Here is a 47,820-nt window from a genome sequence, read left to right as displayed (position 1 = left end):
GATGCGTCCTGATCGTTGCCTGGGGTCAAGGAGTCGGTAGTGCTGGCTAGCCGTCGGGCGCAGTCGTCCAGATGGCAGGCCCTGTCTGTCCCTAGGATCGGATCATGCGCGTGCCGATAGTTGAGCTGATCGCCTACAGCGAGGGACACCTCGACGACAGGGACGTTAGCCGTTTCCTGCAGGCCTACGAGAGCGCTTGCGGCAGGCTGAGCTGGGTAGGCGAGAGCACGGCAGCGTTCGACGAGGTCGGCCCGGATGGCACGCGTGAGATCGGACTCACGCACGCTTTTCTAGCGCCGGGACCGTGGGTGACGCCTGCGATGGAGCAGCGGCTCTTCGCTGAGGTTCGGTGGCTGGTGGCGTGGCTGGAGGAGATCTCAGGCGACCTGGGACTGGTGTTTGCGCTTCGCTACGACGACCGCGACATCGGTTGGATACGCAGGGGCGTCACCGACGAGGCCATCAGCGAAGGGCTGATCGCCGTTTGGGAGCGCGACTTGGAGCGCCTGGAACGCGACTCGCCGAGGCGCTAAGTAGGCCGTCGACTGGTGCGGTCAGGGCTGGTCCGAGGAACGCTGGCACCCCCGCCGACCACGTGGCGTGGCTGTCGACAGCAACGAAGCGGGACGAGGACAGTCGCCGACTGCCGGGCGCGGACAGTAGCCCGAGGTCGCGGATGCGGACGGACCCCGCCAGACGAAGCGCTCAGAACTTACACACGAGTGGTCAGGGGCGGCTCGGGTGCTGAGCGCACCGTGGCTCAGTGCTTCTGCTTCCACCAGGCTGTGAGAACGGCAAGGAGGAAGAGGCAGGTATGGCCTACGAAGACCACCAGACCAAACTCGACGACCGCGCCGACATCCACCGGTCGAATGTAGACGACTCGCCAGTGCTGGTCCACAACGTCCGGTGATGTCCCGGCTGCGTGGGGCACACACGGGGCACAAGACACTGTCAAACGTCGGCAAGCAGCAATCAACGGTGGCAGTCGGAAACGCCTGTGAGCAGGCGTCAAGTGCTCTTCCCCGCTGGTCGTGGCGTCGCGGCTCCAAGTTCCGCTTCAACGTCTGACGGTCGTCCCGCTCACCCTTGCAGTCGATGCGCCCAGTAGATCTGGTCGTCGGACCCGACGCAGACCGCGGCCAGAAGTATGTTAGAGATCGCGACAGGCTCGCCACGCGCGGCAGTCTGTTTTCGTGATTGCGTTTGCGGCGCAGGGAATATGGCCGCGAAGGTCAGCGGCGAGCCCTCTTGTTCATCCACCCACAGGATGCTGCCGTCACTGAGCCAGGTGTCCTGCCCGGTCTTCATGTCTGCCATGCCACTCAACCACTGGTAGCGCTGCGCGATCTTGTTTTGTATCCAGCTACTTCCGACGACAACGGGCTCCGGGCGGTCCCGGAGCCCAGGGCGATTCTGTCGAGCCTCGATGATTACGGGCAGGCGGTTCGCGCGCTTGTCGATGAGGACGACGATCAGCGAGCCGTCGAGCGGTTCGGGCGGGCGATGCCAGGAGACTCGACCGAGCACCACCTGGACCTTCGGCTCCATCGACAGCGCGTAGTACACCGGCTGACCGAGTGCCTCCCGTGACTCGGTGAAGCCGACCACCTCAAGTGACGACTGTAGCGACAGCGCCTCCGGACCGAACGGAGCCCGGTTATGCCACCACCGCCAGCTCGCGTTGGCGAACAGCACCACGACGACCACCAGGGCGACCGTTCAGGCTTGCCGAGCCCTCCGCCGATTCATGGTCAACAGTGAAGCAGTAGCGATCTATCGACGCGTGCCCGGTTCGTGCCCGATGCAAAGGTCAACCAGGGCGCGCAGAGGGGTGCCGGGAAGGTGTCACACGCCGACGGTGCTGTGTGCGGTGGCAGCGGGCAGCCGCCGAAGCCCGAGATCCATACAATTCCCAAGCTGAGAGTGCCTCCGTGCGATCATGGCGACGTGGCTGACTGCGACTGGTCTAGCGTTGCCGACCGGGCCGACCGAGCCCGGCGCTCATGGCATCAGTGCGTTGCAGCCCTGCCGGCACCGACGTCGGCGGCCGAGTCCTGGCGCAGATGCCCTTCGGAGTCTTCGTCGAGATCGAGGGTCACCCAGATGCCGTGGGCCTGTTGGAGATCTCTCAGCTTCCAATCGGAGAGGATCTGCCGGCCATCGGTGACATCATCGTTGGTGTCGTTGCCGACCACGTAGCTCACAACCATCAGGTGCGCCTTCGGCCTCGACAGGGTGAGTGACCAAGCGACCTTGATCGTTCCTTCGGGACGAAACAGTCACGACAGCATTCGTGAGGGCAGCAGGGCTGACGGCCCAGATCGCACCCCGGGTCCCGCCCATTACCGTGCGGACGACCCTGCTGCCTGCCGGCCAGTCTGCCACGCGTGGCGTCTCCTGTTGCCGTCGACAGCGGCGGTGACAGCAACCGGCGCGGACAAAGCCCCCCACAAAGGACCAACGCCGGGCGATGGCCCGAGGCCAGCGGCGCCGACGGACCCCGTCGGACGAAACGCCCAGAACTTACAAACGAGACGTCGTAGGCGGCTCGCATGCGCAGCGCATCGCGGCTCAGTCCTTCTGCTTCCACCAAGCTGTGAGGACGGCAAGGAAAAAGAGACAGCTAGGGCCTGCGAAGACCACCAGACCAAACTCGATGACGGCGCCGGCATCCACCGGACGGCTGTAGATGACTCGCGAATTCTGGTCCACAACGTCGAGAGACGCCCCGGCCGCGTGGGGCATACAAGGGCACAAGACACCATCAAACGTTGTCGCCGACCAGCGAGTAACCATGGCAGCCTCAGGCGAGCGTCAAGGCGGATTGACCTCCACCTACTGCCGTCGCCATGAAGTAGGAGTGATCGTCCGCGACGTGCGTAACACCACCGACCTTCGGACCGAGTACCAGCTCGCCGCGATGAACCAGTCGCTGGGTGTCCCCACGGTATTTCTGCCTGCGCAGCCCGAACTGGCCGCGGTGTCTTCGACTGCGGTGCACACGCTGGGGAAGTGATTTTCGTCCACGCAGCCGTAGACTGCCGGACATTGGCGAACCCCCCAGCACAAGCAGGGCCATCTGAGGAACGAGCGCCCGAAGCTCCACCTCCAGCGCCTCGTCTGATGGCAGCAGTACAGCAGCGAAGTATCGCTCACCGTGATTACCTTCAGGTCAGAAGCTCGTTGGCATTCCTTGTTCGTCCGCGACCTGAATGATCGTCTTGCCCGGCGTGCGGCGGTGGCGGGCGAACGCGGAGGCCGTTTCGGAAAGCGGTCGCACGGCGCCGACGATGGGGTTGAGCCGTCCGGTCCGGAGGCGCTGGGCGAGGTCGGTCAGCCGGGCGCGATCAGGTTCGACGACGAAGAAGATGGCTCGCCCGTCCTTGGGCCGCACGGTAGGTGGCATGGCGATGGTGACGAGGGTGCCGCCCGGGCGTACCAGTTCGGTCGATCGCTCGAGGATGTCGCCGCCGATGACGTCGAACACCACGTCCACCTCGCCGACGTGCTGCAAATCGTCGGCGTCCAGGTCTAGGAAGGTCTGCGCGCCGAGGCCGAGCGCGACATCACGGTCGTCGGCTCGGCCGGTGCCGATTACGCGGGCGCCCACCTCCCGCGCGAGTTGAACGGCGATCGAGCCGACGCCGCCCGCGGCGCCGTGAATGAGGACGGTCTGGCCGGTCGTGAGGTGGGCGTGGTCGAACAGTCCCTGCCATGCGGTCAGTCCGGAAATGGGCAGCGCGGCGGCCACGGTGTGGTCGATGTCGGCCGCGAGGGGGGCGAGGTTGCGAGCCTCCACCGCGGTGTATTCGGCCAGGGATCCGTTGCGGGTCCAGTCGGTCAGTCCGAACACCCGCTGGCCCACGGTGAGGCCGGTGGTTCCGTAGCCGAGCTCGACCACAACTCCGGACAGCTCGTGCCCGGGGATGCTGGGTGTCCGGTCGCGACCGGCGCGATCGGACCACGTTCCCGGCCAGTCGAGCTCTCCGGGGGTGAAACCTGCGGCGTACACGCGCACGATGGCGTCGTTCTCCGCAGCGTGGGGGTAAGGCATGTCGGTCAAGGTGAGCCCGCTGACACCCGCGTCACGGTCTCGCACGGTGATCGCTCGCATGCTCGAATCCTTTCCAAGAAAGTTCGTCGATATGGGTTGGTTGTGGGGGTTCAGCACGGGGTCCGCTCGTGGCGCGCGTGATGCCGGCCCCGTGGGCCCCAAGTGCGGGCGTTCCTCGAGGTGATCGCTGAGCGACCCGACCGTCAGCAAGGCGCCGAGCGGACCGGCGACGTACCCGGCGAAGATCACCGTCAGCATCGTCACCGAGAAGCCCCAGCGCTCCCGGTACAGCGGGTAGATCGGGGACGGCGCGCTCGCGGTCGCCATCATCAGCACGTTCGCGCAGACGAGCAGGACGAAGGAAGCACGACGTCCGATACGACGTCCGTTGTCGAAGTGACTCACACCGTTCATCGTGTGGCCTCGTGAGGTGTCCGATCAGCTCGGCCAGGGCGAACCGACGATGCGCTCGACCGTCGTCACGCGCTGGAAGCCGGGGATGAAGTGTTCGAGCACGTCGGAGTTCACGGTGCCGTTCGTGGTTTCGGGGCGGTTCTTCAGCCCGTCGACGTAGGCGCGCAGAAACTCGTTCTTGAAGTCCCCTCGTGGATGGACGGCGAGGATCTCGCCCAGCTGATCGTGTTCCAGTCCGTCCAGGCCGAAGCCGAGCACGTCGGTCAAGACGCCGAGGTACGTGGTCGCGATTTCCGGGGCCATCCGGTCGGGGATGCCCGGCGTGGTGTGCAGCGCGATCGCCGTCCAAACGGTATCGGCGGCGGCCGTCGAGAAACCCTGGTCCAGGAGGAACTTGCGCGCGTGGTCGGCGCCATCGACTTCGAAGCGCTGCTCGACGTCGGAAAAGGGAGTCAGGAGGCCGGTGTCGTGGAACATGGCCGCCAGATAGAGCAGCTCCGGGTCCGGTTTCACGCCAAGCTTGTGAGCGTGAATCAGGCTGAAGAAGAAGACCCGGCGGGAGTGGTGGTAGATGAGGGGGCTGGTCGTCTCCTGGATGCGCCTGGTCGCTTCGGCGACCGCCGCTGTCTCAGGAATCTCCAACCCTGCGATGACCTCTGGCATGATCTCTGACCTTCCGGGAAATGTGAGGGGACCGTGTTTCCGAACTCCATGCTGCCCACCGATCGTCGTACGGCGCCGCCTTCGTCCGGCCAGGAATCACTCATATCCGGACAGGCAAAATCGCAGTCGTGTGCTCCACCACGCGCGGCGCCACGTCCCGCAGCCGGGTCCAGCGCATGCCCTGCGACTTCGCGTCGTTCGCCACTGCCCGTTCCACGCGACGCCTGGTGTCGGGTTCGTCGCGTGAGTCAACCGGGCATCGGTTGCGGCACGAGGATCTCGTAGACCAGCCTTTGCAACGGCTCCGGCGTTTCCTGAACAAACCCGCCGTGCACGTAATCGCCGAAGATCACGGAGAGTTCGTTTACCTGCAATAGTCGTAACGTGAGCAACCACGAGGACCCGGTCATCTCCGGTAATGGCGTGCTACCAATAAGCGGTGTCCATGCCTCCTGTTTCGCCGACCCGACGGCGGTCAGTGCCGCCGAGGTCCGGCCGCTCACCGCGTGGATCCGGCTCAGAAGGGACCGGAGTGGGGAACGCTGGCCCCCATCGCGTCGCGATCTTCGTCTACGACGGAGTGACGTTGCTGGACATCGCCGGTCCCGCGGAGGTGTTCAAGGAGGCGAACCGGTTCGGTGCCGACTACCGGATCGTGCTGCTGTCACCGACCGGTGCGGACGTCACGTCGAACCTCGGGGTCCGGATCGCGGTCGACGGCGCCGTCTCCTCGGAGCCGGCTTTCGACACGTTACTGGTGGCCGGGTCCGACCTCTATCCGGGCGCCCGTGTCCCCGCCGATCTGGCGGACGCCGCACGGATACCGGCGGCTGTGGCCGGCCGGGTCGCGTCGATCTGCACCGGGGCGTTCGTCCTCGCCGCCGCCGGCGTCCTCGACGGCAAGCGCGCGACCACACACTGGCAGGTCGCGCACGAGCTTGCCGCCCGGTATCCGACGTGCCGCGTCGAGCCCGACGCGATCTATGTTCGCGATGGCACCACGTACACGTCGGCAGGGGTGACGGCCGGTATCGATCTGGCGCTCGCTCTCGTCGAAGAGGACCACGGGCCCGACCTGGCGCGCGACGTCGCACGCGCCATGGTGGTGTACATGCAGCGTGCGGGCGGCCAGTCCCAGTTCTCGGCACCGCTGCAAGGACCGCCGCCCCGGTCGCCGGCTCTCCGTAAGATCACCGACTTGGTGACGGCGAACCCCCGCGGGGACCACTCGCTCGGTGAACTCGCGAAACACCTCAACGTGAGCACCCGGCACCTCACCCGGCTTTTCCACGACGAGCTGTCCACGACACCGGCCCGCTACGTGGAAAACATCCGATTCGACATGGCCAGGGCGCTGCTCGACCAAGGACACACCGCGACGCAGGCCGCGACCCTCGCCGGGTTCCCCAGCTACGAAAGCATGCGACGGGTTTTCGCCAGGAAGCTGTCGATCAGCCCCGCCGCCTACCAACGCCGGTTCAGCACGGCCCGCCGCGCCAACGCGGGTTAGTACTCCAGTTGCAGTTGAGGGAGCTGGTGTCTTCGCTGGTAGTGGCAGGTCTAGGCGCGAGTACGCCGGAGACGCGTGCCGGGAGATCCTGTGCGGACGGCACCTGACAAGGGATGTTAGCCGCCTTGATCTTGGCCTTCGCGCGGGTGATCCGCTGCTCCATGGTGGTCGCCTGCACCAGGAAGGCACGGGCGCTCTCGGCCACGGTCAGACCGCCGACCATGCGCAGCGTGAGCGCCACGCGGGAATGCATCGCGAGCGCCGGGTGACAGCGGGTGAAGATCAGCCGGAGCCGCTCGTCGTCGATGGCGCCGAGAGGCTCGGGCGGGTCGTCGTCGTACAACACCTGTGCCTCCTTCTGCTTGTCGTCGCGCTTGTTCTCGCGCCGGATCCGGTCGATGGCCTTGCGGTTGGCGGTGGTGGTCAGCCAGGCGCCGGGGTTGGGGGTACGCCGTCGGTCGGCCACCGCTCGACGGCGGTCGCGAACGCCTCGGCCGCCGCCTCCTCGGCGATAGCGAGGTCAGCGGAGCGCCTGGTCAGGGCAGCGACCACCCGCGCCCACCTCGTGATGGGCGCGGATGATCGCCTCCCGGACGTCGACCACGCTCACAGAAACGGCCGCACCTCGACCTTCCGATTGCAGGCCTTGGACCCCTCGGTGCCGAGCTTGAGGGCTACGTCGAGGTCGGGGGCCTCGATGATCCAGAAGCCGGCCAGGTACTCCTTCGACTCCAGGAAGGGCCCGTCAGTGATCATCGCCTGCTCGCCTCGGTTGTCGATGACGGTGGCCGTGCTGGGCGCGGCGAGGCCGCCGGCGAAGACCCAGTGGCCCTCGGCCACAAGCTGGTCGTTGAACACGTCGATCGCAGCCATCTCGTCCGGGGTGGCGAGGCCAGGCTTGTCAAAGATCACGGAAAACAGGTATTGCATCTCGGATCATCTCCTGTGGTTCGGGGTGCCCCTCGCGGGCGGCCGCTCACCCCTACTACGAACACCTCTGCCCCGATCCGACAACGCCTCCCGGGCTGTTTTCAAGAACTTTCTGGTGCCAGCCTCGCTGGTCCGAGGCGCCCTTTGGAACGTCCGCTCATCAGCGTAAGTCGTTTTGTTCAAGCTTTTGGTCGGTGCCTCGGCCGTCGTCTGTCCCTGCATAGCGGTGATGGGGTTGGTCCCCAGCAACGTGTAATCGGGTTGATGAGACGACGGGCCGGGGCTGCCCATGATGAGCGTCGAGATCACGTTGTGTCTCAATGCCGCGCAGGGCTCGCCCCGACCGTCAGCTCGAACGCCGTAACGCAGAGTCAGGCGGCCAGAGCTAGCTGCCGGCGGCCGTTGGCACCGTGAGTTGCGATGTGGGGATCCCAGGCCTGGCCGGTGGTGATCACGGCGTGCAACTGGCGCAGGATGGCCGCGGCGATCACGGTCTGGGCTTGGGTTGCGGTGAGCTTGTTGGTCTCCCGCGTCGTCAGATGGTGGTAGCGGGCCGCGTAAACGGCGTTGCCGCGCTGGGCGCGCCCCAGACCGCCCGCCAGGCGGCCAGCCGCAGCGCGGGCCGGCCCTGGGGCGAGGATCGCCGCGGCGCCGACGGCCGATAGGCCGGGGATGGAGGTGACCAGTTCGGTCAGCTTGAGCTCGTCGAGGACGTCGGTCATCCGGGTCTCGGTGCCGGCGAGCTTGTCGGCGGGTTCCCACGCTGACAGTTCACGTTCATCAAGTCGCGCTCGCTGGCTGTAGCTGGTCCGGTCGAACCCGGAACTGGGTAGTTCCGTCCTCAGCTTCCCCGTGGTCCGGATCAGTGCTGACGAGAAGGATCTGGTCCTCCTGCTGACCGACGACGTAGCACCTCACGAACGCCTGCCGGGGCAGAGAAGCGCCGGGAAGGGTGTCGTCATCCACGAAGAAGATCGGGACCTTGTCAACGAAGAACCACACTCGTCCGTAGGCGTCGACCAGTCGCACACGGACCCACCCCGGACAGTCTTCGTCGACCCATGCGATCGCCTCGCAGCGCAGCAACCTTGCGGAACTCATCACCGGGCTGATCCTGCCAGGTCGATCATCCTCGGTCGGCGTATGGCTGTCTGGGGCACACAGGGGGCACGAGACACTGTCAAACGTTGGCGACGAGTGACCAGCCGTGGCAGCCTGGCGATCCGGCCGTACTCGGCGAACGCCTGCCCCGTGCGCGGCCGCACAACGCCACCGCGTCCGTCCCGCGCGAAGGCCTGCGGCCCTTGCGCGACCCGGACGCGGTCGAGCTGGACGATGGTGGCGAGGAAGTGTAGTTGCGTCAGTCCGCTGGTCGTGTCTTCAGTGCCCCATCGCGGTCGAGGGCGGCGACCTCGCGTACGGCCTCGGCGATGGCCGGGAAGTCCTTTTTGAGGATCGCACCGTGGTTGCTGGCCACCTTCGCGCCGATCTGGATGTTCGGGTTGCGGGCGGTCACCGCATCGAGGCTGGTGCGTATCCGTTCCTGCTCATCACCGCGGCTTCCGAAGGACGTCCCGGAAGCGACCACATACCGCACCGGGACGGTGATGTTGTCCAGCACGGGGCCCAGCTCGCGCTCGCGGGAGAGCCTGCCGAGCTCGATGTTGCTGTTCGCCTGCTGTTCGGCGGTCATCCGCGGAGCCAGGCCCGTCGGGCGCAGCAGCGGCAGGAACCAGCTCATCCGCCGGAACAGCTTCCGGATCCGCTGCTCCATGGCCTCGTCGAGCCAGTCGTACGGGAACGCGCCGTCAACCAGGACCGCGCCCAAGGTACGGTCCGGATTCCGGCTGGCCCAGTGCGCCCCGACGAACGCCCCGTAGGACCAGCCCACCAGCAGCGCCCGGTCCACACCCCTGGCCGCGAGAACGGCATCGACATCCCGGACGGCGGCCTCGAAGGAATAGTCCGCCGAGCGCTTCGATTTGCCGCGAGCCCGCTCGTCGTAGGTGATGTGCCGCCACCCCGTCCCCAGTTCGGCGATGACCCGCCGCCAGTATCCCTGAGTGGCGAACTGGCCATTGAGGTAGACCACAGGGATACCGGAACCGCCGGTGTCGGTGACGGCCAGGGCCGTATCGTCAACCGGCACCATGCCGGTCCACTTCGAATTGGTCGGGGAAGAGTTGTTCTCCGTCATGTTCTGCTCCTTTAGAGGCTGCGGGCGGTGATGTCGCCGTGGGAGGTGGTGGCGCGGATGTCGAGTTCGGCGGTGCCATCGTTCTTGAGGGCGTTGCTGATGCGGCCGTAGCCGGTGCCGGCGTCCAGGGCGGCCGAGACGCCGGCGGCGGCGGCGATCGAAATGTCGCCGGACTGGGTGCTGAGCACGACCGTGCCGCGCACGGCCTCGGTGATCCGGATGTCGCCCCTTGCGGTGCTGATCTCGGCGGGGCCGTTAAGCCGGCCGACCTCGACGTCGCCGTCGATCGCAGTGAGGCGGACGCTCGCGGCCTCGTCGATCTTGATCTGGCGGTACGCGCCTTCGAAGGCGACGTCGCCAAGGCGGCCGACGCCGCGGAGCTCGGAGCTGGCGGCCTTGGCCTCGATGCGGGAGCCGGCGGGCAGCTGGACGGTGACCTCCAGGGATCCGGAGGAGCCGAAGAGCTGGTTCTTGGGCTCGGGGGTGTGGATCCGCAGGACGCCGTCGGCGTAGGCGACGGTGGTCTGCTCGGCGGTCTGGACGTCGCGGCTCTTGGAGAGGTTGGCGGGCAGGACCTCGACGGTGGTGTCGGCGCGGTCGGCGGCGATGAACTGGATGCGTCCGGCGGGGATGTCCAGGACGGCGGAGATCGGGGCGGGGGTGTCGAACTTCTGCATCGTGCTCTCCCGTGCTCACTGGTTGTTTCTGACACCGGAAACGCTACGTTGCTTTCCAAAACCCGGCAACACATCTGTTGCACGGAATCTTTATCTTCCCAGGTGAAGGCCAGGAAACTGATGCAATGGTCTTGGGAGTAATGCAACGACCACCGGCCTGATCATTGCAATGGATGAGAAGTGAACGCTATAGTGGGGGGATCACGGACCGCCATGAAGGATCACCAAGGAGATCGCGATGCCGGGAGGCAGGCTCACCCAGCAGGAACGCCAGCAGATTGCGCTGGGGCTGGCCGACAGCCTCCCCTACGCCGAGATCGCCCGACGCCTCGACCGTCCGACCTCGACGATCACGCGTGAGGTGATGCGCAACGGCGGCCCCACCGCCTACCGCGCCGACCTGGCCCACCGCGCCACCGAACGCCGCGCTCACCGGCGCAGGCCCGCCTCCCCCCGAGGGTCGGAGTCAGTCCCCCAGCCACACGGACGCGACGCCGAGGCCGTGGCCGAGTACGAGGAGATGCTCACCACCGTCCTCATGGCTTCGGGCCTGCCCAAGATGACGGCCCGGGTGCTGACCTGCCTGTTCACCACCGACGCGGGCAGCCTCACCGCGTCCCAGCTCGCCCAGCGCCTCCAGGTCAGCCCGGCATCCATCTCCAAAGCGATCGCCTTCCTGGAGAGCCAGAGCCTCGTCCGCCGAGAACGCGACGAACGCCGCCGCGACCGCTACGTCGTCGACGACGAACTCTTCTACCAGGCGACGATCGCCAGCGCCCGGTCCAACGACCAACTTGTCGAAACCGCACGCCAAGGCGTCGCCATCCTCGGCCCCCACACCCCCGCCGCCACCCGCCTGGAGAACATCGCCCGCTTCCTCGACTTCATCAGCGAAAGCATCACCCGCGCCGCCGAACAGGCCCGTGAAGTTCTCCACACCAAACCCGAAACAATCTCAAACGGCACTGCCCAACCAAGTCCAGACCACGGATAGAAGCTCGTCTCGACCGTCACAGCCATGAGGCGAAGCCGGCTGCGTTCTCGGGGAAACACAGGGCTCCGCCACGGCCGCGCTGCGCCGCACGGCGGAGTTGCTGGAGTCCCCGCCCGACCTGACCGCAAGCGGCCCGCGCGCCTTTCACCGCCTACCGCCGCCGGGCCCGAGCAGGCTGGTGACCTCGGCGATCGCCTCGGCCGAGGGATGGACGGCCCCATATTCGCCGCCGTGAAGGGGACACTCACACCCCCGGTTGACCCTCGCGACGCTGCCAGATCAGGGCCCCGAACTCACGAAACAGGTTGTCACCCGCTACTGCTGCAGCGGGCGACACGTGATCGAGGCTCAGGAAGCCGTGTACAAGCCCCGTGTGACGAAGGTGCCGGACGTAGATCCCTGCCTGCGCCATGCGGGCTGCCAGGGCATCACCCTCATCGCGCAACGGATCGTGCTCGGCAGTGGCGAGTACGGTCGGCGGCAGCCCGTGTAGCGGGGCGTACAGCGGGCTCACGGCCGGATCGGCTCGCTGCCGCGGGTTGGGGACCCACTGCTCTACGAACCAGGCAAGGTCCTCGGCGTCGAGGCCCCACCCGTGGCCCTCTTCCTGCACGCTGGGCATGGACAAGGTCATGTCCGCGTTCGGGCACACCAGAAGCAGTGCCGATACGGGCGGCCCGCCTCCATCACGGAGCCGAACCGCAGCCAGCACCGCAAGAGCCGCACCCGCGCTGTCCCCCGCCAGGGCTATCCTCATCTCGCTGTCGCCGCCGAGATCCTGCAGATGCTCGGCAGCCCACCCCACGATGCGGACGACATCCTCGACCGCAGCCGGCGCAGGATGCTCCGGCGCCCGCCGGTAGTGCACCGCCAGAACGGCAACATTGACCACCTGCGCGAGACGGCGGCATGTGCGGTCGTGAGAATCCAGGTCGCCCGTGACGAAACCGCCGCCATGCAGGTAAACCACCAACGGCCGCGGTTCAAGCGTCGGACGGTACAGCCGGACCGACAGCTCCTCCGGCCCGGGTAGGGTCAAGTCCCGCACCTGCGCAAGCTCCGGCCCCCGTGGACGCGACGCTGCACGACGTTGCGATGCCTCTCGAAGTCCCCGTGCCCCCAACGACCTGTTCGACGGGCCAGGCGCTTTACGCACCTCAGTAACCCACCGCTCAAGAGCCAGGTCAGCCGCTCCCAGACCTGTCCGGTCACCCCGTTCGCGCATGATCCACATCCAACCCACCTGCCGTGCACAACGGGACCAACGAGCCCTCCGATGAAAATCGATCTGGCACATCCAGCCCTGCCCCATCACGGAACCGAACCCGCCACGACAGCTCTCGGGCGAGGACTGCAGCATGCTGGCACACCAACTCGCCTGCCGCTGGTCGCGCTGTAATGCCGATGAGCGCAGGGCATTCCGAGTCCTCACGTCTGTTGAGAGAGCAACTGCCATCCGCGCTTCTGCCAGGGCTCGTCCCGGCGCCGGAGTGCCCCGGCCCGATTTTCAGCCGTGGCCTGTGCGAGCTTGGCGTCATCCGCGCTCATCCAGCCGTCGCGGCACGCCTGTTCGTACTCGTCCCAGTCCTCGATCTCGACACGCGAATCCCGCTCGTGGAGCACTGGGTCCAGTTCGAGATCGATATACCGCCAGCCTGCTTCGGTACCCTCCGGCGGGAGGCACACGTCGATCTCAAGCCGCCGATCAGTAGGATCGCCGACCCACCACGCCACCCAGGGGCGGCCCACCGAGAGCAGCACCACGACGGGTATCGGAAGAGTGCCACTGTCATGCGGGGCACCCCATGGTGAGCCGGCCGGGCCTCGCAGCCACGTCCCGTCACGGTCCTGGAGGACCTGCTCGAGATCGAACCAGAAGGTGCCTCCCGGGCGTTTGATCTTGGAAAGACGTATGCTCCGGCTGTTCTGAACCTCGTCCACGGCAGCACGCTACGGCAAACGGAGTACGCCGCGACCCGGCGTGGTTCGTCCGCATCTGGGCCGCGATCCGCGCGTGGCGGAGCGTGACGGCGGCCGTTACCGCTCGGCATCCTGATCTGCCGAGGAGCGGATGCGGTCAGGAGCGTTCGGCCGGTTGACGGTGAGAGATCATGGGAGCGTGAACGAGCGACAACGCCAGCGGCACCTTGAGCAATTGAGTCGACGCCGGGTGGTGGTCGGCTTGCCCATGATCGCGTTGCGCCACCATGCGTACCTAAGCCCACCATCGACCGACCATTGCTGGCATCGCGAGCCGCGTGCGGTTGGTATCGGGGCCGATGGTCAGGCAGTCGCGCTGTGGGATCACCACGCTGCCAATGTGCGCCTGCTGACCCGCCATGGAGTCGGCGCTGAAGACCACGACGCAGTAATCCTGGGCGGAGCGCGTCGGGCCGACTTCATCCAGCCTCTCCCGGACGGCCGAGTCTTGCTCATTGACGCCCGCACCAGGGGTACGGCCGAGAGTGCGGAGGTATGGGACGGCGCCGGCGGCTGGGTACGCAGCGGGCACCTCGGCGATGCCGTCGAGCATGTCCTGGCCACATCGAGCGGCGACATCTGGGTCGGCTACTTCGACGAGGCTGCGGCATCTGGCCGAGGCATCGGCGGGCACGGTCTGGTTTGCTTCGACTCCGACCTGCAGCCCCGATGGTGCTACCCGTTCAACGCCAACCTGCCTCGCATTGACGATTGCGAAGCACTGAACGTCCATGAGGAAACCGCCTACGCGCTTGTGTACAACGCCCATCACCTCGTCAGCGTGCGCGGTACGCACGGCGTTGACCACGGCAAGGCGCCGAAGGGCGGAGCCGTGGCAGTGCTCGTCGACGGCGAGCGAGCGGCGCTGATCGGAGGCTATGGAGCTGACTACGACCTCGTCACGCCTTTACGCATCGATGCCCAGGGTGTACAGGTGGCCGGCGGACAATCCCGCCTGGTTCTGCCCGACGGTATGGAGATACGAAACGCGCGCTGGACTTGCCGCGGTCCAGAGCTGCACGCCCTGATCAATGGCTCGTGGTACCGCGCGAGCCTCGACGACTTCCACCCCGCAGCCTGAGAGCGCCGACATGAACGTCGCCTCTGCATGCGCGCCGACTTCGGCCGGTCCGTCACCGATCGTGTACGGGCACCGGTAGGTACGGCGCCTTCGAGTGCACGACCGGGCCGAGATCAGTGCGTCGGTGTAGTCACTCAACTCATGGAGTCGGCACGTGTCGCGCCGACCGGATGTGGATGAGCGAGATATCCAGATGTTTGCGTGGGTGGCATCGAGTTCAATAGCGCCGTGATCACGATGCAAGCGTCGTCGAAGTCCCCGCGCTGGACAACGACCCGGCGCCGCCGTGGCCGGTGGCCCAGATCGCACCTTGGTCATGGCTGCCCCTCAACGCCGATTGCACCGATGAGGAGCTCGGGCTGTTCGTGGCCGCTCTGGCTGCTCGGATCGAGGTGCTGCCTCCTGGCGGCCGCGCTGATGTCGTGGACGCCCTGCTCGCCGAGGAACTACAAATCATCGCCGGTGGCCTGCGGGTGGGTGACCCCAGCACCGGAAGGGCCGTGGTGCCGGGCTGTTGCGCCGGATTGGAGGACTGGCGGGACTGGGCGCAGGCACTTGCTGGCAGCTCGCCGTGGCTGGGTCACGACCCGGGCCCTCAGATCGAGGCGGTTGGTGAGGACCTGCGGGTGTGGCAGGACGGCGGCCCGGACCGTCATCGCGGCCGCTGGACCGGGCTTCATGTCGACCTCCCGCATCATGCGCTGCCGCAGCTGCTGATGGACGCGCAGCGTGACCTCGTCGGTTTCCTGGACGCCTTGGACGGATGGGCTGAACGGGCCGACCTGGGCCGGAAAGGGACCGCCTTGGTGAGGGCGATCGACCGCAGCTTCACGATCACTGCACCATGGGACTTGCCGGAGGGTTAGCGGATCGTCCACGGGCCGGTTTCGGCTTGCGCAGTGCTGACATCGACACGTGTCGGCATCCGCTTCTGGCCGCGATCCGTGCGTCACGTGGCTGCGCGCTGGCAGCCACGGGCACAGCGTCCGGGGCTGCCGAGGACCATGGGTCTGGTCTTGCTTTGGCGGGGACGTGACCCACTTCACCCTCCTGTCACATCCCGCTGCACCAGCTCGTCCTTGATGCAAATGACGTCAGGGAGGGCTTGTGTTCGCCGCTTATATCACGGTCACCATCATCGCCTCGGTCTTCATCGGCATCGCCGCCGTCACCTACCTGACCGGTCACGAGTATCCGAAGGCCCAGGCGGACATGAAGCGCATACCACGGTCGTGGGTACCGGTGTTGGGCGTGTTGCTGGCGGCAGGCTCGTTGGGGCTCCTGACCGGGTTCGCCGTGCCGCTGCTGGGCACCCTCGCCGCTGCTGGCCTCGTGCTGTACTTCCTCGGCGCGCTCATCGCGCACCTGCGAGTGGGTTCCCGCCAGCTCGTTGGATGGGCCGTGTTCTTCTCAATCGCAGTGGCCGCGTTGGCCGTGAACCTGGGCTACCAACGCTGATCCGTGCAGACAGTTGCCAAAAACCGGCCGGCTCAGGCCGATGCCGCAGGGAGCGCCGCATCCGCATCTGCCGCCATGCGCGCGGTGGGCCGCCGAAGGCATATGAGAGGGAGCTGCCCCGGCGAGCTCATGCCGGCGGGAGCCAGCGGCTGCGGATGTTCTCGTAGCAGAGCGGGTCGACGGCGACCGGGTCGTCGAGGGCGGGTGACCAGCAAGGCGCCGTTGGGGAGTGGGCGCGGGGGTGGCGACCTCGGGCAGGCAGACGGCGCTCAGGGCCGAGGTAGGTCCACCAGCCGAGTTCAGCCGGCCAACCACCGGCCGGGTGTAGGGCGTCGTGGAGGCCCGATCCCATATCTGATCACTCGACGATTCGTAGAGGACTCGGCCGACGTCGGCGTTCAGACGCAGCGCGACATCAAGCCACAACCCGGTCAGGCGGCCGTGCAGCTCGCGGACCGCCGCGGCCTGGTCGGGTTTTCGGCGATCGTGCGATGAGTTCGCGTCCGGACGCCGGTCCAAGTTTGTGTCGGAACACAAGCCGGAACACAAGGAGGAGGACACCATGGGCACGATCCACATCGACCTGTTCGCGACGCTCGACCTGGTTGGCCAGGCGCCGGGTGATCCCGAGGAGGACCCCGACGGCTTTCCGTTCGGGGGATGGCAGGCGCCCTTGTTCGACGAGACGGTCGGCCAGTACGTCACGGCCGGCATGCAGGGCATGGACGCCCTGCTCCTGGGCCGCAAGACCTACGACATCTTCGCCGCGTTCTGGCCGAACCAGGTCGACGGCGTCGACGGTGGGATCGCCACGCTGTTCAACAGCGTCCCGAAGTACGTCGCCTCTCGAGGCAACCCGGATCTGGACTGGGCGGGCTCGACGCAGCTGGGACCCGACCTGGTGAGCGCCGTGCGTGAGGTGCGTGACAAGCACGAGCACGTCCACGTGATCGGAAGCCTGAACCTGGTACAGACCCTCCTGCACGAGCGCCTCTTCGACCGGCTCGACCTGTGGATCTTCCCCGTCGTGCTCGGCATCGGCAAGAAGGTGTTCGACGGCGGTGCGGTGCCTGCCAACCTGATGCTCCTTGAGCCGCCCGTCACCTCGCCCAAAGGCGCCGTGCTCCTGCGTTACGGCCTCGGTGCGGGGACCCCCGGCGCCGGGGACATGCGGCGCGAAGACCGCGGCGTCATGGAGGGAAGCAGGGGCTCCAGCGACTCGCGCTCCTCATCGGACAAGTCATGACGACTCGGACGACCTTCCATATGCATGATCTACAGCAAACGGAATTCGGAGATCTACGGGAAACGCCCTAGATGCGGTGGGGACTGTGGATCTAAGGGCGTTGCCCGCCTGACCCGCCGGGCGTGGATCGCGGCTTCCTACGGGTTGGCTGCCCGGCGCGCGGCCCTTTGTCGCCAGGGAGCCGCCAGGAGGAGGACGGCCAGTACGACGGCGGCGCCGAGGCCGAGGATGGCCGCCCACGAGAACGATGGTCCTGCCCCAGCCTGACCCTCGCGCTCGCCCCTGACCTCGGCAACGGGACGATCGTGCTTCTTCTCATCGGGGGTGACCAGGCGGCCGACCGACGCGTCGGTCGGGAGAGCGAAGCCCCAGTCCAGCAGGGCCGCCGCCTCGCCCAGGCTGCCCAGCGGCGCCGTCTCCGCGCCGAGCAGGGTCACGGCGAGCCGCCGGCCGTTACGTTCGGCCACCCCCACGTATGTCTGTCGCGCCAGGTCGGTGAAGCCCGTCTTCCCGCCGAGCGTCCCCGGGTAGTGGTCCAGCAGCGTGTTGTCGTGGGTGACGGAGAAGCCCGGCGTTCCCGGCCCTGCCGGTATCTCCGCCACTCGGGTGGCGATGTATCGCCGGAAGTCCGCGCGGGCGTAGGTGGCGCGTGCGATCAGCGCCAGGTCGTACGCGCTGGTGTACTGACCGGGACCGTCCAGGCCGGACGGTGTGGCCGCGTGGGTCTGGTTTGCGCCCAGCCGGTGTGCCTCGTCGTTCATCGCCTGCACGCCGCCCTGCGGCCCGGCGGTGCCGCCGCCGGCGCGGGCCAGCACGTTGGCCGCGTCGTTTCCCGATTTGAGGAGAAGCCCCAGCCACAGGCTCTCGACCGAGTAACGGCCGCCCTCGACCACCCCCATCAGTGAACTGGCCGGATCGAGATCCTGCAGATCCGCCCGGGTCACCTCGACCACCTGTGCAGGGTCGAGGTGAGGCATCAGGGCCGCGGCCAGCAGCATCTTCTGCACGCTGGCTGGCGTGCGGTGTTCGTGCGGGCCGCATCCACCCAGCACCGCGCCACTGTCGAGGTCGGCCACGACCCACGAGGTGGCGGTCACCGACGGCGCCATCGACGCACCCGCGGGAATGGCCAGCCCCGCCGTCGCCAGCGTCTCGCCGCCGACGGCCAAGTCGGCGGCACCGACCGGTGGCGGCGACGGTGCGGCGGGCGGGGGGACTGGCGGCTTCACGGCCGGGCAGGGCACGTACGGCGGGGACGCCGCCAACGTCGAGGACCCGACTGCCACGGCGGGCGTGGTCAGTAAGGCGCTGAGCACCACGGCAGCAATCCGAACGACGGTCATGTTAAAGCACCGTAACTGCTGACAAGGCAGGCACAGACCCGTTGCAGAAAGGCGGCGAGGATTTCGGTCTTTGGGGCGGTCTACGCCTTTTCTATCACCTTGTGCTGTTCTGCAATGCTCTGGGGGGATAGTGGACATACGCGATCGGTGTGTTCGTGACGAACCAGCACACAACGGCCTAGTCAGGCTCCATTGGGATTCCCGGGATTACGTGTGACCGAAGGGGTGACGGTTGCCGAAAGCGGAACGCCGGGCGCGGGCCGCGGTCAGGACGGGACGGGCGGCCAGTGCGTCGCACTTTCTGCCGGAAACGGTCGCGAACAGAAATCCCCCACCTGATCGTGCCATCCGGGTAAACATCGGAAATGTTTCCCGTAAGCCCGTTGCGATGAATCAGGAGAACTCGCGCACGTATCTCCCAATCGCCGAGAGAATGTGGGGCGGAGCGAGCCATGAACGGGGGGATCAATATGGATCTGAGGCAGCGAGTGAAGTTGCTGTCAGTGACCATCGCAGCCGCACCGTTGGTCCTCGCCGGGTGCACGGCCGACCGGTTGCCGGGTGCCCGACAGGTGAACGCGTCACCGCCGCAACTGAGGGTGACGCCTGGCGACCGGTCGCGGGACGTCCCGATCAGCGCCGAGGTGGGGACCGCCGTCAAGGGTGGGAAGATCACTGCTGTGCGGTTGACCGACGACAAGGGCGCCCAGGTGCCGGCCGAGCCGCGGGAGGACGGGTCGAGTTGGGTGCCGACGCGTCCGTTGCAGAATTCGCGGACGTACACGGCGGAGGTGACCGCGACCGGTGATCGCGGGCGGACGACCACGCATAAAACAACGTTCACGACAATGGCCAAGTCGACCAAGTCGACAATCGCCAGCCGCTTGAATTTCACTGCGGATCAGACGTACGGGACGGCGATGCCGGTAGTGGTCACGTTCGACCCGGGAATTCCGAAAGAGGCCAGGGCGGACGTGCAGCGGCGGTTGCTCGTGAAGACGGATCCGCCGCAGCCGGGCACCTGGTCGTGGCTGGACGACGGTAGGCAGGTCTACTACCGCGCGCCCGACTTCTGGAAGCCGGGCACGAAGATCAGCGTACGGGCCGGCTTGGACGGGCTGCCGATCGGCAAGAACGCCATCGGCGACGTGGACCGTTCGGCGACGTCGAAAATCGGCCGGCAGGTCTCACTCGACATCGACAACGCCACCAAGAAGATGTCGGTCTACCAGGACGGCAAGCTGCTGCGGAAGATTCCGGTGAGCCTCGGCAAGTCGAGCACGCCGACCTCCAGCGGCAGTATGGTGATCATGGAGAAGCACCAGTACGCGACGTTTGACACCCGGGGCGATCCGATGGGCGGCTACGTCGTGGACGTCGAGGACGCCCAGCGGCTCACCGATGGCGGCGAGTTCATCCATGCCGCGCCGTGGTCGGAGGGGGACCAGGGCAACATCAATGTCTCGCACGGCTGCACCAACGTCTCCAACACCAACGCCGACTGGCTGATGGGGATCACGCAGGTCGGTGACCTGGTGACGGTCAAGGGCACCGAGGTGACGCTGGACGCGGGCAACGGCTGGACCGCCTGGAACGTCGGCTGGAACGAGTTCGTCAAGGGCAGCGCGCTACCCGTACCGGCTGGGCTGAAGCCCACGGTCAGTGCCACGCCGCATCCGGGCATGGTGGCCGGCGGCTCGGCGCCCGCCCCCGCCCGCTCCAACAGCGGCGGCTGATCGGGGACGCCTTCGCACGACGATGCCGCGGCCTGTACACGCTCAGTTGGTGAACTGCTGAGCGAGGCGGGCACGACGGGCAACGCCTGGCCGGTCAGTGCCATCGCAGCCGAAAATCGCCTAGGGGTCGGTTCGACGAATGGCCAGCAGGGCGATGTCGTCGTTCGGGTGCTCGGCGTCGAGGGTCGCCATGACGGCGGCGCAGACCGTGTCGGCAGGTGCGAGCGGAACGGCGGACGTCAGACGGGCGATGCCGGCGTCGATCAATTCGCCACGGCGTTCGACGAGCCCGTCGGTGTAGCAGACCAGGACCGCGCCGGGCGGGAAGTCCACCGCTGTACTGCGCCGCTGCGCCGTCCGGTAGCCAGTACCGAGCGGGAGGTCGACCTGCGCGGGGAGCAGGACGGCGGGCTGCGCGGGCACAACCAGCACGGGGCGCAGGTGCCCGGCCAGGGAGACGTGGACGGTCGCGCCGTCCGGGGAGATCATCGCGTACAACGCGGTGCTGAGGCTGCCGGTCTCGAAGTGATTGACCTTCCGGTCGAGGAGGGTCAGCGCCTCCGCCGGGTCGTCCGAGACCAGGGCGTATGCGCGCAGCGCACTTCGGATCCGTCCCATCACCACCGCCGACTGCAACCCGTGACCCGACACGTCACCGATGACAACTCCCAGCCACCCGGATGGGAGGGTGAAGACGTCGTACCAGTCGCCGCCGACGCCTGAGACGTGACCGGGAACGTATCGGGCGGCCAGTTCCAGATTCGGCACCTTGGGCAACTCGGTGGGAAGCAGACTCCGTTGCAGGGCTAGGGCGGCGGTCTGGTCCAGGCTGTGAGCCCGGGCCTGGCTGGCCACGCCGACCCGGTCGGCGACCAGTTCGAGCAGCCGGACGTCGTCCGGGGTAAACCGGCGCGGTGTGAGGGTCCCGACGTGCAGGACGCCGATGAGTTCACCGCGTGCGAAGACCGGTACACCGAGCAGGGACTTGACCCCGGCCTGCAACAGGACCGGGTTGACCACTTGATGGGCGCTGACGTGCTCGATGATCACCGGCCGGCGGGTCAGGGCGATCCGGCCGGCGAAGCCCCGGCCAATTGAGAGCCGGAAGGCTCGCCGGACCTCCTCTTCCAGCCCCCTGGCGGCGGTGGCCACGAGTTGTCGGGCGTGCACGTCGAGCAGCAGGATGGCGGCGGTGTCGACGCGCAGCAGTTCGCGGACCCGGTCGAGCAGCTCGTCAAAGAGGTCGGCGACATCGAGCCGGGACAGCGTCGCGTCGGTCACGGCCTCGATCCGGCGTAACCGCTCTGCGTCCGTAACACCGCTGGCCGCAACCACGTAAGGATCGTAGCTGTGTCGCCCGTTGTTGCTGGTCACGTGTCCGTCAGGGTACGTCCAGCCGGCGGAATCGGCCCAGGTGGGCGGTTGCTCCGATTTTGGCTGCTCTGCGGGGTCAGGCAAGGTGCAGCTCGTCATCCATCTGTGAATCATGCATGAGGATCCGCCGGCCGTCGCTGTGAGCGACCAGCAATGGCCGAGCAGCCTTGCCTCTGGTTGGCGACTTGAGGAGCGAGTAGGCATGCGAGTAGCCAAGGCGGCGTTGCTCCGCCGCGACAGCAACCCCGACAGCAACCGGTGCAATCAGCGACCACTTGAGCGGAGTTCAGGCGGACGACAATGCTGAGCTTGCAGGCATATGGCAGAGACTTCGGCCGTGCCTCTTTATCCGCTGGTCCGGCCGACGCAGGCTGTAGCAGTGGCTGTAGCGACGATGGCGGACCACGGCGCACGATCAAGGGCTAGTGACGGGGTCGGACGGGCACGGGCCAGTCGGGGGATGGACGCGGCGGGAAGGCTGCCCAGATCTTGCAAGCGAGGGGTCCCAGGTTCGAAACCTGGCGCGCCCACCAGTCACCACCAGCACCGCACGCCTGCCTGGCCGTGGATCGGCCGACGATGCACGTCGCCGACGGGGCCGTCGACTGGGTGCTCGACCACCTGCCAGCCGGATCGGGGGAGGAATCGGGCTCAGCTCAGCTCTGGCTGGTCACCACCGTGGACTGATGTTTCTTCGCTGGGACGACGTCCCTGAGCAGCCAGCCGACCGGAGGGCTGACCAGCGGACGCAACGCCCACACCACTGGCCGGCTGGCGGTGATCCAGACCAGCGCAACGACCGCGGCGATGAGGGCTTCCAGGGACAACGCGGGATCGCTCTGGCTGGTTTACTGTGCGCCGTGTCGGAGCCGATCCCCCAGCCGTCTCTGGATGAGCAACCACCCATTGGTACCCCGGCTGCCGGCACCGAGCCGCCCACCCCACGCCCGCGGTGGCGCCTGCTCCTGGTCGTCGCTGCGGTGGCGATGCTCGTCGGAGCGCTCGCCGCGACCACGGTCGTCTTGGTCATCGGTCGGGGCGATCAACACCAGTACGCCGTCAATGTGTTCCTGAACAAGGACGTTACCGCCGAGCAGAAGGCGGCGATCGAGTCGGCGCTGGACGCCCTGGAGCCGGTGGAGAGCATCAGGTTCGAGAGCCGCGAGCAGGCGTGGCAGCACTTCAAGGAGATGTTCAAGGACAGCCCGGACATGATCGCGCAAGCGTCAGCTGATGCGATGCCCGAGTCGTTCCGGCTCACCACCAAGGGCCGGGAGTTCGACTGCGCGCGGCTGGTGCCGATCCGCCGACTGCCCGGAGTCGACGAGATCCAGGTGATCCAACGGCCAACCAAGGGGAAACCCGGCGCGGCCGTGGGCTGTGGCGCCGAAACGGGGGTCCGCGCGAGCGCGAGCGCCGCTACACCGTCACCGACGGCCACCCTCGCTCGGGAGGAGCTCGCCGAGGCGTTGCAGCGGTCGCAGCGCGTCGCCCACCGATACACGGTGCGGGGCGACCTGCCCGAGGGTCAGCGCGTCAAGGGCAGCGGCGCCTTCGACCCGAAGGCGCGCCGTTTCCAGGCGACGATCGCGGTCACCGGGGGGAAGTACCCCTCAGCGGGGAGTCGGATCGTGATCGGCGCGGACAGCTACGTGCGACCGGCCGACGAGAAGGACTGGGTGCACGTCGACCTGAAGCGGGTGAAGCGGGACGACCCCTTCCTGCGCTTCGATTGGGTCGACCCGACCGGCCTGAAGAAGTTCACCTCGTCGATCGCCTCGGTGCAGCGGACCGGCCCGCACTCGTACACCGGCCGCTTCGACCCGGACGGTAAAGACATCAAGTCGTTCCTCCCCGTGGGAGCGCCGAGTGTCGTCTCGATCGGCATGCCCCTGTCGCCGTTCACGATCACGACCGACGACCAGGGCTGGGTCACCTCGATCAGGGTGGAGCTCACCCCCAGCACGGGCCCGAAGCTGACGATGACCACCACGATGAGCGATCACGGGAAGCCCCTGAAGATCAAGGCACCGGCGGGGGCCGGGGAGGCCGCCGACTTCTACTACGACTAACGACGTCTGCGGCTGTGCTGGCCCCGGTCATGCGGTCGCTCGTGCACCCGCCCGATGCACGGTCGGCCCCACCCGCGCTGCCAGGAAAGCTCCCCGGCTGGCCACAGAACCCTGCCACAGCCGGTCGACGTGGCAACATTGAAGACGTTGACCAGCCGCTCTCGCCCGAGGAAGCAGTGGTCTTCTTCGACGCCGCCGCAAGAGCCGGCCAGTGCACCGGGGAACTCGAAGTGGTCAACCGGCGACAACACGAGGTTGACCTACCGCAGTTGCCTGCCATCCACACGGTGTTGTTCACCAACGAGTGCAGCGCGCCCGCGATCCCACTCGCTCAGGTCGCGCAGGCGGAAGGCGCGCGTGCGGGATTCGCGCTCGCCGGCGTGGCTTCTGGTCGACGCTGTCCTGATGTGGCGGTCTCGACGGTTGAGGATGGGCCGATCGGCCGGCCAGGCCGGTGGCTCGGGGACCAGAAGGCCTGGGTAGTTTCCCTGTCATGAGTGAAGACACCTTCCGCTCGGTGGAGATCGAGCGCACCAGCGTGGGGAAGTACGTCGTGCGGAATGTCCGCGGCGGATCGATGTCGATTGGCACGGGTGAGGACGGCAGCTTCACGCCGGTGGAACTGCTTCTGGCTGCCATCGGCGGCTGCACTGCGATAGACGTGGACCACATCACCAGCCGCCGCGCCGAGCCGACCCAGTTCTCCGTCGAAGTCACCGGCGACAAGATCCGGGACGAGGCCGGAGGAAACCGGATGCAGAACCTCAGGGTCGAGTTCACCGTGACGTTCCCGGTGGGCGCGGACGGCGACAAGGCGCGCGAGGCGCTGCCCCGGTCGCTGCAGCAGTCGCACGAACGGCTCTGCACCGTCTCCCGTACCGTCGAACTTGGCACCCCCGTCTCGATCGTCGAGGCTGCCGGTTCCACCGGGGACTGAGGTCTCCGGCGGCGTCACCCCGGGGTTCGAGCGGGCCGTGTTCGTGCTGCGCGAGGTGTTCGATGTCGGGTACGACGAGATCGCCGGTGCCGTCGACAAGAGCCGGGCCGCGGTCCACCAGATCGCGCACCGGGCACGAGCACACGTCGCTCGCGCCGGCCGTGTGAGATCGTTTCTGCGGCCGAGACCCGATACGCGCTCGATGCGTTCCGGCGGGCGGGCGAAACGGGCGATCTGCAGAGTCTGCCCGACATCCTCGCACCGGATGTCATCTTTGGGTGACGGTGGCGGAGCCAAGCAGGCCGTCCTGCGACCCGTCGTCGGGCCGACAAGGTGGCCCGCCTGCTGGCCACCGGGCTGGGCAGGATCGCCGACACGGCGTCGCTACGGCCGGCCCGGACCCCTCGGGAACGAACAACACAACCCGCATCTCTACCTGCATGTCCCTGCTGGCGACGGCGTAGCAAGGCTGTCTCACAGTGCTGATCCGACTCGGTCAGACACTCCGGGTGGACAGCCGTATTCGAGCATCCGAAATGTCGCTGTCCGCGCGTTGGTAGCGCCTGGCGCCGTGCGCTGTCACGCCGGTGAGCGGATGCGGACTCACCGCCGGTTTGACGGGGCCGGGCGGCTATCCGAACCGGTCAGCGAGCTTCGTCAGCTTGGTGACGTACGCCGGCCAGTCATAGTCGTTGGGGACGTTGGTGTTCTCCGGGCGCAAGCCGATCGCCCCGTCGTGCTGCTCGCGCATGATGTCGGCGTGACCTGCGTGACGGGCTAGGTCGCAGATCACGTGGACGATGATCCTTTGCAGCGTCACGACCTGTCCACCTGGCCGCCACCACGGCACCCGCCCCGACGCGTCGAGCGGTAGCTGTTCGATCGTCTGATCCGCAAACACCCCGACACGGCGATACAGGTCGATCAGCCCATCCTTCGTCTCGCCCTCCGACGCGTACCAGTCTGCCTGCGGATTTTCCTCGTACGCGTCCATGGGGACCAGCTCTTCAGGTGTCGGGAACTCACGCCCGAAGGTAGGCCCGAAGTAGCCGGCCTCGACATTGAGGCAGTGCTTGAGGACTCCCAGCAGGTTGTTGCCGGTCGCGGTGCGGGGCAGTCTGGCCTCGCGTTCGCTCAGCCCGTCGAGCTTGCAGATCAGGTCATCCCGAGTCGCCTGGAGGTAGTGGTGCAGCGCAGCCTTCGGGTCGCCCAAATCAGCCATGCCTGCCAGTCTTCCTTATGCGCCCGAGCCATTCGTGCGAGGTGTCGCCCGCAGGATCAGCGCTCAGCTGGACGGGTGGGCATCCTCACTTGCCGCCGACCGCGCCCCACGCAGCGTCACAGCGCGTTGAGCAGGTCAACGTCCGGTCGTGCCGATGGGCGCGCCGGGGGTGACAGCACGGTACGACGGCGTGGGGCGGGGTCATGTTGGCCCAGCAGCAACCTCGGCGTTACTCCGGAGAATGCAGAACTCGTTACCCTCGGGATCCGCGAGCACCGCCCATCCGGTTCCGTCTGCGTTGCGTCGGTCATCGACGGTGGTCGCACCCAGCTCGATCAGTCGGGCTAGTTCGGCATCGCGTGAGTCTTCGACTGGGCGCAGATCGAAATGGATTCTGTTCTTGACCTGCTTTGACTCTGGCACCTCGATGAAGAGCAGACGATGCGTCCGGTCCCGAGAGAAGATCATGCATTCCTCGTGTCCTGGCTCGTTCGGATCATCGGGGTCCTCGACGTAGTCGAGGACGGCCTGCCACCAGCGGCACAAGGTATACGCATCGGCACAGTCGACGCTGGTATGGGAGATGAAGGAAGTCACTCGGGCATCGTTGCAGGACCTGCCGAGACGATCGAGCGGATTGCGACCCCAGCAACGTACTCAACTTGCGCCGCGGTGTCCGCCTTCCTGGGCCGCTACCGTGGCCAGGCTCGCGTCCGTACCGAGTCCGACCTGCGAGTCTTCCTACGCTGGTGCACCGACCAGGACTTCGACCCGCTGGCTGCGGCGCGGGTGGACATCGAACGGTACGTGCGCTGGCTGCAGGACGTACGCGTTGAGCTGTTCGACCAGGTGCCGGTACGCCGCCCGTAACGGCTGGACACCGAGCGGAGGAAGGGCGTACACGGTCGACGGTAGCTTCTGAGCCGCCAACCATCGGGCCAGCGTGCGTTCGGGGAAGTACCAGTCCGGGCTGGTGGTGTCCGGCTGCACCGCCGCGACGTGCTCCGCTACCCACGCCTCCCGGTCGATCAACTCGAGCTCGGAGAAGGACAGGTTGGCCAGGTGCACCTGTGCGCCGCCGCGCCACAGGGCGAACGCCAAGGGCAGGCCGGCGTACACGTCGACCCCCCCGCCCGCTCCGGCGATGAGGATGCTCCGCGCCCTCGTGGCCCACCGCGACAGGCAACAGCGATCGGGTGTCGGCAGACCTCAGCTGAGCTGCTCGGCCAGTCCGACGATGATGCCCTCCGGGCCGCGGACGTAGCACAGACGATAGATGTCCTCGTACTGCGCCAGCTCGCCGACGAGCTCGGCGCCGTGGGCACGCAGGCGGGCGACCACGTCCTCGATGTCGTCGACGGCGAACATGATGCGACGAATGCCCAGCGTATTCGCTGGTGCATCCTTCGGCTCGGCGCTGATCGCCTTCGGCGTATGGAACATCGCCAGCTCGATTCGACCGTGGCCGTCCGGGGTGCGCAGCATAGCGACGTCCTGCCGGACGTCGTCGATCCCGATGACACGCTCCACCCAGCGTCCCTCGATTGGCCCTTTGCCCTCCAGCTCCATGCCAAGTTCGACGAAGAACGCAATTACAGCCTCGAGGTCGTCGACAACGATGAGGACGTTGTCCATCCGCTGGATCGCCATGCTGGGTTCCTTTCTGTACGACCACGGTGGCCAGGTCCACTGTTGAGACGAAGCCGCCAGGGCGTTTTCGACAGACTGTGCACCATCTGCTGCGGGGGAACCTCGTGACGCGGCGGTGCCCATCACGCGCCGGGCGTACCGCTGCAGACGAAAGCGGTACGCCCGCCGGCCCCTGAAGCCCTCACGTAGGCGATCGTCGGCGTGTACTCATCTGCCGCTGGTCGTGCGGCCGGCGAAGACGGAGTGGTAGCCGGGTCTGGGCGCAGGCATAGCCGGGCGGGCACAATGCGACGGTGTCAGATCTCTCTGAGCCGCTCGGCTACCGCCTTATCACCGGACCCGATGACGCTGAATTCTGTGCCCGCGTCAGCGGCCTGCTCGACCAGGGTTATCAGCTGTATGGGTCGCCGGCGCTGACCTTCAACGGTGGACGCGTCATCGCCGCTCAAGCGTTGGTGCTGCCGCACTGCGTTAGCCCCGAGGCGTCCGAGGGCAGCGCCAGATAGAGACACACCCTCATGCCGCTGACAGAGCGCGGCGTCCGCGAGGCACTCGTCACCGTCCATACCTACCGTCGGGTGGCTAGTACGACTCGGCCGGGGCGCACCCACGTCGAGCTCGTACCCGGCTGGCGGCGGCCTGGCTCTCGGTGCTGTTCGGTGGTGCCTTCCTGTTCCTGCGGCTCGTTGGCCTCCTGAGCTGCAGGGTCGCTCTGCGCGTCGATCACGCCGGCATGACGTTGGGCGCGCTACCTCCGTGGCCGCAGCGTCACACGGCGCGGTCGCCGTTGTCGTTTGCGCACGACGATGTGGTGTCACCGGCGACGCGGCGTGATCAGTCCCGACTCGTACGCCCACACGACCAGCTGGGCACGGTCGCGGCAGTGCAGCTTTGTCATCGCCCGGTTGACGTGTGTCTTGGCGGTCAACGGACTGATCACCATGCGCAAGGCGATCTCGTCGTTGCTCAGCCCCCGGGCGACGAGCTCGACGATCTCCTGTTCTCGGGCGGTCAGCACGTCGCGTCCGGCCGCCGGCTCTGCCGGCGGTGGGCCGGCCACGAACTCGCTGATGAGCGTACGTGTGACGGCCGGGGCGAGCAGCGCGTCGCCGCGAGCCACGACGGCGACGGCCTGCAGCAGGTCGGCGGGGTCGGCGTCCTTGAGGAGGAACCCGCTGGCGCCCGCGCGGAGTGCGGCGAAGACGTAGGAGTCGAGCCCGTAGTTGGTGAGGATGAGGACGCGGACCGCGGCGAGGTCGGGATCGGCGGCGATGCGCCGGGTGGCTTCGATGCCGTCGAGTCCCGGCATCTGCACGTCCATGAGCACGACGTCCGGGCGCAGGCGTCGCGACAGCTGGACGGCCGATGTGCCGTCGGTGGCCTCGCCGACGACCTCCAGGTCGTCCTCGGCGTCGAGCAATGCCCGGAATCCGGCTCGCATCAGAGCCTGGTCGTCGGCGAGCAGGACCCGGATCATGCCGGCTCCTCCCTCCGGTCGGAGCCGCCACGATCCGTGGCGGACTGAGCTGGTTGGACCTCGCGCAAGCGCTCGGTCATGCTGGACCGTCCAGCGGGAACGTGGCCCGTACCGCGAACCCGCCGCCGTCTCGGGCGGCGGCCTGCAGCGTGCCGCCCAGTCCGGTGACCCGTTCCCGCATGCCGCGCAGGCCCACACCCGGTGTCACCGGCCGGACCGGTGACGCCTGGCCGTCGTCGGTCACCGAGACGGTCAGCTGTACCGGGGCGTACTCGAGGTGGATCTGCGCGGTGGCGGGGCCGGCGTGGCGGGCAACGTTGGTCAGGGCCTCCTGGACGACGCGATACCCGGCCTGGTCGACCTCGGCGGGCAGGTCCCGGGGCTGACCGGTGACGGTCACGTGCACCGGTACGCCGGCCGCCCGGGTCCGTTCGGCGACCTCGCCCACCCGGGCCAGCCCGACGCGGTCCCCGTCGGAGGCCGAGCGCAGGACGTCCAGCGTGGCCCTCAGTTCCCGCATCGCGGCGCTGCTGGCCTCCTGGATCGCCAGCAGCGTGGCCGACGGTTCCTCGCCGTGTTTGCGGGCCAGGTGCACGGCGATCCCGGCCTGCACCTTGATCACGGAGATGCTGTGGGTCAGCGAGTCGTGCAGGTCCCGGGCGATGCGCAGGCGCTCCTCCCCGGCGCGACGCAACGCCATCTCCTCGCGGGTGCGTTCGGCCTCGATCGCCCGCTGCTCGACCTGTTCGAGGTACGCCCGGCGCTGCCGCGCGACGAGCCCGGCGACGTTGGCCGCCAGGAACCAGCCCAGCAGCAGGGCGCTCCGCTCGACGATCTGCTGACCGGGCCGGCCGGCGGGCGCGACCGAGATGTCGCGAGCCAGGAAGCCGCCGAGGAAGACGAGGCTGGCCAGGCCGGCGGCCAATCGGTGTCCTCGCCAGGCGGCGACGTAGACCGTGCCGAGAACGGCGAACGCGGCGGACACCCCGGCGTGTACCCGAACGTGGAGGGCCAGCATGGCGGCGGTCACCACGCTCAACGCCACCACCGGGTAACGCCGGCACACCGCCAGGGCCGCCGCCATGACCAGGACCAGGGCGACGTCGACCGCCCGAACCGTTGCGGCGTCCGGCGCGAGCGCGGCGTTGCCGAGCAGGAGGGCGCCGAGGGCGAGGCCGCTGAGGACGTACGGCAGATCGCGGCGCATGGTCGAACTGTAGAACGGGCCGTCATCAGGGAGCATCTGGCGTCTGCGGTAGAAGGGCGTACTGCGGACGTGGTATCGGCGGTCGGGCAAGTGCCTGCGCCGGCACGATGCTTTCCCGGCCCGCCGAGGCAAGCATCGAGCCCATGACATACCGCTTCTTCACCCCCGCTCCGGCGAAGGCGGCGACCGGTGTCACCGCGGAGGTCTACCGGCAGCTGCGGGACGAGTTCCTCGGGCCGGTGCCCACCTTCCAGGTGCTCTCGGCCGTGCCGGAGGTGCTGGCCGCGACCTGGGCGCTGATGCGCGAGGCCCTGCTCGCCGGGGAGGCGTCCCGGGTCGACCGCGAGCTTGTCGCGTCGGCGGTGTCCCGGGCCAATCGCTGCCGGTTCTGCGTCGACGCCCACGTGATGCTGCTGCACGCGCTGGGCGAGCACGAGCTGGCCGAGGTCGTTGCCCGGGGCGGGACGCCACCGGAGCCGAGGCACGCCGAGCTCGTCGCCTGGGCCGAGGCGAGCCGCAGCCCCAAAGCCGCCGGCTGGACCAGCCCGTACCGCCCGGAGGTCACCGGCACCCTGCTCGCCTTCCACTTCATCAACCGGGTCGTCTCGGCGCTGCTCGACCCGGATCTGCTGCCCGGCGGCCTGCAGCGCTCCCCGCTGGTGCGGTCAGTCGGGGGCCGGCTCTACGCCAGGACGGCCCGGGAGCTGAAGGAGCCCGGCCGCAGCCTCCCGCTCCTCGACGCCGGCGCGACGGCGACACCGGACTGGGCCGGGGACAGCCCGGTCGGGGTCGCGTACGCGTCGTTGCGGAGCGCCGCCATGCGAGGCGGGGACCTGCTGGGGGACGTGGCTCGCCAGACCGTCACGGCCACCGTGCGCTGGGAGAACGGAAAGTTCCCGGCCCGGCCCGCAGACTGGGCCGTTGATCTGGTCCGGGACGTGCCCGGCACGGACCGCATCGGGACGCGGATCGCGCTGCTGGCAGCGTTCGCGCCCAGCGCGATCAGCGCCGGCGACGTCGCCCTCTGGCGGCTCTCCCATCCGGCCGACGCAGACGCCGACCTCGTGCGGCTGGTCGCCTACGGCGCCATCACGGCCACCGATCACGTCGCCCGGGCACTGTCCTCGGCTCACCTCTAGGAGGTCACCATGCGCAAAGCCTTCGTCATCGTCAGCGCTCTGTTGCTCGTCTCGTTCGCCCTGCAGTTCGTCTTCGCCGCCGTGGGCGCGTTCACCAAACCCGCGGGCGACGGCGCATATGCGCTGCACAGCGTCACCGGGATGGCGGTCATCCCCGTTCTCACCCTGCTCACCATCCTGTTCGCCGCGCTGGCCAAGGCGCCGGGTCGGCTCGTCGGACTGGCGACCCTGCCGCTCGGCCTTGTCGTCGTTCAGGCGCTCATCGCCGGGCTCGCGAACGGGTCCACCGACGCCGCGGGCGCCAGTACTCCGTTCGGCCTGACCATCGCCGGGCTGCACGCGGTCAACGGAATCATCGCGGTGCACGTCGTGGTCAACGTCCTCCGGGCAGCGCGACAGCTGGCCCGCCCGGCGCCGGCCGGCACCACCCAGGTGGCCGTCCGGGAAGGGGAGCCGGCATGACCGTCGGCTCGCTGCTCGCGGCCGACCTCGTGATCGCGGTCCTCGCGGCCGCCGGATGGCTGGGCGGCGGCGCCGCGTCGGCCGCCCGGCGCCGCCCGCTCGCGCTGGGACTGGCCGCCTTCGCGCTGCTCGCCACGCTCGCCCGCGCGATCACGATCACCGCGCTCGCCCGCGCCGGCTGGTGGTTCGCGGCGGAGAAGGTCCTCATCGCCGCCCCGCTGTCGCTCGCGGCGGTGGTCGTCGCCGGGCCGCGGCTGCTGCGGGCCCCGGGCGACATCCGGTCCGTCACGGTCCCGCTTCTCTTCGCCGGGTACGCCGTAAGCAGCGCCCTGCTCGTGACGGTCCTGCACGGCTATCCGGCGTCGGCGGGCGCGGGACTGCTCGCGGTCGCCGGGGTCGTCGCGGCGACCGCGGTCTCGTGGCGCGTCCTCGGCGCGCGCCCGTCCCGGACGGTGTCCCGGGCGGCCCTCGTGGTGGCGGTCGCGGCGCTGCTGACCGGAACCGGGCTGGCCGTCGCCCCGGACGCTGCGCCCGGCGTACCACATGATCATGGATATCGGGATGCGCGGACCGCTGACGAACCGACCAGGCGGTTCACCCTGACGGCCGGGACCGCCACGGTGAGCGTGAGTGGCCGGGACGTCGCGGCGTGGGCGTTCAACGCGCAGGTTCCCGGGCCGGAGCTGACCGCCACCGTCGGCGACGTCCTCGAGGTGACGCTGCGCAACCGGGACATCGCGCGGGGCGTCACGCTGCACTGGCACGGGTACGACGTGCCGAACGGTCAGGACGGAGTGCCCGGCGTGACGCAGGCGGCGGTGCTGCCCGGACAGGAGTTCGTCTATCGTTTCCGCGCCGATCAGGCCGGGACGTACTGGTACCACACGCATGCGGTATCCGACGCCGGCGTGCGGATGGGGCTCTACGGCGTCCTGGTGGTGCGCCCCGCGCCGGTGACCGGCGTCGACGTCACGGTGCCGGTGCACACGCTGGCGGGCCTTCCGCTGCCGGCACCGAGAGCGGAGCCGGTCGAGGCGGGGGTCCCCGTGCGGCTGCGGCTGGTCAACACCGACAGCACGACGCACCGGTACGCCCTGGCCGGGACTCCGTTCCGGGTCGCCGCGATCGACGGATCCGACCTGCAGGGCTCGACGTCGCTTGTGGACACCGCCGTGCTGATCCCGGCCGGGGGTCGCTACGATCTGGTGTTCGCCGCGCCCGCTACGCCGGTGGCGCTGTTCGTCGACGGACGGGCGGTCTACTCGACCGGACCGGTGTCGGCGGCGACCGCCGCGTGGCCGGTGCTGGATCCGCTCACCTACGGCGTCGGTTCTCCGGTGCCGTGGTCCCGGTTCGACAAGGAGTTCACCCTCGTTCTCGACCGCGGCCTCGACCTGCACGGACTGCTTCCGCGATACGCCCACACCGTCAACGGCGCGGCCGATCCGGACATCCCGCCTCAGGTCGTACGCCTCGGCGACGTCGTCAAGTTCACCATCGTCAACAGGTCTCAGATCGTGCACCCGTGGCATCTGCACGGCCATCACGTCCTGGTGCTGTCCCGCAACGGAATGCCGGCGGCCGGAAGTCCCTTGTGGCTGGATTCTTTCGACGTACGCCCCGGCGACGTGTGGGAGGTGGCGTTCCGGGCCGACAACCCAGGAATGTGGGCCAACCACTGCCACAATCTGGCGCACGCGGACGCCGGGATGACGCTGCACCTGATGTACTCGTGATCCTCCGTTGGGATGCGTTCGGAGCCGTTCAGGGCAAGCCGTTGCTCCTTACCGCCGGCTCATGAATGTGGGACTGATCGATGTTCCCATCTCGGTTTCCAGACCTCGGTGTCGGGTGTGTCCGTTCGTCTGGAGTCGAGGTAGTCGCGAAGTTTGGTGAGCGCGGGATGGGGGTTATCGACCCGATCTTGAGACAGCAACAGCCGGTCCCCAACCACAGGCAGCCGGCGCTTCCAGCGACCTCTACGCCTTCGGCTCGGACTGGGACACCATCGCCGCGGATCCCTCGAGCTCAGGACCTAACTCTCCGTCTCGGATGATCGTTCGGCCGTGAGGCGCCCGAGGAGTTCGACGAGCCGGGCGAGATCGTCGGTCGACCAGTCCTGCGTGCGGGTGTAGAACTCCTTGCCGCGCTCTTCGAGAGTTGCCGCGACCCGTTGCCGACCTTCTGCGCTGAGTCGGACGATGATGCTGCGCCGGTCGTCCGGGGCCGGTGAGCTGTCCAGCAAGCCGAGTGATCGCATCTTGCCGATCAGGGTGCTGGTGGAGCTGCGGTCCATTCCGACGGCCTCGGCGACCTCGCTGGGCCGTGCTGGCCCGAAGGCGTAGAGCCAGCGCGCGATGTGGAACGCGGCCGGTTGCAGGCGGGGATGGAAGTGGGCGGCGCTGCGCTCGCTCAACGCCCGGGTCGCGCTGATGAGGGCGTTGATCCGCTCACCGAGCGCCAGCTCGATCTTGTGCCGGCTCTCGTTCCCAGGCGATGAGGTGGTTTGCATATCTCCACCATATCAAGCTACGGTAATGGGCATCAGCAAACTACTTTGAGAGGAGGTGCTGGTGGCCGCGGACATTGCCCGGACCCCTGAAGCCAGTGGTCCGCCGTCGCTGGCGGCGTCGCGCCGCCGACGCCGTCGAAGCTGACCACCCCTTCGTCACCGGATAAGCCGGCACCGACAAACCTTGAACTGGAGCGTCATGGAACCCACGATCGTCGTCACCGGCGCCACCAGCGGACTCGGCCGCCTGGCCGCCATCAAACTCGCCCAACAGGGCGCCCGCATCATCATCACCGCCCGCAGCCAACAGAAGGCGGAACAGACCTGCCAGGAGATCGGCGCCGACCGCGTGGACGCATTCCTCGGCGACTTCACCCGGCTCGACGACGTCCGGCGTATCGGCCACGAGATCGCCGACCGCTACGACCACATCGACGTACTCGTCAACAACGCCGGCATCCACGCCTTCCAGCCACGCACCACCCCCGACGGCTACCCCGAAATGGTGGCCGTCAACTACCTCGCCCCCTGGCTACTGACCCACACACTGCTGCCCGCACTTCAGCGAGCCCCCGCCGCCAGGATCGTCAACGTCGCGTCCGAAGCCTCCCGCCGTCACGGAACCCTCCGGATTCCACAAGATCTCACCGACACCAGCCCGTTCAGCGCCCGCGGGTCATCCGAGCGCTACGGCAAGACCAAACTGCTCGACATCATGTTCACGATGGAACTCGCCCGCCGTCTCGCCGGCACCACCATCACCGCAAACTGCCTCGACCCCGGTTTCAACACCACCGGCCTCGGCCGCGAGCTCCGCTTCGCTGGCATCCTCGAGAAGGTCCTCAGCCGGCTCAGGATCGGCGACCCCGCGCGCGGCACCGGCCTCATCGTCGCCCTCGCCACCGACCCCCGCTTCACCGGACGCACTGGCGGCTACTACACCGTCCGCGGAACCCGCCAGCTCCAGCCCACGCCACCCGGGAACGACCCGAGCGTGCAGGCCCAACTCTGGTACGAAACCCAGCAGCTCCTCGACCCCGTAGCCAGGTAGACCTCGGCGGCGGTGCGCGCGCCCCAACCGCGAGGAACCGAATGCCGTACGGGTTGACGTCGATGAGGCGGTGGTCGTCATCCCCGTGCGGGTGACGGTGAGTCGGGTGTCGTCCCACCGACCCCACCTAGGAGTCGTGGGAGGAGGAGCAGGGCGATCCCCAGCACCAGCCCGGTACGACGGTGCGGCCCTCGGCAGTGCCGCTCAGCGGGCCTTCTTCGTCGCCCGCTTGCGGGGCGGCGTCAACAGGTCGGCGATCGCCGCGATCGCGGACGGCACCAGGCGGTAGTACGCCCAGACGCCGCGCTTCTCGCGCTCGAGCAGGCCGGCCTCGGTGAGGATCCGAAGGTGATGACTCACGGTCGGCTGGGAGAGACCAAGCGGCGCGGTGAGGTCACTCACGGACGCCTCGCCCTCTGGAGCGGACTGGATCAGACTGAGCAGTCGCAGGCGGGCCGGGTCGGCGAATGCCTTCAGCACTCCCGCGAGCCGCTCGGCATCGGCACGCTTGATCGGCTCGCCAGCAAGCGGCGAGATAGCAGGCATAGCTGTTTTCGTAGTTCGCACGTCTTCCATCGTTCCACCAACACCATCAATGGGCCGGTGGAACCGGGACCAGCACCCCGATGGCGACCGCGAGGCCGGACCCGAGCAATGCTGGGGCCGGGGCGGCGAGGTTACGAGCAGCCACTGCCCATCCTCAAGGCGTCATGGACGCTGGGACCGCGTGACACGTACGTGTCAGCGCCTGTACGCCCGATCGGTGGCCCGCAACACGACCGCGAGCCCGTGCCGGGAGCGCTCCCGACGCCGTCGCCCGGCTCGCCGAGTCCCTCCGGGAGCTACGCCGCGGGTGCTGATCTCCGGGTAACCGGGGAGGAGCCCGATGACCACGTAGATCACGGGAATGCCACCCGACCGGGCATCGTCGATCGCCTTGCGCGGACGCGGCAGGTAGCGGCGCGCTCCGGGATGTCGTCGACGTCCCGCTCGCGCCCCCAAAATGATCAGTCAGGCCCATTACCGGGCGCTCGGCCGGGCGGCCGCGGGCCCAGCGCGTAGTCCTTCGGGTGCGTCGGCGCTGGACACGTAATCGGTTCGCACCACACCGCCTGACCGCATTACCGTGCCAGCCGTGCCCATCCATGATGACGAGATCCGAGCCACCGTCGGGCAGGTGCGCCGCCTGGTGGCGGCCCAGTGCCCGCAGTGGGCCGACCTTCCTGTGACACCCCTACCCGACGAGTTGGAGGGCACCGACCACGTACTTTTTCGGATCGGCAACGAACTCGTCGCCCGTATGCCCAAGATTGCCTGGGCGGTCGACCAGGCCGATTCCGATGCGCGGTGGCTGCCCTCGCTGGTGTCCCACCTGCCTGTGCGGATTCCAGTTCCGCTTCACGTGGGCGAGCCGGGCGCGGGGTACCCGTGGCGGTGGACCGTGGTGCCGTGGGTCGTGGGGAGCACGCCTCCCAGGCTTGGCTGCGACGATGTACTCCTGGCCCGCGATGTGGCAGCCTTCGTTCGCGCCCTGCACGGGGTGGATCCGGCCGGAGGTCCGTTCAAGCCACCTGGTTCCCGCGGATCCGCCCTCATCCACGCCGATGAAGGCGTCCGCCGTGTGCTGCCCCGGCTCGCCGAGCATGACGATGGCTTCGATGTGACCGCGGCCGAGGCGGCCTGGGACGCCTGCCTGGCTGCTCCCGACTGGGACCGGGACCCCGTATGGATCCACGGTGATCTGCAACCGGGCAACCTGATCACCGACGGCGGCCGACTGGCCGCGGTCATCGACTTCGGCGCACTCGGTGTCGGCGATCCGGCGCCGGACGTGGCTCCGGCGCTATGGACCTTCACCGGCGCGGCCCGGGAGGCCTACCGGGAGGCAATCGGGTACGACGACGCCACCTGGCGCCGCGCCTGCGGCTGGGCCCTTGCACCGTCGCTGACCGGCATCGACTACTACCGGCATACCTTCCCGCGAATGGCCGAGCACGGCCGCCGAATGGTCCGCGCAGTGATCGCCGAACTGGTGTGAGTGCCACCGCCAGCCGAGTGACCACGCGCGCTCAATGGACCCGCGCACGCACTTCGAGACCTGGGAAGTCGGGCACCCAACTAACGTCCCTCCACCACGATCGAGACGTGCGGATCTGCCGCCGACGCGGCGAGCCGACGGGCGGCCTCGGTGAGGCGGTTGCGGCCGGGCTTGGCGGCGAGCGCGGCCAGGCCGGGCAGGTCGGCGGAGTGGCCGCCACGAGGAGCGGCGTTCGCGGCGAGGTCGACGAGGTCGGCCAGACCAGGGCGCGGTCCGGCGGGCAGGAGGACCGGCAGCGCCGCGGACGTCACCTGCCAGACCGTATCGCGGGCGCCGGCCTTGAGCGCCTCGGCCAAGGGCTGGACGACCCGCTGCAGTACGATCCGGTCTGCCGCGGCGAGTGTCCCTACCTCCGCCCCGACACCCGTGCTGTTCCAGCCCGGGCGGGCGGCGAGTTCGATGAGCGCGTCGCCGGCTGCTAGCCGCACGGCTCGCCGGTGGTTGGCGAGCGCGTACGCCATCGTCAGGGACATCGCCGGGCCGGCCGGGCCGTCGGCCGCCGCGAGCCCCGCGAGGAAACCGGTGCCGGGGTTGCCGCGGTCCACGATTGCGGCGACGAATGGCTGGATGTGCGCGGCCATCGCCTCGCGGTGCGACGGCGCGATCATCGGCCACAGGGCCACGGCTGGTGCGCTCCGGGCGGACCTGGCCCGTTCGGCCGCACTACGCGGATCGGCGAGTTCGGCCGGCAGGCCGGCCGGGTCCAGCATCGCGATCCGTCGGCTGGAGACGTACGGTTGGTGCCCGACCTCCTCGACCCAGGTCCGCGGTTCGGCGGGAGTGGCCAGCCAGGCGGCGAACCGGCGGCCGGCCGGCGAGACCAGGCGCGCGGCGGCCGCCCGGACGGCGGGGTCCACCACGCGAGGCAGGCGCAGGATGGCCTGCGTCAGGTCGGCTTCGCCAGGTTGCCAGCCGTCGCGTTCTGCCTCCAGCAGGAGGCCGAGAACCCGGGCCGGGTCGACGTGTCCGGCGACCGTGGCCGGGGTGGCCAGCAGCGCCACCGGCGGGGCAGTGACCAGCCGCGCGGTGAGTTCGGCGACACGGCGTTCCACGAAGAGCGTCATCGGATGCCGTTCCGTGCGGTACCGCGGGTGGTACCCGGGATGGGGTGGCGCGTCGCGTCCAATGGCGGCAGCGACCAGGGCCGGCCAGAGCCCGGGCCATTGCGGGATCAACGGCTCCAGCACCCGAGCGGCGGTGTTCCGGTCCCCGCCGGCCGCGCGCACCAGCCCGTCGAGCACCAGCTCGTGCCGGATCGGGTCGTCGTCGCCCCGGCGCAGCAGGATCGCCAGCTCGCCGGCGACCGCGCCGAGGTCCAGCGGTGGCGGCATCTCGGCCGGTGGTTCCGCGACGAGGGTGGGGGCGGGCACGGGGGCGGGGGGTTCGATGCCGAGCAGCGCGGCGAGTCGTTGCGCGGCGACACCGTCAAGCGAGGGGACTTCGGCCCTCAACCGCTCACGGGACGCTTCGGACAGGGTTGGCAACCGAGCTTCGATCAGGTCGACGGTGCGTTCGGCGAGCTCGGGCACCGGATGGTGCAGCCCGACCACCAGCCCGTCCACCAGGTGCTCCAGCGGAAGCTTACGCAGCCAAGCGAGATGTGCGCGGACCAGCTTCTTCTCCGGGCGCGACAGCATGCCCTGGGTGATCTCGGCCAGGGTGGCCCGGTCCAGTTCGGACGTCCGGTGCAAGGTCTGCAGTGACGTGTACGAGTAGTCGGCGACCGTCGACATCGGTGCCGTCAGCAGGCCGGTCAGCTCCTGCCGGTGCCTGGCCAGCTCGTCGGTGCCCAGCGCCAACTGCTTCAGCATGTCGAGGTATGGCTGCAGCAGTCCCTTGCGTCCGCCAGCGCGCAGGCGGCGTAGGCACCCCGCGATGAGCACCTCGCGGTCGACGCGCCCGCTGCTCGCCAACTCCATCAGCGCCGCCGGCCAGTCACGGCGGGCCACGCCGGTGACGAACACAGCGGCCACCCGGTCCTCGTCGAAGAGGTACGGCAGTACGTGGTCGAACCATGGATCGGCGGCGAGGTAGGAGGCGAGTGAAGGGCGCCGCAGCTCCACGTACCGTGCGACAGCGCCGGGCGTGTCCGGTGGCTCGGTGCCCACGGCCCGCATGAGCGCTTCGGTGAACGGCCACGGCGTGGTCCGGCTGCGGGATCCCGCGCGGCGCGCCATGCCGCGGGCCAGGGCAGCGCCCCATGCCGCACCGCGCACGCGGAGCAGGGCGGGCACCACCTCGGGCACCACCCGCAGCGACGGGCCGGCGCTCCACGGGCGGTGCAGGCGTTTGACCGCATCTGTGGCCGTCGGCAGGCACGCGACGACGGCCATCGCGAGGGCGGCGTGGCGGCGCTCGGTCAGCCGGGCGGCGGCCTGGGCCGCCTGCCGCTCGAGGTGCCACTTGTCGCGGGCCCACCGGCGTTCGCGCTCGCGCAGCCGCTGGCGGCCGGCGTACGCGCGGAGGCCGTCGAGGTCGCGGGGCGGCGGGCTGTCGTCTTTGGACACTATGAATGCGAAGGCGAAGAGGCCCCTGGTGGGCAGTTCGGGCTCGGGCTCGGGCTCCGGCGGTGGTGGGACTACCGGCTCCGGCACGGCGCGCGTCGGGGTGTGCCCTTCCAGCATCGGCAGCAGCGCTGCCCGCCCGTTGGCGTCCAGACCGGCAAGTAGCTCGGCGAGCGCGTCGAGATCGGCGTCGTCGATCCGCGCGCACACGTCGCGCCAGACGTCATTCACCCTGCTGTCCCGTCTGTCCGATGATGGCTGCCACGACGTGCTTGCACGGCCCCCGCCGGCCTTGGTGTTCGGCCCACCAGGCGCAGGTGCAGGCGTACTCATCGCCGCGTCGATGCACGAGGTACGTGGACTCACCGGAGGTCACCTCGACGCCGGCTGCGGTCACCACCACGCCGCCCGTCGTCGTCAGGATCCGGGCTGCGGCAAGCCTCGGGTGCAGCGCGGCGACCAGGTCGGCTCGGTACGGCAGCGGGCGGTGAAACGACGACGCCTCCGCGACGTCGTACCCGACCTGGCCCGCGGTGGCCAGCGCGGCGAGGGCGGACGTGGCCCGGACGGCGTCCCAACCGGTACGCGCGGCGACCGACGCGCGGTCAATGACCGGATCGACGGCCAGGAGCGCATCCAGTGCGTCGGCGTCGGCGACGGCGGACCCGGACCCGAGGTCGGCCAGCAACTGGCCGTCGCCGGCGAAGCCCTGGCTGACGGCGGTCGACAGCAGCAGCGTGAACCGGGCCGTGCCGAAGTCCAGCACCCAGCCGCTCACCTGGGCGGGTGCGCCGGTGACCGGCGGTGCGTAGAGGGTCAACGTCCGCGCCAGGGGAAGAAGCGGCCGCAGCACCGACAGCCGGAATCCGTCGGCCACGCAGACGGCGCCGGGACCCGGCCGAGTGGTGGACCGCCACCCAGATCCGGCCGGCACCAGCCAGCGGGCCTGCCGGCCGGTGCGCGCCGACATCTCGGCCAGCAGCGCGACGGCACGCCCGGCGCGGATCTCCAGCCGCGGGTCCATCGGCAGAGCGTGCGCCGCCACCTCGGCCAGCCCGCGCAGCCAGCGCGCCGGCAGCGGCACTCGCTTCTCGACGACCTTGCCGTCAAGCGTCGACACGGCGAGTTCCTCATCGCCCACCGACATGCGCAACGGGTCTTCGCCGCCGACCCGGGTCAGCGACTCGTACAAGGGAGGGTTGATGTCCACGTTGGTGGTGCCACGCCCAACTGTCGCGCCATCAAGCTCGGCGGCGGTGAGGTCCAGCCGGCCGTACAGACCGCCGCACGTCGACAGCGCCTCAAACCGCAGCCGCTCGCTGTCTCCGGTGACCACCGGGTCCCGGCCGCGCGCCATGTCGGTACGGGCCTGCCGAAAGTCCGCACCCGCGATATCAGCCAGTGCCAGCAGGCCACCGGCGACCACCCGCGGCGTACGCACGAAACCGGCGAAAAAAGTCTGCTCGGTCACCCGATCCGGCGCAGACGTGGCGAGGGCCAGGTTACCGTCCGACAGACCGGACGCGTGGCGATAGATCCGGGTATCCAGGGCGGGCGCCGTCGCGCTCAAATCGCTGATCCTTCCGGGAGTACCGCTCGGGGTGCAGCGAATCGTGCCACGCGATGTTCCAACCGCGCTGTCCCCACGGGCAGCCGGATGGACGAAAGTCATCCCCAATCCGGGTGCTCTGGCAATTTCTTTGGTGTCGTGCAAGACGGTGCGCGCCCTGTCGTCACGCACGAGCAAGAGTGGCGACATAGGGCCGGCGGGCAGGTGGTACTCATCGGCCATAGGCCGAGCCGCCAGGGCGGCCTTGCCGCCGCGCCTGCTCATTCTCAACCTCAGGACGATCGGCTGGGGGGCTCCCTTGACGAATGTGCCGCCTTTGGGGCTGGTGATGCGGCAGCAGATTGGCAGCAGCCGGGTGAGCTGAACAGGGTGCCACCATCGCGACCGCTCTACGCAGCCGAGCCTGTCCAAAGCATTCACCGCACGACTATCGTCTCCCGCGTGCAGAACTCACCATCGAGCGACGCGGTCCGACGTGCATGGCGAGGACTAGCCGCTTCGATGGTGGCAGTCGCTTGGGGTGCGCTCGGCTACGGCCTGATCTTCTCTCCCCACAACCAACAGGCATGGGGCGACCTAGAGGCCGGTGGTCGGTTCGCCGCCAACTTCACTGTTTACCTGCCCTACTACGCTCTGACACTGCCCATAGCTGCGGTGGTCATACTTGGGCTGCTTGGCAGGCAGAACCTGCGCTATCCGCTCGTAGCAACGACAGTCGCCATCGCGCTTTTCGCGTGGTGGGTGGCCGCCCAGGGCTTACTGTTCGATGCTCAGCCTCAGCTCTTCGCCTCCCTCGCGGGGTGCCTGATCGCTGAGGCGGTAGCTGTCCTAGCGCTGGCCCGTGCGCGGGTCATGGCAGAACCGCCCGGGGGCCGCTACCCGCTACCGGTCACGATGGTCCGCCTGGTGGCGACGGCGGCTCGGGTGGGTGTCCTCGGGCGCGGGTCGCGTCGGAGATGGCGATCCCGGCTAGGACTGCGGTGGCGGCGAGAGCGGCCATGAGCGGCGGTACGAGGAGCATTACCGGTGTTAGGGCGGCCAACGCGAGCAGCCCGATCGGTCGATCCCGGGATACCCGGGTGAAGACCGCGTACTCGAAGCGGGCACGCCCGGCCAGGAACAGCGCGGGCCCGCCGAGGATGACGGCGATCCAGGCCGGTTGAGTGTGCCCGGATGGATGGGCGATGACGAGTTCGGCGCCGACGGCGGTGACGACGACGCCGGCCACCATGACCAGGTGGGCATAAAATGCCGATAGGCCAAGGCGGGCTGGGTCTCGGGATGCCGAGATGGCTGCGGCCGACAACTCCCCGGCGCGGTAGATGTAGATGCGCCAGAGCAGCACCGTGGTGGCGATCGACACCACGAACGCCGCGGTCCGGTCGGGCGCGAAGCCGTTGCCGCCGAAGGTCGAAGCGGAGACCAGGATCAACTCGCCGAGCGCGATGATGAAGAACTGCCGGTGGCGCTCGGCTAGGTGCTCGGCCACGCTCGGCAACTCCGACATGGGCGAGCGGCCCAGGCCTGGCGTGGGGTAGCGGAGTTTGCCTGCCGAGTAGTCCACGGCTACCGCCAACGTCCACAGTGCCTCACGGGCGGCGCCGTGCACGAGCGCCCCCGCGATCCACGGCACCGCAGATACGCAGAACCAGATAAGCACCCGTCCGGCGCCGCGCTGCAGTTCGTGGCCCCGCAGGGCGATCAGAAGGACGAGGCTGCGGCCGATCTGGATGGCGACGTACGTGCCCGCGAAGACCAGGCCCTGCGCGCCGAACGCCGCCGGAAGGGCGACAGCCATCACCAGGCTGCCGACCAGGGTCGCGATGACCAGCAGCTGTATCGCCGGCCGCTGCGGGTCGAACCTGTCGGGGATCGTCGCCGTGCTGCACCAGACCCACCACGCCGCCAGCAGCAACACCAACGTGTAGAAGGCGCCGTGCCACGTCAGATCCTGGCTGAGCACGCGCGAGAGCTGGGTGAGCACGTAGACAAACGCCAGGTCGAAGAACAGCTCCAGGAACGTTGCCCGTTGCGGATCCCCGGGTTTGCGCAGCAGCTCGCCGGCCCTACTCGTCGTCATCGGTTCGCCCATCCTGTGGCTTTTGCCCGCGTTGAAGCATTCGTAGCACGCCGCCGCGCCTCCGGGTGCCGACAAGACGATGCCCCAAGTTGCCACTCCGAGGCCCCCAAAGCGCTGGTCGCTGCTGCCCGCCTACGCGAACGGGACGACGGCAGCCGGGTGCCGGGCACCAGACGCCCCGTGCGCACGGCCTCCCGCAGGGCGTCGGTGAGCCTGCGCGCAGCCCGGGTCCGTCCAGTTCCAGATGCAGGTCGGTACCGAACGCGGAAGGCGGGGCGGCCGTCTGGATGCTCGCAGGCCTCTCAGGGGGCTGGCCCCGAGCATGGTGCGCAGCGTCTTCCACCTGGACAGCGGCCTGCTCAACGGCCTAGCCGGGTTCATCGCGCCAGCAGTATCGGCCGTCATCGGACTATCGTTCGGACGCGTCAACCCTCGGCGAGCGATGACCATCGGGAGCTACGCGTCGATCGTCGGGCCATCGGCATCATCGGTGGCGTGTTCGCCGGAAGCCTGGCAATCATGATCATCGGGTAGGCCATCGCCGGCGTCGGCTTCGGTGCATCCTTCACCGCAGCCCGGCGCCTCATCTTCCCGCTCGCGGCAGCGCACCAGCGCGCGGGAGTCGTAGGCGGGATCTACGTCGTCTCCTACGTCGCTTTTGGAGTGCCTATCGTCATCGAGGGCCAGCTCGCCGGCCCGCTCGGCGAGGTGCCGGCAGTCGTCTGCTACACGGCACTGACTGTCCTCCTCGCGCTCATCAGCCTCATCGCCCAGATCCGCATCAAACGCCGCGCCTGGAGCAAACCTGCGTGATTCGCGGTGATCGTATGGCGCCTGGCGATTTGCGCTTCCACGACTCGCGCCACCTAGCGGCCCCGCTGCCACCAGCGACGTTTCGCGACCGGTGCCGATGCCGGTGCCGGTGCCGGCGCCGGTTCCTCGTCCTCGTCGTCGTCCTGCGCCGCCCGGGCCAACACGGCCGTCGCCAGCGCCCGGTCGTCCTGACGGCAACCGGGCGTGACGATCATCAGCTGCGCCAGCGACTCCTCGATCGTGACCACCCGATTCGCCGCCACAGCCGCGTCGAGCCGGGCCCGGACGAGCTGGCGTACCTCCTCCCGCAGGTCCGGTTCCCGGTACGCGGCGGTGACGAGCGCGAACAGCGCCGCGTCGGCGACCCAGTCCTCGACGCCGAAGGCGAGGTCCACCAGCACCTCGCGTCGGGTCGAGGTCGGCCACGGCTCGTCCTTTGCGTGATGCAGGATGCCGAGGCACACCCATGGCTGCAGGAGCCGATACCAGTACGTCGGCGTCGACTTGGCCAGGTGCTGCCAGCGCGCGGTGTCCGGCGGGCCGGGCAGGTGGGCGAGCAGCCCGAGCAGGTCGTCCAGCGGCAGCTCGCCGAGCGGGGCGGCCTTCACGTACCCCGAGAGCGGCGACTGCCACGGTTCCCCTGCGACCTCCTGCAGCAGCCGGACCGCGGCGGCCGACGGCGCCGGCCCGGCGGGCAGCGGCTCGATGCCGTCGTACCGCCAGACCGCGTACCGACCGGGCCGTACGGGCGTCCGGATGTCGGGGGCCGGGAACTCGGCGATGCCGATGTCGACCGGGCCGGCGATCCTGCGGCAGGCGGTTATGGGGCTGGCCGGCTCCGCCGCGGACAGCCCTAGGCCGCTGACCTCCAGCTGCTCGCCGCGCGCCCGGCGGCCACCGACCTCGTTAGCGACGTTGCTGATCGCCTCACTCGGCCGGCACCCAGTTCAGCCAGGGCCGCTTCGATCCCGCCAGGGCTAACACCACGTCGGTCATCCCGCACGGGTGCGGATCGTCATGCACGGCGACCAGGTCCGCCACGTCGCCGGAGGCCCGGAACCGCACCGCGTGCCGGGCCGCATCGCGGTGCGGAAAGGTGGGATCGTCGGCCATCTGCCGCAGGTCAGCGTCTGCATCGCCGAAAAACATGGCGCGGAGCCTAACAATCCAAACGGTCGGGCAGGGGGCAGAGGTCAGCGGCGCAGGCCGACGCGGCCCGATCCCGGTGCCCTCCTGAATCCGCGGACTCGCCGCTCGGCCACCTGAGCGAGGGGGTGTGGCGGTCAGGTGGCGGAGCGGAGGACCAGGGGGTAGGCGAGCGGAGGTACGCCGTCTGTGGCCCACCGGGAGGAATTCGGAGGCAGGCGCAGCTTCGGTGGCGCAGTGTCGCGTCGCTATCTGGCAAGGACAACGGCGGTGCCGGTCACGGCGATGCCGGTTCGCGGTTCGGCGGGGATCCCGATCGTCAGGACGCTGGGACGGCCCAAGTCCTGACCTTGGTGCACGGTGACAGTCGCGGGTGGCGCGACCAGCCCCAGCTCCCGTAGGTAGCCGCCGAAAGCCGCGGCTGCGGCGCCGGTGGCGGGGTCCTCCACGACACCCCCGGGTGGGAACGGGTTGCGCGCGTGGAATACCTGAGAGGACTCCCGCCACACCAGGTCGATGGTCGTCCAGTCGCGCTGCGCCATCAGCGTGGCCAGCGCGTTCATGTCGTAGTCCAGGTTGGCGAGCCGCTGTCGGCTCGCGGCGGCCACGACGGGGTGCCAGGCGCCGGCGAAGGCGACTCGCGGTGGTAGCGCCGCGTCGAGGTCGCCTGGTGCCCAGCGGAGCGCCGCAAGCAGCGCCTTGAGATCACTGGCAGCGATGGGCCTGGTCTGCGGCTCCACGCTGATCAGCGTTGCGGTGGTCGTGCCGTCCGGCGCCACGCTGGTGGAAACCTCGACCAGGCCGGCGCGGGTGTCGAAATGCAGGACGCCCGGACCGTGCCGCTCGGCGTAGGCGGCAGCCGAGGCAATGGTCGCGTGGCCGCAGAACGGCACCTCGGCCAACGGGCTGAAGTAGCGCACCCCGAAGCGCCCAGCGCCGTGAGGCACGAGGAACGCCGTTTCGGAGTACCCGATGTCAGCCGCCACCCGCAGCATCTCGGCATCGCCGACCCCGGTGGCGTCGAGTACGACACCGGCCGGGTTGCCGCCCGCCGGATCGGAGCTGAAGGCGGCGTAGCGCAGGATCTCCATGATCATGACCCTACGGGTGAAGGACCAGCAATGGCGAGGGCCAATCCACGCCTCGTGGCGCAGCGCGGTCCGCCCTCGGCGCTGGTCCTACCTCTGGTTCTGCCGGCGACCGAGTCCGGCTGGGGCGTCGGTTAGACGCCGGGGATCAGCACGCTCAGACAGGTGACGCAGCCCTCAAGCTTCTCGTACTCGCTGATGTCGACGACGACCGGTGTGAAGCCGAGGTCCGCCACGAGCGCCGCGGTGCGCGGCGCCGAGGCGGCCAGCAGCACGAGGTCATCCCCGAGTGGTACGACATGGCAGCCGGCCTCCTCGTCGACCGTGCGCACCGGCTGCCGGAGCGCGGTCGCGTCGAGCAGTTCCGGCAGCGCGAGGAGGGTGCCGTCGGGCAGTGCGGTCACGGCCGACTTGAGGTGGAGCACGTCGCGCAGCGGGACCGGAATCACCGTGCGCCCGCGGGTCGCCAGGTGGGCACGCAGCTGAGCGACGCCCGCACCGTTGGTGCGGTCGCCTCGGCCCACGTACACGGTGGTGCCGACCTGCAGCACGTCGCCGCCGTCCAGCGTCCCGGGGGCCTCAATGCGCACGACCTCCAGCCCGGCGTCGCGTACCGCCTTCTCCGTGCCGGGGATCTCCGGACGGCGCTGTGGCGCGCCCGGCCGAGTGATCACCGCCAGGCCATCGCTGACCACGACGGTGTCCTCGACGAACACCGAGTCGGGGCAGTGGTCGGCGGGGGCGACCTCGCGCACCTGCCAGCCGGCTTCGGCGAGCGTGGCCCGGTACGCCTCGTGCTGACGCCGGGCCCGCGCGACGTCCACGTCGCTGCGCTCGATGTGGGTGACCAGCCCCTCGGCCAGCCGGCCGCTGGGTGGCCGGACCAGAGCAATGCCTCGCTTCATGCCGCCAGTCTGCCTGCGCCTGTCACCCAAGCTCAAGCAGGGCAGGCAGCAGCTCGCGCCGCGCCCAGTCGATCCAGCGCCGGGTCATGGAGGCACAGCACCTGGGACCGGGGGCTCAGCCCGCCGACGGGTGGTGCGCGTCGACTGCCCGGCCCATGCGGGTGACGGCGTCGGTGAGGATCGCGGGTGAGGTGGCGAAGTTGAGTCGTACGAAGCCTGCCCCGCCG

At 68.8% G+C, this 47,820-nt stretch carries 50 protein-coding genes and 2 pseudogenes (1 of these 52 running past the window's edge); 20 read left to right on the top strand and 32 right to left on the bottom strand.

The genetic code is table 11. From position 1 onward, the window contains the following. The first annotated feature begins 104 nt into the window (after positions 1-104). Positions 105-533, top strand: coding sequence for a hypothetical protein (locus I8N68_RS15605; RefSeq protein ID WP_200210695.1), 429 nt, complete (start codon positions 105-107; stop codon positions 531-533). Positions 534-1,083: 550 nt separating this feature from the next. Here I8N68_RS15605 and I8N68_RS15600 read toward each other — a convergent pair. After that, positions 1,084-1,710, bottom strand: a complete 627-nt coding sequence (locus I8N68_RS15600) for a hypothetical protein (RefSeq protein WP_200210694.1) — start codon at positions 1,708-1,710, stop codon at positions 1,084-1,086. A gap of 302 nt (positions 1,711-2,012) precedes the next feature. Beyond that, complete coding sequence (locus tag I8N68_RS15595) at positions 2,013-2,213, bottom strand: hypothetical protein (protein ID WP_200210693.1); 201 nt, start codon at positions 2,211-2,213, stop codon at positions 2,013-2,015. Between the two features lie 650 nt (positions 2,214-2,863). Here I8N68_RS15595 and I8N68_RS15590 point away from each other — a divergent pair. Next, complete coding sequence (locus tag I8N68_RS15590) at positions 2,864-3,019, top strand: nucleotidyl transferase family protein (RefSeq protein WP_200210691.1); 156 nt, start codon at positions 2,864-2,866, stop codon at positions 3,017-3,019. 156 nt (positions 3,020-3,175) lie between these two features. On the opposite strand, the gene I8N68_RS15585 is transcribed toward I8N68_RS15590, so the two are convergent. The 3 genes from I8N68_RS15585 to I8N68_RS15575 all read right to left on the bottom strand — a co-directional run bounded on the left by I8N68_RS15585 (position 3,176) and on the right by I8N68_RS15575 (position 5,637). Then, positions 3,176-4,462: an NADP-dependent oxidoreductase gene (locus I8N68_RS15585; protein ID WP_307812839.1), complete on the bottom strand. Its 1,287-nt coding sequence runs from the start codon at positions 4,460-4,462 to the stop codon at positions 3,176-3,178. Between the two features lie 33 nt (positions 4,463-4,495). Continuing rightward, positions 4,496-5,134 (bottom strand): HD domain-containing protein, encoded by a 639-nt coding sequence (locus tag I8N68_RS15580; protein WP_200210689.1) that lies wholly within the window; start codon positions 5,132-5,134, stop codon positions 4,496-4,498. A gap of 248 nt (positions 5,135-5,382) precedes the next feature. Next, positions 5,383-5,637 (bottom strand): hypothetical protein, encoded by a 255-nt coding sequence (locus tag I8N68_RS15575; RefSeq protein ID WP_200210688.1) that lies wholly within the window; start codon positions 5,635-5,637, stop codon positions 5,383-5,385. Positions 5,638-5,666: 29 nt separating this feature from the next. On the opposite strand from I8N68_RS15575, the gene I8N68_RS15570 reads away from it, so the two are divergent. Continuing rightward, a complete protein-coding gene (locus tag I8N68_RS15570; RefSeq protein WP_200210687.1) occupies positions 5,667-6,644 on the top strand; it encodes a GlxA family transcriptional regulator in 978 nt (325 codons plus the stop codon). Positions 6,645-6,699: 55 nt separating this feature from the next. Here I8N68_RS15570 and I8N68_RS15565 read toward each other — a convergent pair. The 6 genes and pseudogenes from I8N68_RS15565 to I8N68_RS15540 form a co-directional block, all read right to left on the bottom strand. Continuing rightward, a pseudogene (locus tag I8N68_RS15565) lies at positions 6,700-7,248 on the bottom strand (sigma-70 family RNA polymerase sigma factor); the annotation flags it as partial. Between the two features lie 2 nt (positions 7,249-7,250). Beyond that, on the bottom strand, positions 7,251-7,574 hold the full coding sequence (locus I8N68_RS15560; RefSeq protein WP_200210686.1) for a YciI family protein: 324 nt from the start codon (positions 7,572-7,574) through the stop codon (positions 7,251-7,253). A gap of 371 nt (positions 7,575-7,945) precedes the next feature. After that, positions 7,946-8,296 (bottom strand): hypothetical protein, encoded by a 351-nt coding sequence (locus I8N68_RS15555; protein ID WP_200210685.1) that lies wholly within the window; start codon positions 8,294-8,296, stop codon positions 7,946-7,948. A 58-nt stretch (positions 8,297-8,354) separates the two neighbouring features. Continuing rightward, positions 8,355-8,603: a hypothetical protein gene (locus I8N68_RS15550; RefSeq protein WP_200210684.1), complete on the bottom strand. Its 249-nt coding sequence runs from the start codon at positions 8,601-8,603 to the stop codon at positions 8,355-8,357. A gap of 331 nt (positions 8,604-8,934) precedes the next feature. Beyond that, on the bottom strand, positions 8,935-9,771 hold the full coding sequence (locus I8N68_RS15545; RefSeq protein ID WP_200210683.1) for an alpha/beta fold hydrolase: 837 nt from the start codon (positions 9,769-9,771) through the stop codon (positions 8,935-8,937). Between the two features lie 11 nt (positions 9,772-9,782). Then, a complete protein-coding gene (locus I8N68_RS15540; RefSeq protein WP_200210682.1) occupies positions 9,783-10,448 on the bottom strand; it encodes a DUF4097 family beta strand repeat-containing protein in 666 nt (221 codons plus the stop codon). Positions 10,449-10,686: 238 nt separating this feature from the next. Here I8N68_RS15540 and I8N68_RS34220 point away from each other — a divergent pair, with 238 nt between their 5' ends. Then, on the top strand, positions 10,687-11,442 hold the full coding sequence (locus I8N68_RS34220) for a helix-turn-helix domain-containing protein (RefSeq protein ID WP_200210681.1): 756 nt from the start codon (positions 10,687-10,689) through the stop codon (positions 11,440-11,442). A gap of 244 nt (positions 11,443-11,686) precedes the next feature. Here I8N68_RS34220 and I8N68_RS15530 read toward each other — a convergent pair whose 3' ends face one another. Beyond that, positions 11,687-12,481, bottom strand: coding sequence for an alpha/beta hydrolase (locus I8N68_RS15530; protein ID WP_200210680.1), 795 nt, complete (start codon positions 12,479-12,481; stop codon positions 11,687-11,689). A gap of 389 nt (positions 12,482-12,870) precedes the next feature. Next, entirely contained in the window at positions 12,871-13,383 is a 513-nt protein-coding gene (locus I8N68_RS33905) for a ribonuclease FAU-1 family protein (protein ID WP_200210679.1), read from the bottom strand. A gap of 178 nt (positions 13,384-13,561) precedes the next feature. On the opposite strand from I8N68_RS33905, the gene I8N68_RS15520 reads away from it, so the two are divergent. From I8N68_RS15520 to I8N68_RS15505, 4 genes are all read left to right on the top strand, one after another. After that, the gene (locus tag I8N68_RS15520) at positions 13,562-14,503 is read left to right on the top strand and encodes a hypothetical protein (protein ID WP_200210678.1); all 942 of its coding nucleotides are present in this window, start codon (positions 13,562-13,564) and stop codon (positions 14,501-14,503) included. Between the two features lie 293 nt (positions 14,504-14,796). Beyond that, positions 14,797-15,369, top strand: a complete 573-nt coding sequence (locus I8N68_RS32830; RefSeq protein ID WP_234039751.1) for a hypothetical protein — start codon at positions 14,797-14,799, stop codon at positions 15,367-15,369. 241 nt (positions 15,370-15,610) lie between these two features. Further along, positions 15,611-15,961 (top strand): DoxX family protein, encoded by a 351-nt coding sequence (locus tag I8N68_RS15510; RefSeq protein ID WP_200210677.1) that lies wholly within the window; start codon positions 15,611-15,613, stop codon positions 15,959-15,961. Between the two features lie 562 nt (positions 15,962-16,523). Then, positions 16,524-17,207 carry a dihydrofolate reductase family protein gene (locus tag I8N68_RS15505; RefSeq protein WP_200210676.1) on the top strand — a complete coding sequence of 228 codons (684 nt, stop codon included), beginning with the start codon at positions 16,524-16,526 and terminating at the stop codon, positions 17,205-17,207. A 137-nt stretch (positions 17,208-17,344) separates the two neighbouring features. Here the strand turns inward: I8N68_RS15505 and I8N68_RS15500 are convergent, their stop codons facing one another. Continuing rightward, positions 17,345-18,550, bottom strand: a complete 1,206-nt coding sequence (locus I8N68_RS15500) for a D-alanyl-D-alanine carboxypeptidase family protein (protein ID WP_200210675.1) — start codon at positions 18,548-18,550, stop codon at positions 17,345-17,347. Positions 18,551-19,020: 470 nt separating this feature from the next. Here I8N68_RS15500 and I8N68_RS15495 point away from each other — a divergent pair, with 470 nt between their 5' ends. Next, a complete protein-coding gene (locus I8N68_RS15495) occupies positions 19,021-20,286 on the top strand; it encodes a L,D-transpeptidase (RefSeq protein ID WP_200210710.1) in 1,266 nt (421 codons plus the stop codon). A gap of 120 nt (positions 20,287-20,406) precedes the next feature. Here I8N68_RS15495 and I8N68_RS15490 read toward each other — a convergent pair whose 3' ends face one another. Together I8N68_RS15490 and I8N68_RS15485 are read right to left on the bottom strand one after the other, a co-directional pair. Next, positions 20,407-21,567 carry a PP2C family protein-serine/threonine phosphatase gene (locus I8N68_RS15490; protein WP_307812837.1) on the bottom strand — a complete coding sequence of 387 codons (1,161 nt, stop codon included), beginning with the start codon at positions 21,565-21,567 and terminating at the stop codon, positions 20,407-20,409. A gap of 749 nt (positions 21,568-22,316) precedes the next feature. Continuing rightward, complete coding sequence (locus tag I8N68_RS15485) at positions 22,317-22,487, bottom strand: hypothetical protein (RefSeq protein WP_200210673.1); 171 nt, start codon at positions 22,485-22,487, stop codon at positions 22,317-22,319. Between the two features lie 33 nt (positions 22,488-22,520). On the opposite strand from I8N68_RS15485, the gene I8N68_RS15480 reads away from it, so the two are divergent. The 4 genes and pseudogenes from I8N68_RS15480 to I8N68_RS34215 form a co-directional block, all read left to right on the top strand. Next, on the top strand, positions 22,521-23,732 hold the full coding sequence (locus I8N68_RS15480) for a permease-like cell division protein FtsX (RefSeq protein WP_200210672.1): 1,212 nt from the start codon (positions 22,521-22,523) through the stop codon (positions 23,730-23,732). Positions 23,733-23,908: 176 nt separating this feature from the next. After that, positions 23,909-24,229 (top strand): hypothetical protein, encoded by a 321-nt coding sequence (locus I8N68_RS15475; protein ID WP_200210671.1) that lies wholly within the window; start codon positions 23,909-23,911, stop codon positions 24,227-24,229. Next, positions 24,226-24,669, top strand: coding sequence for an OsmC family protein (locus I8N68_RS15470; protein ID WP_200210670.1), 444 nt, complete (start codon positions 24,226-24,228; stop codon positions 24,667-24,669). The genes I8N68_RS15475 and I8N68_RS15470 overlap by 4 nt, the downstream gene beginning before the upstream one ends. A gap of 37 nt (positions 24,670-24,706) precedes the next feature. Further along, a pseudogene (locus I8N68_RS34215) lies at positions 24,707-24,760 on the top strand (hypothetical protein); the annotation flags it as partial. A 540-nt stretch (positions 24,761-25,300) separates the two neighbouring features. Here I8N68_RS34215 and I8N68_RS15460 read toward each other — a convergent pair. The 4 genes from I8N68_RS15460 to I8N68_RS15445 all read right to left on the bottom strand — a co-directional run bounded on the left by I8N68_RS15460 (position 25,301) and on the right by I8N68_RS15445 (position 27,541). Then, complete coding sequence (locus I8N68_RS15460; protein WP_200210669.1) at positions 25,301-25,891, bottom strand: DinB family protein; 591 nt, start codon at positions 25,889-25,891, stop codon at positions 25,301-25,303. A gap of 201 nt (positions 25,892-26,092) precedes the next feature. Then, positions 26,093-26,488, bottom strand: coding sequence for a VOC family protein (locus I8N68_RS15455; protein ID WP_200210668.1), 396 nt, complete (start codon positions 26,486-26,488; stop codon positions 26,093-26,095). Between the two features lie 144 nt (positions 26,489-26,632). Further along, positions 26,633-27,010: a hypothetical protein gene (locus I8N68_RS15450; protein WP_234039749.1), complete on the bottom strand. Its 378-nt coding sequence runs from the start codon at positions 27,008-27,010 to the stop codon at positions 26,633-26,635. Between the two features lie 90 nt (positions 27,011-27,100). Next, the gene (locus tag I8N68_RS15445; RefSeq protein ID WP_200210667.1) at positions 27,101-27,541 is read right to left on the bottom strand and encodes a VOC family protein; all 441 of its coding nucleotides are present in this window, start codon (positions 27,539-27,541) and stop codon (positions 27,101-27,103) included. Positions 27,542-27,834: 293 nt separating this feature from the next. Between I8N68_RS15445 and I8N68_RS32825 the strand changes: the two genes are divergently transcribed. Then, positions 27,835-28,047 carry a DUF1737 domain-containing protein gene (locus I8N68_RS32825; RefSeq protein WP_200210666.1) on the top strand — a complete coding sequence of 71 codons (213 nt, stop codon included), beginning with the start codon at positions 27,835-27,837 and terminating at the stop codon, positions 28,045-28,047. A 308-nt stretch (positions 28,048-28,355) separates the two neighbouring features. Here I8N68_RS32825 and I8N68_RS15435 read toward each other — a convergent pair whose 3' ends face one another. After that, on the bottom strand, positions 28,356-29,018 hold the full coding sequence (locus I8N68_RS15435; protein WP_200210665.1) for a response regulator: 663 nt from the start codon (positions 29,016-29,018) through the stop codon (positions 28,356-28,358). Between the two features lie 76 nt (positions 29,019-29,094). Beyond that, positions 29,095-30,225, bottom strand: a complete 1,131-nt coding sequence (locus I8N68_RS15430; protein ID WP_234039748.1) for a sensor histidine kinase — start codon at positions 30,223-30,225, stop codon at positions 29,095-29,097. 143 nt (positions 30,226-30,368) lie between these two features. Between I8N68_RS15430 and I8N68_RS15425 the strand changes: the two genes are divergently transcribed. The 3 genes from I8N68_RS15425 to I8N68_RS15415 are packed head-to-tail and all read left to right on the top strand — an operon-like array spanning position 30,369 to position 33,562. Further along, on the top strand, positions 30,369-31,364 hold the full coding sequence (locus tag I8N68_RS15425; RefSeq protein WP_200210663.1) for a carboxymuconolactone decarboxylase family protein: 996 nt from the start codon (positions 30,369-30,371) through the stop codon (positions 31,362-31,364). Between the two features lie 9 nt (positions 31,365-31,373). Next, positions 31,374-31,826, top strand: a complete 453-nt coding sequence (locus I8N68_RS15420) for a DUF6220 domain-containing protein (RefSeq protein ID WP_200210662.1) — start codon at positions 31,374-31,376, stop codon at positions 31,824-31,826. After that, positions 31,823-33,562, top strand: a complete 1,740-nt coding sequence (locus I8N68_RS15415; protein ID WP_200210661.1) for a multicopper oxidase family protein — start codon at positions 31,823-31,825, stop codon at positions 33,560-33,562. Before I8N68_RS15420 ends, I8N68_RS15415 begins: the two co-directional genes overlap by 4 nt. Before the next feature lie 299 nt (positions 33,563-33,861). On the opposite strand, the gene I8N68_RS15410 is transcribed toward I8N68_RS15415, so the two are convergent. Continuing rightward, positions 33,862-34,338 carry a MarR family winged helix-turn-helix transcriptional regulator gene (locus I8N68_RS15410; RefSeq protein WP_200210660.1) on the bottom strand — a complete coding sequence of 159 codons (477 nt, stop codon included), beginning with the start codon at positions 34,336-34,338 and terminating at the stop codon, positions 33,862-33,864. A gap of 199 nt (positions 34,339-34,537) precedes the next feature. Here I8N68_RS15410 and I8N68_RS15405 point away from each other — a divergent pair, with 199 nt between their 5' ends. Further along, the gene (locus I8N68_RS15405; protein WP_200210659.1) at positions 34,538-35,389 is read left to right on the top strand and encodes an SDR family NAD(P)-dependent oxidoreductase; all 852 of its coding nucleotides are present in this window, start codon (positions 34,538-34,540) and stop codon (positions 35,387-35,389) included. 204 nt (positions 35,390-35,593) lie between these two features. Here the strand turns inward: I8N68_RS15405 and I8N68_RS15400 are convergent, their stop codons facing one another. After that, positions 35,594-35,935 carry an ArsR/SmtB family transcription factor gene (locus I8N68_RS15400; RefSeq protein ID WP_200210709.1) on the bottom strand — a complete coding sequence of 114 codons (342 nt, stop codon included), beginning with the start codon at positions 35,933-35,935 and terminating at the stop codon, positions 35,594-35,596. 631 nt (positions 35,936-36,566) lie between these two features. On the opposite strand from I8N68_RS15400, the gene I8N68_RS15395 reads away from it, so the two are divergent. After that, positions 36,567-37,427: an aminoglycoside phosphotransferase family protein gene (locus tag I8N68_RS15395; RefSeq protein ID WP_200210658.1), complete on the top strand. Its 861-nt coding sequence runs from the start codon at positions 36,567-36,569 to the stop codon at positions 37,425-37,427. An 80-nt stretch (positions 37,428-37,507) separates the two neighbouring features. On the opposite strand, the gene I8N68_RS15390 is transcribed toward I8N68_RS15395, so the two are convergent. The 3 genes from I8N68_RS15390 to I8N68_RS15380 form a co-directional block, all read right to left on the bottom strand. After that, a complete protein-coding gene (locus tag I8N68_RS15390) occupies positions 37,508-40,222 on the bottom strand; it encodes a DUF6493 family protein (protein ID WP_200210657.1) in 2,715 nt (904 codons plus the stop codon). After that, positions 40,215-41,783: an SWIM zinc finger family protein gene (locus I8N68_RS15385; RefSeq protein ID WP_200210656.1), complete on the bottom strand. Its 1,569-nt coding sequence runs from the start codon at positions 41,781-41,783 to the stop codon at positions 40,215-40,217. The genes I8N68_RS15390 and I8N68_RS15385 overlap by 8 nt, the downstream gene beginning before the upstream one ends. A 667-nt stretch (positions 41,784-42,450) precedes the next feature. Then, complete coding sequence (locus tag I8N68_RS15380; protein WP_307812836.1) at positions 42,451-43,737, bottom strand: low temperature requirement protein A; 1,287 nt, start codon at positions 43,735-43,737, stop codon at positions 42,451-42,453. A gap of 567 nt (positions 43,738-44,304) precedes the next feature. On the opposite strand from I8N68_RS15380, the gene I8N68_RS15375 reads away from it, so the two are divergent. Beyond that, positions 44,305-44,454 carry a hypothetical protein gene (locus tag I8N68_RS15375; RefSeq protein WP_200210655.1) on the top strand — a complete coding sequence of 50 codons (150 nt, stop codon included), beginning with the start codon at positions 44,305-44,307 and terminating at the stop codon, positions 44,452-44,454. A 53-nt stretch (positions 44,455-44,507) separates the two neighbouring features. On the opposite strand, the gene I8N68_RS15370 is transcribed toward I8N68_RS15375, so the two are convergent. The 5 genes from I8N68_RS15370 to I8N68_RS15350 form a co-directional block, all read right to left on the bottom strand. Next, complete coding sequence (locus I8N68_RS15370; RefSeq protein ID WP_200210654.1) at positions 44,508-45,062, bottom strand: hypothetical protein; 555 nt, start codon at positions 45,060-45,062, stop codon at positions 44,508-44,510. A gap of 319 nt (positions 45,063-45,381) precedes the next feature. After that, positions 45,382-45,567 carry a hypothetical protein gene (locus tag I8N68_RS15365; protein WP_200210653.1) on the bottom strand — a complete coding sequence of 62 codons (186 nt, stop codon included), beginning with the start codon at positions 45,565-45,567 and terminating at the stop codon, positions 45,382-45,384. Positions 45,568-45,848: 281 nt separating this feature from the next. Continuing rightward, on the bottom strand, positions 45,849-46,691 hold the full coding sequence (locus tag I8N68_RS15360; RefSeq protein ID WP_200210652.1) for a PhzF family phenazine biosynthesis protein: 843 nt from the start codon (positions 46,689-46,691) through the stop codon (positions 45,849-45,851). Positions 46,692-46,822: 131 nt separating this feature from the next. Continuing rightward, positions 46,823-47,593 carry a dimethylargininase gene (ddaH, locus tag I8N68_RS15355; RefSeq protein ID WP_200210651.1) on the bottom strand — a complete coding sequence of 257 codons (771 nt, stop codon included), beginning with the start codon at positions 47,591-47,593 and terminating at the stop codon, positions 46,823-46,825. 115 nt (positions 47,594-47,708) lie between these two features. Continuing rightward, positions 47,709-47,820, bottom strand: partial view of a MalY/PatB family protein gene (locus I8N68_RS15350; protein WP_200210650.1) — the 3' portion only. It continues 1,136 nt past the right edge of the window; 112 of the gene's 1,248 nt are visible here — the last part of the coding sequence; its start codon lies beyond the right edge, outside the window; the stop codon is at positions 47,709-47,711.

Source organism: Micromonospora coerulea, assembly GCF_016598485.1.
GTDB lineage: Bacteria > Actinomycetota > Actinomycetes > Mycobacteriales > Micromonosporaceae > Micromonospora > Micromonospora coerulea.
This window is presented reverse-complemented; position numbering and strand designations above follow the sequence as displayed.

Coding starts and splice junctions, on each gene's coding strand:
- I8N68_RS15605 (WP_200210695.1), top strand. CDS start 105: ATGCGCGTGCCGATAGTTGAGCTGATCGCCTACAGCGAGGGACACCTC.
- I8N68_RS15595 (WP_200210693.1), bottom strand. CDS start 2,213: ATGGTTGTGAGCTACGTGGTCGGCAACGACACCAACGATGATGTCACC.
- I8N68_RS15580 (WP_200210689.1), bottom strand. CDS start 5,134: ATGCCAGAGGTCATCGCAGGGTTGGAGATTCCTGAGACAGCGGCGGTC.
- I8N68_RS15560 (WP_200210686.1), bottom strand. CDS start 7,574: ATGCAATACCTGTTTTCCGTGATCTTTGACAAGCCTGGCCTCGCCACC.
- I8N68_RS15555 (WP_200210685.1), bottom strand. CDS start 8,296: ATGACCGACGTCCTCGACGAGCTCAAGCTGACCGAACTGGTCACCTCC.
- I8N68_RS15545 (WP_200210683.1), bottom strand. CDS start 9,771: ATGACGGAGAACAACTCTTCCCCGACCAATTCGAAGTGGACCGGCATG.
- I8N68_RS15540 (WP_200210682.1), bottom strand. CDS start 10,448: ATGCAGAAGTTCGACACCCCCGCCCCGATCTCCGCCGTCCTGGACATC.
- I8N68_RS34220 (WP_200210681.1), top strand. CDS start 10,687: ATGCCGGGAGGCAGGCTCACCCAGCAGGAACGCCAGCAGATTGCGCTG.
- I8N68_RS15505 (WP_200210676.1), top strand. CDS start 16,524: ATGGGCACGATCCACATCGACCTGTTCGCGACGCTCGACCTGGTTGGC.
- I8N68_RS15500 (WP_200210675.1), bottom strand. CDS start 18,550: ATGACCGTCGTTCGGATTGCTGCCGTGGTGCTCAGCGCCTTACTGACC.
- I8N68_RS15495 (WP_200210710.1), top strand. CDS start 19,021: ATGGATCTGAGGCAGCGAGTGAAGTTGCTGTCAGTGACCATCGCAGCC.
- I8N68_RS15470 (WP_200210670.1), top strand. CDS start 24,226: ATGAGTGAAGACACCTTCCGCTCGGTGGAGATCGAGCGCACCAGCGTG.
- I8N68_RS15460 (WP_200210669.1), bottom strand. CDS start 25,891: ATGGCTGATTTGGGCGACCCGAAGGCTGCGCTGCACCACTACCTCCAG.
- I8N68_RS15445 (WP_200210667.1), bottom strand. CDS start 27,541: ATGGCGATCCAGCGGATGGACAACGTCCTCATCGTTGTCGACGACCTC.
- I8N68_RS15435 (WP_200210665.1), bottom strand. CDS start 29,018: ATGATCCGGGTCCTGCTCGCCGACGACCAGGCTCTGATGCGAGCCGGA.
- I8N68_RS15430 (WP_234039748.1), bottom strand. CDS start 30,225: ATGCGCCGCGATCTGCCGTACGTCCTCAGCGGCCTCGCCCTCGGCGCC.
- I8N68_RS15425 (WP_200210663.1), top strand. CDS start 30,369: ATGACATACCGCTTCTTCACCCCCGCTCCGGCGAAGGCGGCGACCGGT.
- I8N68_RS15420 (WP_200210662.1), top strand. CDS start 31,374: ATGCGCAAAGCCTTCGTCATCGTCAGCGCTCTGTTGCTCGTCTCGTTC.
- I8N68_RS15415 (WP_200210661.1), top strand. CDS start 31,823: ATGACCGTCGGCTCGCTGCTCGCGGCCGACCTCGTGATCGCGGTCCTC.
- I8N68_RS15410 (WP_200210660.1), bottom strand. CDS start 34,338: ATGCAAACCACCTCATCGCCTGGGAACGAGAGCCGGCACAAGATCGAG.
- I8N68_RS15405 (WP_200210659.1), top strand. CDS start 34,538: ATGGAACCCACGATCGTCGTCACCGGCGCCACCAGCGGACTCGGCCGC.
- I8N68_RS15400 (WP_200210709.1), bottom strand. CDS start 35,935: ATGCCTGCTATCTCGCCGCTTGCTGGCGAGCCGATCAAGCGTGCCGAT.
- I8N68_RS15385 (WP_200210656.1), bottom strand. CDS start 41,783: ATGGCCGATGAGTACCACCTGCCCGCCGGCCCTATGTCGCCACTCTTG.
- I8N68_RS15365 (WP_200210653.1), bottom strand. CDS start 45,567: ATGGCCGACGATCCCACCTTTCCGCACCGCGATGCGGCCCGGCACGCG.
- I8N68_RS15360 (WP_200210652.1), bottom strand. CDS start 46,691: ATGGAGATCCTGCGCTACGCCGCCTTCAGCTCCGATCCGGCGGGCGGC.
- ddaH (WP_200210651.1), bottom strand. CDS start 47,593: ATGAAGCGAGGCATTGCTCTGGTCCGGCCACCCAGCGGCCGGCTGGCC.